Here is a 47,520-nt window from a genome sequence, read left to right as displayed (position 1 = left end):
TTCTACATTTCCTAGTACCTTTTGATGGCACCTAAAAACACTTTGTCTGTTTTCTATTTCCTAAAAAACTCTGCCAGCTTTTCTCTGTCTTTTACTATTATTCTTCTTTTATCTGTAACTATGAGTTCATGTTCCTTAAGTTCTTTAATTGCTCTAGATATAGTTTCTCTGGAGCTTCCAAGCATTTCTGCTATATCGTTTACAGTAATATTTAAAGCTATTTCTTCTCCCTCTTTAACAGTTTTCCCATAGTCTTTAGATAACTTCCAAAGCTTTGCTGCTACCTTTCTTTCTATTTTTAAAGGAACAGTATTTTTAAGCTGTCTATAAAGTCTTCTTATTTTTTTAGACATGGAGCATATTATCTTATAATTGAAATCCCAATCAACACTCATTGCTTTCATAAAATTATCTTTAGGTATTGATAAAATTAACGAAGTTTCATAGGCATCTGCACTAATCGATGCAAATTTACCATCCATTATAACTTCATTTATTACATAATTCTTTCCTAATATATACACTATCTTCTTTTGTCCACCTTCAGATAATCTATAAAGCACTACATTTCCTTCTACTACAATATATATATTAGTAACTTCTGTCTTTTCCATAAAGAGATTTTCACCTTTTTTAAGCTTTAGTATACTAGCTCTTTCTGTTAAAGCTTTCAGAGCCTCCTTATTTACTTCCTTAAATATATTTATGTCATTAATATATTTTCCCAAGTCCATATTTTATATCTCCATTTTAAATTTATTTTACTCTATAATATAAAAATATTAAGATCATACTTATTATAGTTAAAATACTTGCAACAGTTTTTTTAGTAGATTGGATAGGATGAAAAATATTATATCCCCTTTCTACAATAGATAAACTATCTGCATGTATATCTATATCTCCGCCATGCTCTACACAATTTATATGAAATACTCCTTTTACTTGAATTATATCACCTTTATTCTTATAACTACCAAATATTTTTATATTTTCGTCTAGATCATTTTTTATCCAAATCCCCATAGCATTTGTTCCATCATTTATATTTATCCAGCTATATTCTCCTCTTTTCATTTGCTCCCCTATAACTTCCCCAGTAACAACTACAGTTTTATTATTATATTGTTTATATCTTTCTATTAAATCATTCAAGCTTATGTTTTCTTCAGCTGATACTGCAAAAGTCATAAATATCGCTAATATTGTTACTAAAATTATTTTAAACATCTTATACATATGTTCTTAATACCTCCAATAATAAATCCCACTAAAACAAATACAGACATAAATTCAAGCCTTCCAAGATACATAGCAATTATATAATATAGTTTCATTAAATATGGCATATCTGCATTTGTTATTCCTATAGACAAACCTACATTTCCTGCTACAGATGCAGATTCAAAAGCTGCACTAACTAATGGATATCCATAGTATACTCCTATTGCTGTTCCCAATATAAAAAGAATTATATAGCATATAACTACTATAGCAGAACTTTTAATAATTCCATCCGTTAAAACATTATTTTTAATATAATGATACTTCACTATATTTATCTTTCTTTCTGAAACTAAAAGCCTTTTTACTTCTCCTATTAACCCTTTAAATAAAATTCCTATACGAAGACCCTTAAATCCTCCAGCCGTAGAACAAGCCGATCCCCCTATAAGCATAGCAATAATTATTATAATTAATCCAAAGTCTCCCCACTGCAAAGCAAATTGTCTTGCATATATATTGCCAAAACCAGTGGTAGTATGGGCTGAAAGTATGTTGTATACTACTCTTCTAAACATAGATATTGGATTATCATAAACTTGTAACTTATTCAATGCTATAACTGCAAAATAACTAGCTAAAATAGCTGTTATAAAAAAGCTTTGAGTTTCTATATTTTTAACAATCTCTTTTTTATTTCCTTGCCAAATAGCATAGTGAAGTCCGAAATTAAAGGAGCCTATTGTAAAAAATATAATTGATGTAACTTCAAAACTTAAGCTATGATAATAATTTAAATTTTGAGTCATAGGAGCAAATCCTCCCGTACTCCAAGCTGACATATATATAAATAATCCATGGAAAAAAGCTGATACAGGCTTTATTCCTATACAAATCCCATTAACCCATAGAAAAACTGTTCCCAAAACCAAATATATCATACTTATAATCCATATAATTTTAGCAGTACCTTTTACATTAGGTACTAATTCTATATCCTTTCCTTCTCCAACATACATCTTATAGGCTCCAACAGTATCTCTTACAAGAAAAGATAATGCCATTACTACCATTCCCTGACCACCTACAAAAGTTATTATATGTCTCCACATATTTAAGCCATAAGATACATGGTCTAGATTTTGTATCAGTACAAGCCCTGTAGTAGTAAATCCACTCATTACATCAAAACAAGCATCAATAAATTGTTTGAAATTTCCACTTAACCAATAGGGTATGGCACATAATATGGTCAATATAATCCATGAAAAGGCTGCTATTACAAGACCATGTTTCCATTCAAATTTTATATTATCCTTACTTTTCTTACAGAGCATTATAAAACAAATGCCTATATTTACAGAAATACTCATACTTATAATAAAATCTAGTACTACATTCCACTCCCTAAAGACTATAGCTGTAATTAAGGGAATTGACATAAGCATGGCAATTCCCAAAATAATATATCCTGTATAATATAATATCAACTTTAAATTATCGTGTTTTGTTTTTATCATATCACTTACCTCATTATAATAGCATTAATCATAAATACCGTACTTACAAGTATAGACGTGAATATAACTTCCATTATTACTCCATTTAATATCTCTTTTTTATTTAACACGAATGTTCCTCCTTAAAGTATTTTTTCTAAAATGCATTTATTGGACATACTGATAACTATAAATACCTTATCTCCCTCTTTTAATTCTATGCTTCCTTTAGGATATATAATTTTATCATTTCTGTAGATTGATACTATTACACATCCCTGTGGTGCATCAATAGCACTTATAGTTTTATCCTTCCACTTGCTCTTTTCATCTAATACAGCCTCTACTAAAATCATTTCCCCTTTATCTAGTGGTTGTACTACCTTTATTTTGTTATTATTTAATTCGCTTTCTATAAGATTTGCAATTACTTCTGTACTACATACAGTCTTATCGATACCTAAAGCCTTAAATACTTGTCTATTTTTAGGGTTGTTTATACGAGCAATAGTTTCACAATAACAAAACTTCATTTTTACTATTTGGCATATAGTAAAATTTTCCTCATCCTTTCCTGTTACTGCTGCTACTATTTCAGTATCATATATACCTGCGTCTCTCAGGACCTCTATATCTGTTCCATCACCATATATTACGTCTATTTCCAACTCCTCAGCAATTTTGTTGCATAAATCCTTATCTCTTTCTATAAGAGTTATCTTATATCCCTTACTCTTTAAGGTTTTTACTAAATAGTACCCTACTTTTCCTCCCCCAACTACAAGTGCTTTCATATCAAAAATCTCCTTTTAAATAATAAACTTATTTAACTAAACATTTTTTTATTTAAACTATTTACTGCTAGCTTAATTGGATTTATCACATCTATACCTAGATCTACATAAGCACTTTCCATATTTAAATTACTAACTCTTCCTATAACTTTTTTAACTCCAAAAATATCCTTTGCTATTTTACATGCCATTATATTTTTATTATCATCTGGTGTAAGTGCTAAAAATATATCTGCTTTATCTATTCCGGCTTCCATTAAAGTATCTGTATCAAATTCTATTCCTTTTATCTTTATTCCATTAAATGAGCTTTCTACATTATTAAGCCTTTCTCTATCGTTATCTATAATAACCACATCATGTCCATCTTCTCCTAAATATCTTGCTATGGTACTTCCTAATCTACCACAACCTACAATTATAACGTGCATATATAGCTCCTCCATTTTAATAGCTTGTACAAGCAAACTCATAAAACTCATCATTTCTTTCTTCCATATTTATAGAGTACCTTTTAACTACATTAAATAACTTTTCATTTTCATAAATATAATTCTCTAATTTAAAATCTACGCCTTTGGAAATATATCTTATTTTTGCTGCATTCATAAAGCTTCTATCAAAACTACAATCCAATTCAATTAACTTTCCAAAGTAATTTACTGTTACATAAAACCATTTTATATTTTTACCACTTTTACTTATTAATTTTGAGTTATCTTTAACCACTGCATAACATAAATTACAATCAAATCCTTCCGATATTAATAAAGTATATAAGAGTAATGTTTTATCTAAATTATCTCCCCTTGCAAACACTAATGTTTCAGATGCATATTGCAAATTACAGAACATATCATATTCTATATTGTTTTTGGCTATTAAAAATATTTTTTGTATTTTATTTATTCCATATTCTCCTTGGGTTATATTTCCAACCAAATTTATAATACATTCACGATTAAAATCACAATAATCTTTAAACACAATCAAATCTCCTTACACTATTTATAATCAAAAACTTGAGCTGCTTTGTAGAACTTCCTGCATTCTTCTTCTTTGCCCATGCGTTTGTAACATATTGCTATCAAATAATATATTTGCCCATCGTTAGCTTTCACGGCTAATGCTTTGTTTAAAAACTTCAATGCTTCTTCTAGCTTATTCTCCTTTATAAGCTTTTTAGAATAACTAATATAGCCGCTTATATCTGTAATTAGTGTTTCATCCTTTTCAATTTCATTTAATAAACTTTTAATCTTTTCTGAGGTAAATGGTTTTTGCAAATACGCTACCGCTCCTAGTTTAGTACAATCCACTGCATTTTTAACTGTAGCAAAAGCTGTCATTATTATAACAGGTGTATTAATGTTTAAACTTCTTATTTGTCTTAATACCTCTGTACCACTTATTTCAGGCATCTTTATATCTAAAAAAGCTATATCAAACTTTTGTCTCTTAAATTCATTAACGGCTTCTTCTCCGCCTTTAGCTGTTATAACTTCATAGTTATTCATCTCAAGACAAGTTGTTAATAAATTTCTTATATTCTTAGTATCATCTATTACTAAAGCTTTTTTCATTTTCTCACCTCAATTTTTTATCGGTAAAGTAAAGATAAAATTACTTCCTTTCCCTAATTCACTTTCACACCAAATTTCCCCTGAATGTACTTCCACTATTTGTTTGGAAATAGCGAGTCCAAGCCCTGTGCCTGAATTACTTGAGTCCTGCCCCTTAACTTGAACAAATTTATCAAAAATTTTATCTAAATACTCTTCTGATATTCCTATACCTGTATCCTTAATTGATACAAATATTTTGCTATGATTTTTATAACTGCTTATATATATTTGATCTCCTGATGTTGTGAACTTCACTGCATTGTTTAATAAGTTATTTATTACCCATGTAAGTTTTTCAAAGTCTACCATTACTTTGGGTAATTTTTTTTCTATATCAAGATATATTTCTATATTTTTACTTTCAGCTAGTTTGTAAAAATCCTTCACCGAATTATTAATTATATCTTCAATATTTTCTTCTTTAAGCTTAAACAAAGACTTATCATATTCCATTGTAGAAAGCTTTAAAAGATTATTTACTAAATTTAAAAGTTTATCTGCATCCTCTTGAATAGTTTTTACAATTTCTTGTTGTTTATCATTTATAACTCCCATATTTTTCTCCATTAAGAGACTTGCCCCCATCATAAGTGATGTAAGTGGAGTTTTAAATTCATGAGAAGCAGAGGATACAAAGTCATTTTTCATCTTTTCTAACTCTTTTAATTCAGTTACATCTTGAAGGAATACTATAATGCCGTTTATATTTGACAATCCGTTTTTTATAACAGAAAGAGTTATATTAAAGTAGTATTCTTTATTATCATTTTTTATAGTCATTATCCTTGGAGTAGTTTCTTCATTTCCTTCATAAGTTTCCCATATATAATCAAATAATTCTCCATACCTTATAACCTCTAAGAAGTGTTTTCCTATAGCCTTATCTTCTTTTATATTAAAAAATTTTTCACAAGCTTTATTCAATACCATTACTTTAAAATTAGTATCTAACACTATTAATGGATCGGATATACTCTTAACTATGGTTATGGACTTATTTCTTTCTTCCATAAGCTTTCCTAAAGTGCTTTGTTCAAAAGCTTGGAGTCTCTTAATCATATTATTAAATTCTTTGGCAAGTACACCTATCTCATCATTTGAAATAACAGGAGTTTGCTGATTTAAATCTCCCTCTTTTACTAATTTAATAGTTTCTGTTAATAAATAAATAGGCTTTAAAAATTTATTTATCAAAAATATTGATAGGAAAAAACCTCCTAATACCGAAGTTATGGATAATATCAAAATAAATTGCGTTGAATTTCTTACATCACCTGTAACCAAATCCTTATTTTTTAACATCACTTGTTCATTTACTGTAGATATCCCCCTTAAATCTTTCCTAATTAAAGTAACGGAAGATATAACCTCATTATCATAAAAAGTTAAAGCTTCTTCAGTTCCTTTTGTATTTCTTATTTCTTGAAGTTTTGAGAATAGCCTCATAAAATCTACATATTCATTTTTTATTTGTTCTACATATTCCCTTTCTCCTGTTTCTGTTATATTACTTGACTCTATATTGAACCATTCATAAAACTCATTACTATTGTTGTAAAATTCCTTTGTAATTTGTGAATTTCCCATGTGTATATAATTGATAATATTTATATTCTGCTTCTCTAGTACTTCCATCATATTATTAGCTGCATTAATACTTTTATAATTTGCTATCATAAGTCCCTCTACAGCACCTTTTAAATTGCTAAGTGTAACTACACCTGATCCCCCTACCATTGCAATAATTAATACAAGTACTAGATATATAGTAGTTAACTTTTGTTTTAAACCCTTTATCATAAATATCACTCCTAAAACACTATTAAGTATAATGACATTACAATATACCATCAATCTTATATACCTACACTAAAGAAAGTAATAAAGACTTATTTGTATATAATTTAAAAATAATTTCACTACATTGCTCTTAGTACATAAGAAAATTAAATATATGATTTTTATTCAGATTTTAAATGTTTTTATAAGTAATTTTATATTTATATGCAATTTAATACTATTATTTGTTAAGATAAAATTGTATATACTAAATTAAAACTTTTGGAGGTATTACTAATGAACTTAAGAATCACACATGACTCATCTAACGTAAATTGGAACTTAGTACCTGATATTTTAAAGGAAGTTGGAATGGGATATTTTGATGCAGAGATTCATAAAAGAGCGTTTGACAATAGTTACTCTGTAGTGTTTGTTTATGATGAGGATAAGCTAGTTGGCTTTGGAAGAGTTCTTTCAGATGGAGCCTATCAAGCTGGAATTTATGATGTAGCAGTAATTCCAGAGTATCAAGGAAAGGGTATTGGGAAAATGATTATTGAAAATATAATAGAATCCATTCCTCAGTGTAATTTCATATTATATGCAGCTATTGGTAAAGAAAGATTTTATGAAAGTTTAGGCTTTAAAAAGATGAAAACTGGTATGGCACTATTTAAAAATGCTGAGTTAATGCAGCTTAAGGGATTTACTGAATAATAAAAAGGATCTTATTTTATAAGTTATAATCAAAGAACAATTTCGATAAATTATTTAAATCAAATCTTCTATTCTACATAAAATAACTTCCTAAAATTTTCATAATATGTTAACATTATAATGAAACATCTTAATAAATTAAGATGTGCTGATTTATAACAAAATCATAGATTTTTATAAATCATGCATGAAACATCTTAATAAATTAAGATGTGCTGATTTATACATATTAAATCATTATTATACAGTTTAGGAGTGGGTGAAATTGTTATACAATAAAGATTTGATTATTAATAAAAGGTCAATAATTTATTTCTTCATTTTATCCACTTTAGCTATTGCATTAAATTATTTTGCAATAAATTTATTTCTAGGTTTATACGTTTTCTTGGGAAGTATAGCCATATTTTTAATTATGGACATATACGGCCCTATTCCTGCCTTTGTTATAAGTATATTGGCAAGCTTGCATAACTATCCTTTATTAAATAGATGGGATTCACTTATCATATTTCCTTTAGAAATACTTATAGTTTTTCTATTACAGAAACGAAATAAATACTTAATAGTTAGCGATTTAATATTTTGGATTTTTATTGGTGTGCCTATATCTGCAATTTCTTCGAAATTTATATTTGATGCAGAGTTTTCTCACATGATTATAATTTGTTTAAAAGCAATTATAAATGGTATATTAAATTCATTTTTTGCAAGCATAATTTTAACCCATTTTCAACTTAAAAGGAAAGTTATAAAGTGTACTAAAAATTCTTTGATACCAGTAAGTCGAATATTTTTTAATATAGTTGCAGGCTGTATATTAATTCCTTCTATACTTCTTACCACTATAATTTATAAAATTAAACTCACTGATACACTAAAAGATCTAGAATATAAGATAAATAAGAGATCAGAATTTATAATTACAAAATCCATAAATATTAATTCACTTTATGAAGCCATAAATACTGACTATTTTGGTAACAATCAATCTGTCACTCTAACTGATGATAAATATAAAGTTATATCTGTTGGAAATCCTAATAGGAACCTTTCAGTTAACTACACTATTTCAGGATATGAAAAATCTAATATATATTTAGGGAACTATGGAATATTGTTGTCTCCTACATATAAAAATTTATCTCCCATGCGTAGGTGGAAATATTCCTTAGTTGTCAAAGAATTAAAACTTACTATTGATAATACTAAATTTCGGGTTATTATAGAAACACCCATTAAATCTTATTACGAACAAATGGAATACTTCTTTATTCAAACCTTATCTATTATAACACTTTTAATTATTTTAGGACTTGCATTAGCATTAATAGCTTCCGACGCATTGACAAAGCCTATAAAAGAACTTACCATTACAACTGCAAATTTACCAAATAAGATTTTTAATAATGAGATTATAAACTGGAATTCAAGCTTAGTCCATGAGTATACTAGCTTAATTGAAAACTTTAAAATAACTTCAGATAAATTAAAGGAGAAATTTAATCAAGTCAATATAGCAAGACATGCTCTTGAAACTATGGCTTATGAGGATCCTTTAACTAAACTTCCAAATAGAATTGCCTTTAATGATAAATTTAATGAAGTTGCTGCTGGTGATAATAAAACCTTTGGAGTTATGCTTCTAGATTTAAATAGATTTAAAATTGTTAATGATACCCTGGGGCACCATTTTGGAGATGAACTTTTAAGGTTGGTCTCAATGAGAATTAATTTAGCTATAGGTTCTCTTGGTACACTTTCTAGAATGGGGGGCGATGAGTTCACAATATTAGTACCTAATATAAGTGAAGAAAGTGACTTAGCTATTATAGCTGATCAAATAATAACTGCGTTATCTACTCCATTTGTATTTAAAAACAAAGAATTTTATATTGGTGTAAGCATTGGAATTTCAGTTTATCCAAGGGATGGAGAAAACTATGCTTCACTTGTACGAAATGCTGATATGGCAATGTATAGAGCAAAACTTAACTCTGGATTAAGTTCATATAAGTTCTTCAATAACTCAATGAATGAGGAATTAAATGAGAACTTAAAATTGGAAAGTAGTCTTAGGCATGCAGTTAAAAATAATGAGTTTATGCTTTACTATCAACCTCAACAATCTTTAAATACAGAACGTGTAATAGGAATGGAAGCACTTTTAAGATGGAATAGCCCACAATTTGGCATAATGCCCCCATCTAAGTTTATACCGATTCTTGAAGAAACAGGCCTTATTATCGAACTTGGAGAATGGGCTATACGAGAAGCTTGTACACAAAATAAATCACTTCAAGATATGGGCATTAAACCTGTTAAAGTTGCTGTAAATCTTTCAGTAAAGCAATTTCTTGATATTAACTTTGCTTATAAAGTACAAAAAATATTAGAAGAAACAGGTCTTGATTCAAAATGGCTTGAACTCGAAATTACAGAAAGCATAGCTGTTCAAGATGTAGCTCTTACAATTAATATACTTAACAAACTTCATTCGATGGGAGTTAGTATCTCCTTAGATGACTTTGGTACAGGCTTTTCTTCCTTACAATATTTAAAACATTTTAAAATAAACACCTTAAAGATAGACGCATGTTTTATCCGTGACATGGTGAGTGATGAGGATTCTAAATCTATAGTCGATACAGTTATATCTCTTGCTAAAAATCTTAAACTTAAAGTAATTGCTGAAGGTGTTGAAACCAGAGAACAATGGACACTACTTAAAAAGCAAAAATGTGATGAAATCCAAGGTTACTATTATAGCAAGCCTATGCCTTTTGAAGAAGTTTCTGAGTTTTTAGAAGTCATAGATAACAGAAATTTAATGACAGCACCTATTATACGTTAAAAAGATATTACGACGTTTTTAATGTTAAATCTTTAGTATAGGTTCTACATTTAAGAAAGCGTTCACTTCGTAAAGAAGCTCTAATATCCCTGAATTTAAATCACCTAAACTTTCTAAACTCGCTGCCGCTCAGACAGTAGAAAGTTCTTTACGGTACTTTAAATTCAGGGATAAAGAGCTTCTAATTGCTTGTTCAATGCTTTCTACAATGCAGAACCCATACCAAATTTAACATTAAAAATGTCTTCATCCGCACTGCTGAAGGAAGGAATTTCGTTCTGACGAAATCCCCTTAAATTGGCGATTGCCAAAGGGCTGATAAGCCCGCAGACCGATAGGTCATAAGATATTAAGTATTATATTTTTTATTAAGAATCTTTTATCATACTATCAAAATTAAACTTTTCAATTCGTTTCATTTACTGCTATAAGTTCTTGTACCCTCCAGGGCTGCCGCCATAAAAGACTTTTATATAGTAATTCCTAAAATATTTTAGAAATTCAGCTCCCTGAATTTCTTCCTTCAGCAGTTCACATGAAGAACTTTTTAATGCTCTGGAAGCATAGAATTTTCATCGTAGAAGGCATTGAATAAGCTTTAAAACAGCTTTATTTATAAATTTAAAATTCCGTTAAGAACCTCCTACTGTCTGAGCGACAGCGAGTTTAGGAGGTTTAGGAATTTTAAATTTATAAATATTAGCCGTTTTTAGCGAAATGAACGCCTTCCTAGATGAAAATTTTATACGACCCAGAGCATTAAAAATGTCGTAATACTTTATAGCTTGTTTGACTTAATTAAATCTTCTATATCGTCAAGCATAAGATTTGCGGCCTTAACTCCTCCAGCTGTGTTCCATATAGCATCATCTACTTTATAAACCTTATTGTTTTTAGATGCATTTAATGTTTTAAACATAGGGTCTTCTAAATATTCCTTTTCTCTAGCATTTCCCTTACCATCACCTGTTTCATAGGTAAAGTAAAACATAACTTGTCCATCTGTTTCTTTTAATCTTTCTTTTCCTATTTCCACAGTAAATTCATTACTTCTTTGATTTTCAGGTCTTGCAAATCCTATTTGCTTTAAGATAGTTCCAGAGAAAGTATCTCCTAGGTAAATTCTTGTTTTACCAGGCATAAATCTTACTATGGATATTTCTGTCTTTAATTTGTCTCCTGCTAATTTTGATATACTTGATATTCTATCATCAAACTTTTTAACTATTTCATTTCCTTCTTTTTCTTTATTTAATGCTTTTGCATAAAACTTAAAGTTATCTTTCCATTCACCTCTTAATGTATTTGAATATATTGTAGGTGCAATTTTAGACAGCTGATCATATATTTTTTCATGTCTCATTTTATTTCCAATTATTAAATCTGGATTTAAAGCTGCTATTGCCTCTATATTAACTTGGCTCTCTTGTCCTAGGTTTTCAACGCCTTCCATTTCTTTTTCTATATGTTTATACCATGGGTCTCCTGTCCATGACTGAACAGCCCCTACTGGCTTGATTCCAAGCTCTAATAATGCCTCTGTGCCTTCATTTGTAAGTACTACTATTTTTTTAGGTTCTCCCTTTATTTCTGTCTTTCCCATTGCATGTTCTATTACTCTTTTATTGCTTTCTGCAATTTCTTCTGGTTTTACCTCATTACTCTTTCCTGAGCATGCTGTAATACTTGCAAACGCAGTTAATATTGCTAAAGTCTTTAAAATCTTTCTTGCCTTCATATGTACACCTCTTTTTTAATTTATTTTTTATGACGATTTATATATTATCATAAACTTTTTCTAATTGCAAATGATTTTCACTTACATTTGTTAATGATTTTCATTGACGATTGGCTGATAATAGTTTATATTAAAAGTGAACCATTTCAATAAACTTTACACACACTTATATAGTATATATGAAAGGATGTTTATCTTGATTAAGATTAAAAAATTTAATTTAGAAAGTAATAAATCAAAATTTATAGTATTAGCTGCACTTATTGCTTTTTTAGCATGCTGTTTTTTAGGCAGCTTGCTTTTAGGTTATATAAAGACCTCCCCTTGGGATTTATTAAATACATATACAAACTATGAGAATACCACTGAACAGATAATTTTAAGAACTTCTAGGGTTCCTAGAGCTTTAACTGCATTATTTATAGGTGGCAGCTTAAGCCTTTCTGGAGTACTTATGCAAACTCTTACCAAAAACCCTATGGCTTCTCCAGGATTACTTGGTATTAATTCTGGTTCTGCATTTTTTATGGTTTTTATATATAGTTATTTCCCTAATTTATCTCAAGATTTTGCTGTACTCTTTTCCTTTATTGGAGCTTTTATAGCAGTAATTCTTGTATATGGACTAGCTGGAGGCTTAAAGGGTTCTGTTCAAACCTTTGATTTAACTCTTTCCGGTGCTGCAATTTCTGCATTCTTTATGTCTTTTACTCAAATTGTATTATACAAAGATGAGAAAACCATGGAAGAAATTTTATACTGGCTTACTGGATCTGTTGAAGGTAGAAGCTTAGATTTGCTATTAAAAGTAATGCCATTTTTAGTTATAGCCTGGATAGTTTGTTTTTTACTTTCAGCTAAATTAAATATATTTTCACTTGGTGAGGAAATGGCTAAGGGTCTAGGACTAAATACAGAATTCTTAAAGCTTAGCATAATCTTATTAGTGGTTATACTTGCTGGTGCTTCCGTGGCAGTTGCAGGTCCAATTACACTGGTAGGCTTGGTTATTCCTCATTTCACTCGTTTCTTAGTTGGTCCTGAATTTAAATGGGTAATACCTTATAGTATAGTCCTAGGATGTATATTTTTATTATCTGCAGATATTGCCTCAAGATTTATCATATATCCAAAGGAACTTCCTGTTGGAGCAGTTACAGCTATTATAGGGACCCCATTCTTTATCTATATAGCTAGAAAGGTGGAAAATAACTGATGAAAAAGTTTTTGATATTTAGAAAAGGAAATTTTTCTTTAATATATGAAAAAAGAAGCGCTCTTATAGTACTAGTTACTATAATTCTCTCATTATTGTCCTTAATATTTAGTTTAAGCATAGGACAGAAAAATTTATCCTTTATTGAAGTAATTAAAATTTTATTTGATAGAAATCTTACTGGCGGGAATTCTTTAATTGTTAACACTATAAGACTGCCAAGAACTTTAGTTGCATTTTTAGTTGGAGGTTCTTTAGGGTTATCTGGAGCAATACTCCAGGGAGTTGTCAAGAATCCCCTTGCAGCCCCAAATATTATGGGAATAACAGATGGAGGGTCTGTAGGTGCACTTATTTTCTTAACACTATTTACTGACCCTAAAAATAACGCCTTAACAACTAGTATATTTTATATGCCTATATTTGCCTTTGCTGGAGCCTTCTTAGTAGTGATTTTAGTCTATTTTTTATCCTTTAAAAAAGGAGTTACTCCCTACAGGCTTATACTAATTGGTATCGCTATAGCAGGTGCAGCAAAAGCCTTGACGTCAATCCTTATAATTAATGGGCCTGTTGTATTTATAAAAGAAGCTCAACTATGGATTACTGGAACAGTATATGGCACTAATTGGACCCATGTTAAGCTGTTATCCATTTGGTTTTTAGCTTTGTTTCTAATAAGCATGATATACATTAGAGAGCTAAACATGCAAAATTTAGACGATAGTATATCCATGGGATTAGGAAGCTTAGTAGAAAAAAATAGATTTATACTTATGATTTTAAGTGCTGCTTTAGCTAGTGGTGCTTCAGCAGTTGGTGGTGGAATTAGCTTTGTAGGACTTATTGCTCCTCATATATCTAGAAAATTAACTAATTCATCCTTTGAAAATATAACTCCACTATCCACATTAGTGGGTGGAATAATTGTTATTTTATCAGATGTGGCAGCCAGAACTTTATTTTCTCCTTTGGATTTGCCGGTGGGAATATTTACTGCTGGAATAGGTGCCCCATTTTTTATATATCTTTTAATTAAAAATCAAAGTTCTCTTAAAAGGAGGTAATAAAATGAGTATATCAACCAAAAACTTAACTTTAGCTTATGATGATTATATAGTACTTAAAGATATAAATGTAACAATACCAAAAAATAAAATAACTATATTAGTGGGTAGTAATGGCTGTGGAAAGTCCACATTACTAAAGACTATATCAAGACTTGCAAAACCTCAATCTGGCCAAGTCCTCTTAGATGATATTAATATATTTGAAAAATCTTCAAATGAGATAGCTAAGAAACTTGCTATTCTCACTCAATCTCCTTCAGCACCTTCCGATTTAACTGTATTTAATCTTGTAAAGCAGGGCAGATATCCTTATCAAAGCTTTTTTAGCCAGTGGAGCAAGGAAGATGAAAAAATTGTAGATTATGCTTTAGAAAAAACAGGATTAAGTGATATTAAATATAAAAAAATTTCAGATCTTTCTGGTGGTCAAAAGCAAAGAGTGTGGATTGCTATGACTTTGGCACAGCAAACTGATACTATCTTACTAGATGAGCCTACAAATCATTTAGATATAAAGTATAAAATTGAAGTGCTTGACTTGCTAAAGGAGTTAAATAAAAAAGAACAGAGAACTATTGTTATAGTTTTACATGATATTAACTTAGCTTGCAGATATGCAGACCATATAATTGCAATAAAAGATGGTAAGGTTTATGATGAAGGAGACCCTAAAAAAGTTATCAATAAAAAACTTATTAAAGATGTATTTGGAATAAATTCAAAAATAATTGAGTGTCCTTTGTTTAAAACTCCTATGTGCATAACATATCAAAATCTTGATAAAGTAATATAATTAATATTTTATAAAAGCCTAGTTGAAAACAACTAGGCTTAATATCTATGAAAGATTCACTGCTAATTTTTTAAGTTCTTCTGGAAGCACAGAGCCTTGCCTAAAAAATGCCATATTTAAGTCTACTCCTTGAAAATCATAGTCAGTGTAATCGGCTAAAGGTAATAATGCATATTTTACACTTTTCTTATACACCTTACTAAAGAAGTCCCTAGGGATTATTGAGCTTGGAGTAAAGGTTGTCCCAGAAACACTTACATCTGTAAAATCATAATTAGAATAGTCTCCTTGTGGCAAGGTTACTTCTTCTAAGCTCATATATCTTATATTTTGAAACAAGTCATAATCACTAGGTAAAATTGACTTTTCATTAAAAGTGCATCCATTTAAATTTACATCCTGAAAATTAAAGTTAGAATAATCCCCCTCTGGAATATATCCTAAATATAAGCTCTTATCTTTTATAACTTGAAAAAGCTCTGGTAGATTAGGAAGGTGAGTTATTGTGTATTTATGATTTTCTAATATATCCCTATAGGTTTTAGTAAAATCCACATCTTTGAAGTCTTCTAAAGTAAGATGGCTTAAATCACTTCCGTACTTCTCAATTAAATCCTTTATATGCATAATTTAATCCCCCCGCATTTTTATTTAATAGTTGATAGTTTATACTTGCTGTTTTTATACAATTATATGTACACAAACAGCTTTAAATTCCTATTTAATTAAATAAATATATGGTTGGTAATTAAACAATCTTAATATATAGAAAAAGAGCAATAAAAAAATCGGATTATCTCCGATTTTTATCTAAAGTTCTTATTTGCTGCTTTATAAATATCATTTTAATAAAAATCTTTTTGAACTATTAAATATAAACTATTCATAAAAATTTTCTATTCACATACTCTTTCAAGTACTATACCTTCCTCAAATCCGCCCTTTTCTTCTCTTTTCTCAGTTCTTTTAACTAAAACTTCTTCCTCTGAGTAACCAAGTTCATTAGCTAAAGAAAAAACTACTTCAACTATATCTGCAAGTTCTTCTAAACTGTTATCTTGCAAAAATTCTCTTGATTCTTCCTTAAGCTTATCTTTTAATAAATCTAGCATCTTTTCTTTTTCTGCATATTGTATTACATACCTTTTACCCTCTTTTTCCAGTATTTCAGGTATTTTATCTCTTACAAGTTTATTACATAGACTCATTTGTGTTTTTCACTCCTCCTCTAATTAAGGAATTTATTTCGTACTTATCATCTTCGTTAATGTCGAACTCTATGGTTGAAGTAGTTTTTATTATATCTTTATAATTTTTACCTTTAAACTGTAATTTATTCGTTTTATCTATATGACAATACTCCATTTTTGAAAATAAAAGCGAAGTAGTTTCCTACTTCGCTAAGCTCTCATATATGTTATCTAAATTAATTCTCATGCTATCTATATAACTTTTATCCGATTGCCCTTTTTCCATACAATATGTTGTTTTAACTTCAATTGCCGCATCTCTTTCTAGAGCATTTAAAATATCAATATTTTCGCCATTTTCTACAAGAACAACCTTTATAGAATTATCTTTAAAATATTTAGACAAGTTATTTATTTCTTCTTGCAACGGTATAGATTTTGTAATAAACTTTTCTATACTTATCTGTTCAAGTCCAAATTCTCTACATAGATATGCGAATGCTGGATGTCCCGTTAATACTACTTTTTTGTTAACCTGAGAAAATCTACGCTTATATTCTGTATATAAGTTATCTAAATCTGCAAAAAAATTATCATAATTTTTCTCGTAATAATCTTTATTTTTAGGATCTATTTTAACTAGCGCCTCTTTTATATCTTTTGATGCTATTTGAGCATTTTTTAAACTTAACCAAGTATACGGATCATAGTTTCCATAGTACTCCCCTACTTTTGTCTTGGGATTTTCTAAAAACTCTACTCCCTTTGATGCTTCTACAACAATTAAATCCTTATTATTAATATTTTCAAGTGCTTCATCTACCCATTCACCAACTTCCATACCATTATACACGAATAGCTTTGCTGTCTTTAAATGGGTTAACTCTTCTTTTTGCGGCTTAAAATTATGTGGAGCCATTCCAGTGGGTATCATAGTGGTGATATCTACTTTATCCTTTCCAATTGCCTTTACAAATTCCTTCATTGGATTGAAAGTTACCACAACAGGAATTTTACTGTTAGGGCTTTTGGGTAAGTCTTGTTTTTCACCATTTACCGTTGAATCATTAGCACATCCGGGGAAAATCACCATAATGGCGAGAATTGCTATAGACCGCATGATCTTATTTAACAAACTTTTCACCTCATAAATTAAAAATAAGTCTTTACTTTAAAAAATCACCCATCAATAATTTTTTAAACCAAAGACTATATTAATAATAGTTTCAGCACTTTATAAAGTCAACAGGGTTTACAATTTATTAAACAAATCAGTATAAAAGTTAATATATATAGCTATTTTCTGGCTTTTCAATTTTGTTAACCTTTTTCACCTTTAATACAGTTAAGTCTCTTTCAGAAACCTTTTCATAATCGATTACCCCTTCAACTCTTACCCAATCGTTTATTTTAAGCTTAGAAGAGTCCTTATATTTACAAAGCATCCCTACAATTTGAGTATCTATAGCACTAGATTTCATAACAAATCGTGCTGTTATAAATTCATCATTTTTAAAACTATCATTTTTAAATATAAAACCTTCCAAAACTATGCTTTTTCCTTTATATGCATCCTTGTCTTCATTTATTTTTCCTATCATATATAAATAATTTTTTTCATCAATTATTATACTTCCACCTGCTATAGCTTCAACATTTACACTTTCATGTGTATCACCTTTAATATTGTTACTCTTTTCCGTAAAATTTAAAACTACATTTTTATTAGTATTTTCATGCACATGCATTCCACCTACTGAAGCAAACATTCCTATAATTATGGTTACAAAAAATATTTCATATCCTATAATATTTAATTTTTTCTTCTCAATCATTGAAAATATATTAAAAAACTCATTTATAGTAAGAATTATTAACGCACCTAAGGATATTAAAGTTAACTTTTGCATGTGAGGATGTAAAAAATTATTTATGTTTCCTGTTTTAATCAAATAAAATAGTGCTGTCACCAAACTAAATAGAACTATAAAGTTTAATAAATGTTCCACATTAAATCTCTTCATAATATCACCTTGAAATATCATTAATAGTTGAATCTAAAACTACTAAAAATACAAATAAGAATATACTAAAGCACCAAATATAAAATACTTTCCTATAAGCATAAATTTATAAGTAGTTTCTTGCAACACTTTAGAAATTCTTAATGATTGGTTATCATACTTTAAAATTTCCCTATTTTTAAAAATTTTCTTTGAGATTATACTTTGACTAAAGAAAACTTGGATGAATGAAATTATAAATGCTACTAATAACATAAATGGAAGTGCTGTAAGTAATATGCTTATAAATATAATAGAAAATTCTTTTAATCCATGTCCTAAAAGTTCTTCTCCATTTAATACAAAAATTATCCATAACGCCCACATAATAAATATCGTTCCTATAAGCTTTATGAGGTTTTTAAAAGTCAAATATGAATATCTCTCCATTTTAATCCCCCCGCAACTAATAGTATTTAAAGCCTTCATTAAATACATAGAATTTTATTAAGTTTAAATCTTAACTTCTTAAGTATACCTCTATCTATTAAATGGGATTCTTTAAGTACTCTTTCAATACTTCCCATGCTGTCTGCTCTTAACATAAAAGCTTTTGGGTTTATATCTTCTATAGCAAGCTTTATACTTTCCCATTGGCCTTTTCTTAAAAATATGCATTTTGTTAAAAGTATTAAATTACTGTGAGCTAATAGAGGTACTAAAAATGAATTATTGTTTTTCAAATAGTTTTCAAAGTTTTGAGCCTCTGCCACATAATATATAGTAGATATTCTACTAACTTTTTTTATTTCTGATTCATTTAGCATTCCTAGTATTTCTTCTAGATTTTTTGTTTCATCCATTTCGATTATGATTCTATTGGGATGATGTAAATTTGCTAAATACTTAAAATATTCTTTTGTAAGTGGCTGTTCAGTGCAAATACTCCTAATTATTATATTACTATTTTGTTTAAACCTTTTCTCAATTTCTCTTCCTCCTATTTCCTCTTGTAAAATGAGAACTTTTTCTTTAGGTATTAAATTTATATTAAGTAGTGCATTTATAAGTGAGGTTTTCCCTGAGCCCAAAACTCCCGCCACTATTTCAATATCACTCTTAATTTCCATAATTCAACTCCTTATAATTCTTGTGTTTTCCACAATATTATAGTTATGCTTCAAAAAAATTTTATATGATACAAAAAGGATATTACGACATTTTTAATTGACACTTTTCAAAGGGCTGATAAGCCCGCAGACCGATAGGTCCTACAATATTATTGAACTAAACTTTTATTACGAGTCTTTCGATATACTGCTCGATTTTTAACTTGTAAATTAAATTTTTCTATTAATTTTATTTATTACAATTTTTCACAGTTTCAAATACTACCACTTTAAAAAATTTTTATGTAACAAGTTTTGTAATAACTTAGAAATTCAGTTAGCTGGCTTTCTTCATTTAGTAGTTCACATGAAGAACTTTTTAATGCTCTGGAAGCATAGAATTTTTATCGTAGAAGGTATTGAATGAGCCTTAGAACGGTTTTATTTATAAATTAAAAGTACCGTTAAGAGCCGCCGTCTGAGCGATATCAAGTTTAGGCGGCTTAGGTATTTTAAATTTATAAATATTAGCCGTTTTCGGCGAAATGAACGCCTTCCTAGATGAAAATTCTCTATGACCCAGAGCATTAAAAACGTGGTAATATATTATCTACTGTTGAATGGTTTTTACAGCTTTCCCTTCTTTTCTTTCTTCAATAAATAACTTAACTATATCTCCAAATTCATCTTTAAAATCATTAAGAGCTTTTTCAGCTTCTTCTTTAGAGTCATAGTATTTAAGCTCTACAGCAAACTTCCCACTTTCATCTTTTAGTATTCTTTTATCTTCAGCTTTAAAAAATACTTCCTCAACTATACCAAGACCTTCACCCATCTCATAAGATGCGCTTCTAACAGAATATACAACTTTTGATCTATCATACTTTAATTTTTTTAAGCTTATTTCAATTTTAGCGGGATCTTTATATTCTTTTATTTCATATTGCACTGGGAAATTGAAGACTACTGCAAATCTTACGGTAGAATCATCTAAAGTTATTATTTTATAAACATCTTTTATGAAAGGGTTCTTCTTTAATTCTTCAAATTCTTTTTCTGCACTCATATTTCTTGTTCCATACATTGTAAAAATCATAGTACTTGGATAATCTTTATATTCCGCTTTAAATTTATTCATAGTATTCATAATGGTTGCCACGTTGATTGTAATTTTTGAGGTATTACCCTTATTAGAATTCTCTATAGATGCTATATCTGCTCCGTCTGTTATATCCCCACCGTATCCTATACCCTTATTAAACCGAAGAACTTGAACTAGCTTGCCGAGTACCGGCATTGAACTCATACTTTTTGCAAATGCAGCATTGGTATTTATAAACAAGGTAAAGGTGAGAACTGCTGCAGCTACTGCTCCCCCTGTTACATTAAACTTCTTTCTTGTTTTTGCCTTTTTTATTGCCGAATTAATCTTCTCATCAAGTTCCTTTGGAATTTCTATATCATCATAGCTGTTTTTTAACTCATCTATTTTTTTACTCATAATTAATCATTCTCCTCTAATTTTATTTTCAACTCACTAAGAGTTCTATAAAGTATGGTCTTAGTAGTGCTTAGTGGTAAATCAAGAATATTTGAAATATCTTTAAGTGTCATATCTTCAAAATACCTCAATACTACTATAGCTTTTGACCTTTCATCCAGATCCTTTAAAGCAGAATATAAATCAATTATTTCCTCTGGAGTAACCTTGTTCTTATCAGCTTCATTGAAATTTTCATCAAAATTTGTTATCTTCTTTGATTTCTTTAAGAAATCTATAGCACAATTAATTAATATCCTTGTTATCCAAGTCATAAAATATTCTGGCTGCTTCAAATTGCTTTTCTTAACATAGGCCTTATAAACTGCTTCCTGAACAATATCCATAGCATCGTAAGAATTTCCTACATAACTATATGCAATTTTATATAACCTTTCCTTATTTTCTTTTATTAAATTTTCAAATTCGTTAACATTAATAGTCTTGTTTCTTGTAAAGCTAAATATAGCTCACACCCCCCAATATATTTTAAAGCATCAGCTGATACAATTATTACACCCATTAGACTTTATTACCACGCAAAAAGTTTCAAACAATAAAAAAGAAATTCTGCCTAGGCAGAATTTCTTTATCCTATTTTTATACAAGTCGTACAAATACCACTTTATCTATATTAATCGAAGCATTTCCTGATAATCTAGAAAATTGTATTCTTGCTTTAACCGCATTTTCTGGAGCAAGATCTGTAACTCCTAAATAAGTGATCCAATCCCCTTCAATACTAATGCCATTACCATACCTGATAATACTAGGAGCGATGATACTAAGTCCTACTCCAACCTCCTGATCATTAGAATCAAGCCAGTACACCTCTACAAGCATATTTCCCGTATTTTCATTAGAATTATGATATCCAAAGCTTAAAAGATACCAATAATTCTTTTCCATTGTAACAGTCTGAGATATAGATCCACCTAAATTAGAAATTCTAGCAATTCTTCTTCCTTCATATGCCCAAGTGGTTGTTTCTACTGCAGTAGTTCCTTGAACTATCCAAGGACTTATACTTAAAGCATTTTCAAAACCTGAATTTTCAATGAGATTTCCTGATCCAACTCTCGCAAATATAACTTTATCAATGTTAAATCCAAAATTAGGATCAGTATTTGTAAGTTTAACTTGAGCAGTAACTGCACCTTTTGGTGCTCTGGTTGTTACATCCACATAGGTGGCGTAATTACGCTGATATTGAATCTTGTCCCCATCTATTAGTAATTCAAGCCCTGTACCAATGGGACTATCCAATTTATTAAGCCATATTACTTGAGCTCTAAGAAAAGTTTCCCCTGGAAAATCATCAGCTCTAAGTGCATCAATCGCAAAGCTCAATAAAAAATTTGAATTATACGGCAAATTATTAATCACTATATTTTGGGTGAGTGTACCATTGGGTTCTAAATTTATACTTGCAGTTCCCTCATAAATATTTGTAAACTGTACAGATGCATTACTAAAGCTCCAATTGTTAAGCCCTAATTGAAATCCTGAATTTTTTACTAAATTAATTGAACCTATTGGTGCAAGTATTATATTATCTATATCAAGTATATTTGTAGTATTGATTTCTGTTGTTCCCTTAGAAAATTGAAGTCTTGCCTTAACTGCATTTTCTGGCGGCATATCAGTTATTTCTACAAAGGTTAATCTATTATCACCACAAGAGGTTCTTTCCTCTGGTATAAGTGTTCTAAGTCCAGTTCCTATAATATTTTCTTTGTCATCTATCCAAAATACTTCTGCTACAAGTTTACCAACGGCATTGGGTTCTTGCCAAGGAAGCGGAAGCATTTCAAAGCTTAAAAATAAAGGTTTTCTACAAATTCTATCTAGTAAAACATCTTGAAACATACTGGCAGTTGTCTGGCCCATTCTAGCTGTAGCTACCCCTTCAAATGGGCGATCTCCTGATATAGTTACATTATTTACTGTCCAACCAGTTAAGCCTGTTTCAAAGCTTGAATTCTCCAATAGATTTCCATCATAGCATCTTCCCATAATAAATTTTCCTCCTAACTTTTAGCATTATTGTTTCTTAATTTTTAGCGTATTTATTGTTGTAATATATAATATTAGAATGGGAATAAATCAGTGCTATTATAGAAAACCAAGGACTTTATTACAGGCATAAATAAAATAAAGAAGTACTAGAGAAAAATAATATGGATTCTCCTCTAATACTTCTTATATAAATCTTATTTGAATATAATTTTTGCAACCTCTTCCATAGCTTTCTTCTTAGAGAAGTCAACTGTAATGCTTTCTACCTTTTCCATATTCGTTATAACTATTGGGGAAATTAAACTCTTTGCATTTTTTTCAACAAACTCAGTATCAAAAGATACTAATAAATCTCCCTTTTTAACTTTATCACCTTGTTTAACATGAGATGTAAAGCCTTCCCCATTTAAGTTAACTGTATCTATGCCTATATGAACTAGAATTTCTAATCCTTCTTCTGTTGTAATTGCTACAGCATGTTTAGTTGGGAACAATACTGTTATTTCTCCACTAGCTGGAGCATATACCTTATTTCCAGAAGGCACCACTGCAAAACCATCTCCTAAAATCTTTTGTGAAAAAGCATCATCTGGAACCTTTTCTAGTTCAACAATTTCACCATCAATTGGGTTATATAATGAATAAGAACCTTTACTAGTCTTTCTATTATCATCAATAGCTACTTCCCCAAGTTCTTCTTTTATCTCGTCATTGCATGGTTTTGCATGACTTCCATTTGCTATAATAGCTTTTATATTATCCTTAATTTTTTCTGCCTCTGTTCCAAAAATAACTTGAACACTATTTCCTGCATTTAATATTCCCGCTGCCCCAAGTGCTTTTAACGTACCTTTATCAACCTTTGATGGATCCTTTAAAGTAAGCCTAAGCCTTGTGATACAAGCATCCAGAACTTCTATATTTTCTTTTCCTCCTATTGCTTCTAGTACCCTTGCAGCTTTTTCACTACCTTTAGCATTTATAGGAGCTACTACTGCTTCTTCCTCATCTTCTCTACCAGGAGTTTTTAAATTTAAAGCCCTAATTGTAAAATAAAAAACTGCAAAATATAATGAAAAGAAAGCTAGCCCAACTAACCACATTAACCATGGATTACCTGCAAATTTAAATCCCAATAGATAATCAATAAAGGAAGCCGAAAATGTATACCCGAGTCTAATATTTAGTAAACTTGTAATAATACCAGATAAAAATGCAGCTGCAACGTGAAAAACAAATAACATAGGTGCTACAAATATAAATGAAAACTCAATTGGCTCTGTTATCCCTGTGAGGAAAGCTACAAATGCCGCTGAAATCATCATACCAGATACCTTTTTTCTATTTTCCTTCCTAGCTGCTGCAATCATAGCTAAAGCAGCTCCTGGAAGACCAAACATCAATATTGGAAACTCTGAAGCCATGAAGTATCCTGCAGTAGGATCACCATGAAAGTATCTTGGAGAATCACCAAAATAAGTTACTCCATTTGATACATATTCTCCAAATTGATATAAAAAGGCTGGATAATACATATGATGTAATCCTACTGGAATCAGTAATCTCTTTCCTGCTGCATAAAACGCTGGCCCTAATATAGAAGTTGATGCCCATTGTGAAAATACATTTATTCCATTTTGAATTGGAGCCCAAATACTAACTCCAATAATTCCAAATACTAAAGCTACAAGAGAAGTTATTATCGGTACAAATCTCTTTCCACCAAAAAAACCAAGAACCTGTGGCAGCCTTATATCATGAAATCTATTATATAGAGCACCTGATATTAAGCCTATTGATATACCTCCAAAAACCCCCATATTAATAGTTGTCTTTGAAACTACATCAGCATAGGCTGCTGTTTTCATAAATGCTTCTAATGTTACTCCTTGTTCAGCCGCAAGCTTTGCAGCTAGTACTGCTGCAAAGCTTGCACTTGCTACCTTTATAGTAGCTTGCAAAACAAATTGACCTACAACAGCAGCTAAAGCCGCAACACCTTCTCCACCAGTGAAACCAATAGCAACTCCAGCTGCAAAAATCATTGGAAGATTGCTAAATATAGCATCTCCTGCTTGCGCCATGTATGGTAGATTTAATAAGTCTGGTTGACCAAATCTTAATAGTAATCCTGCTGCTGGTAAAACAGATACTGGCAGCATTAATGATTTACCTATCTTTTGCAAAACAGCAAATAATTTTTTCATAATGATACCTCCTATTATTCTCCTTGAGCCATTTATACTAATTGTTCATTATAATTTGTTTTGCTTTCAATATGGAAGTTGCGCTCATAGAAAATTCATCAAGTCCATATTCAACAAGAATTGGTATCATATCTTCGTCTCCCGCTGCCTCTCCACACATTCCACACCATTTTCCTTCTTTATGCGCTGCTTCTATTGTCATCTTTATCAATCTTAAAACTGCAGGATGTTTCGGATTATATAAATATGAAACTTTTTCATTCATTCTATCAGCAGCTAAAGTGTATTGAATTAAGTCATTAGTTCCTATACTGAAGAAGTCAACATGCTTTGCAAGCTCATCTGAATAAATAGCTGCAGCAGGTATTTCTACCATTATTCCAACTTCTAGCCCTTCATTAAAATTCTTTCCTTCTTTTCTTAGCTCATCCATACATTCTTTAAGTAATTCTTTTGCATCTACGAATTCTTCTAATGAAGCTATCATTGGGAACATTATTTTTATGTTACCAAAGGCGGATGCTCTAAGTAATGCTCTCAATTGTATCTTAAATATATCTTTTCTATCTAAGCAAAGTCTTATAGCTCTATAGCCTAAGAATGGATTCATTTCATTTGGTAGTGGTAAGTATGGTAATTTTTTATCCCCCCCTATATCAAGTGTTCTTATAACCACTGGTTTACCTTCTGTTTTCTCAGCAACATATTTATATGATTCAAATTGTTCTTCTTCCGATGGCATATCATTTCTATCCATATATAAGAATTCTGTTCTAAATAATCCTACGCCATCTCCTCCATTTTCTAGTACTTGATGGATATCTTCTGCCTTACCTATATTTCCTGCAACTTCTACGTGCTTTCCAGCCTTAGTGACGGTTACTACATTTATCAGCTTTTTAAGTTCTTCTTTTTCTTTCTCATAAGTTTCTTTTTTCTTTCTATATTCCAGTATAGTATCTTCATTTGGATTAATTAAAACTACTCCCTGGTATCCATCTACAATTACTATATCCCCGTTCTTAACGCTTTCAGTTATATCATTTAGACCTAGAACAGCAGGAATTTCTAAAGTTCTTGCCATTATTGCACTGTGTGATGTTCTTCCACCTATATTGGTTATAAATCCAATAACTTTACTTCTATCAAGACTAGCAGTATCAGAAGGAGTTAAATCATGGGCTACAATTACTGTGTTTTCCTTTAAATCCTCTAATGTATTTTCTCCCCTTCCTGCCAAATTAGATAATATTCTATTTCCAACGTCTTTTATATCTGCTGCTCTTTCCCTCATATATTCATCTTCCATGGCAGCAAAAATCTCCATATACATTTCTATAACATCACTTAAAGCCTTTTCAGCATTTATCTTGCTTGACTCTATATTCATAACAACAGCTCCGGTAAATTCTGGATCGTCCAAAAGCATAATATGACTTTCAAAAACTGCTGCTTTGTCACTTCCTAGTTCCTTTTCTGCTTTTTCTTTTATCTTTGTTAATTGCTCTTTTGAACTTTCTATAGCATTTTGAAATCTGCTTTTTTCTTCCTCTAAATCTTCTATAACTCTTTCTACTATAGAAATTTCCCTATTTTCTTTTATAAATACTTGACCTATAGCATATCCATTAGATGCAGCTATTCCTTTTTTCATTACTTTGCCTCCTCGTATATTTATTACAACCTCTATTTTCATTGATCTATCTTGCATATGTATTAGTTTTGCATGCATATTATCAATCTATGGTTAGTATTTACGAAAAATCAATAATTAAAACAAGGCAAAGCTTTTTAAGAAAGAGGTAGATGCTTTTTGCTTAACTAGTCTTTCTTCCTTACTATTAAAAGGTGAATATTTTAGGAGATAAAATTATGGTTAAACGCGAAGTTGTACTTTCAAGAATAAATAAATTAAATGAATATAAGCATGAATGATATTTTTAACGTTGAACACAAGCAGGGAGTTTGCATTGTAGAAAACATTGAGTAAGCATTAAAAGGTCTTTATTTCTGAAGTAAAAATATCGTTAATAACCTTCTATTGTCTGACCAGAGGGAGTTTAGAAGGTTTAGATATTTTTACTTCAGGAATATTAGACCTTTTTTGCGAAATGAACGTTTTCATAAATGCAAATTCTCTGTGGGATGTTCAACATTAAAAATTGATTAACTGTATAACATTTATTACAGGAACTTCGTAAGGGTGAACCTTTTTTATTGTTTCCACTGCTTGTTTTGCCACCTCTATAAGACAACAAAATTCCACTTTACACTCCTCTTCACAGGAAAGCTCTCCTACTTCTCCTTCAAATGGATTTGCGCCTTTAAGCGACCTCCAATATCCTGTTACCTTTGAAATTGCCATACAGTTATCATAATTTCCTCCGATGCTTAATGCTGCAATTTCGTTTAAGGCTTCCCTTAACTTATCTACATATTCCTTTGGAATGAAGGTTTCTATTTTTACCACGCTGATATCCATAATATATACTTCCTTTCTCAATTAATATAATTTCTTATTTCATTTTAATATATTATTTGCATTTATCCTATTTATAGTAATTCACATCTTTCTGCCTACTATTAAAAATCAAATATCTAATATTTTACACTTAAAATATGTCACCTTATGCTAGTTAACTTAATATAATAAGTAAGAGAACTTTTTTTGGAGGAAATAATGCAACCTAGAACTGATAAAAGCCTTTTTGGCACAGACATAAATGAATTTAGTCAAGGTGTAAATTTTCAAGTATTAGCTAGAACTGTAGACTTTTTATATCTTAGAGCGTCAGGCTCTGGCAGCGGATTTTTTAGGATAGATAGGAAGTTCTTTGAATTTGCAAAAGGTGCTAGACAATTTGGAATCCCCGTTGGCGCATATCATTATGCACTTCCAAATTATGATTTAAGAACTGCCGAACTCCAGGCTACTGATTTTGCAAATACCTTAGAAGCAGCCTTTGGTGAAAATGATTATGGGGATTTATTTCCTGTAGTTGACGTAGAAACCCCTATTGATGGGTCTATACCTACTTCTGTTTTACTTAACTGGGTAGATAGATTTAGAAAAACCTTTGAAAGATTGACTAGAAGAAAACTTATGATCTATACAGGTGCTTTTTTTATTGAAATTTATAATAATTTCTATATTCCTGGACGTGGATTTATACTTAAGGATATGCCCTTATGGATAGCAATGTATACAAGCATTCCAGGAAATCCTCCAATTCCTAGAGATGCTGGTGGATGGACTAGATGGAGGATTTGGCAGTATACAGAAGACGGAAGAATTAATGGAGTAGATAATCCTGTGGATCTAAACTGGGGCCCTGATAGCATAGACCTTTTAAGACCTCCTGTACCAGTTTCTGGGCTTCGCGCAACTATGGATAGCAAAAATATTTATGTTTCATGGGATAAGAATCCTGACATAGACTTAAATGGATATAACTTATTTGCAAATGCAAATTATATAACTACTTTAAGTAAAAATGCTACATCCTATGTAATTCCTTTAAGCAGAGTAAGGATTAGACCTGACAGGGCTATCGAAGTTGCCATAGAAGCCTTTGACGTAGATGGAGATTTTTCAACTAGAAGAACTAGCGTAACAGTACCTCAAAATAGATATGCTGGTGACAATCTTACACGAGGAGACTATGATCTGTTTTTAAATTACCCAGATAAATTTGACTACCCTATTGATTAATAATATAGACATTTTAAGGTAATGTTGAATGGGCCGTATGAGATTTACATTTAAGAAAGCGTTCGTTTCGTAAAAAAGGTCTAATATTTCTGCCCTTAAAATATCTAAACCTTCTAAACTCGCTTTGCTCACACAGTAGAAGGTTCTTAACGATATTTTAAGTTCAGAAATAGAGACCTTTTAATACTTACTCAATGCTTTCTACAATGTAAATCCCATACTATAATTCAACATTAAAAATATCACTGAAACTGCTAAAGGAAGAAATTTCACCTTAGTGAAATTTCAATAAAAATTAATTGTTATCAACAAACTCGCTTGGTATCATTTCTAAGAACCTACTTGGCTTTTTGCCACCATTTCTTGAAGCACTCAAATATAAATTTTTTTTAGCGCGAGTCATGGCTACATAAAAGGTTCTTGCCTCTTCTCTTAAGTCACCAGACTTTACTGATTGGTAACTTGGAAATATCATTTCTTGGAGTCCTGCCAGAAATACATGATCAAACTCTGCTCCCTTAGCTTGATGCACTGTTATAATTGGAATTTTAGGCCTCTTTGAAGTTATGCTTTCTATTTCAGTATTTGAAAGAGCTGTAAGTTTTAAAAATTCTGCTAAAGCCTCCATTGGTGCCATTATTTCATTATCTCCCTCTTTAGCTATGAGGTAAAGATTCCTTACGTTTTCAATTCTTTGAGGCTCTTTACTATATACATCCTTTATTCCTGAAATATTTACTATGTGTGTAATGATATCAAAGGTTCTTGCAATCTTTGCTTCTTCCCTTAAATCATTAATATCATCGCACAGCTCCATAAACCTTTCACTATATCTACTATAAAATTCTTCTCTTTCATCTAAAATAGGTAAAAGCTTATCTGTTAAGATGTTTAAAAGTACATCTTTAGTTGCAAGTACATCATCTATAGCATTATGGCTAGATTTTACTTCCGTATCAAATAAATTACTTAAGGTTTCAAGCTTATGATTTTTAAGTCTTGGATAAAATCTTCTGCTTAAGTCCAATGTATCAAAATAAGTTATGAATTCTGCATATCCTAATCCTAACCTTTTAAGCTCGCTACTAAAAATATTTATGTCATAGGATACATTATGTCCAAGTACAATTCTATCCTGCACATATTCTTTAAATTCTCTTAAAACCTTTTCTTTAGGTTCCCCATTTTCCCTTAAAAAGTCATCACTAAATCCATGAACATCATAGGAAGTTCCAACGCCTTTTGTAGGTGTTAAAAACCTTTCAAATTTATCTAGTATCTTACCTTCATCATTTATCCTCACTGCAGATATTTGAATTATTTCATCCTTTTCAGTATCCACTCCCGTGCTTTCCACATCAAATATAACTACATTTCCCTCACTTAGGCCATCCAAAAGTGGTCTGTAGGGATCTCCATAGTCTAGTGTAAAGCTATTTATAAAATCTGTAAGCCTAATCCCCAGCGCCTTAGCATCCTTACTTTCTATTTCTTCTATGCTCTTATCTCCTACCCCTTTTACAAATCTTTTAATTATTCTTCTAAGACTTGTATAGTCAAAGGGATTTTTAATTAACTTCAAATAAGAAAGTATATCCTTAATTTCTTGTCGTCTAAAAAATTTAAAATCATCCACAAGCAAAAACTCTAACCTTTTTTCCTTTGGACTGCTTGCATTAATCATAGTAAAAATGGAACTTAAGTCCTTAGCTGTTCTATTTCCTCTGGTAAGTATTGCAATTTTTTTTACATCCTGCTGTTTAAGATCGCTTATATTATGAAAAATCCACTTAGCTTCTTCATTAAAATCTGAAGCAATTTTAAGTTTAATTTTATCTCCTGTAAAACTTACTTTAGATTCTATGCCATCTTTATATATTTCACTTACTTCTTCATTAAAAGCATTTTTTAAAAATCCATAGGAAGCATCTAAAAGTGTTTCGCTGCTTCTATAGTTTTCATCGAAAGCAACAAATGTAGGGATGTAATCTTCTTTAAATTTCTTAAGTATAATCTCTGGATTAGATCCTCGCCAAGCATATATGGTTTGAAACTTATCACCACACATCAAAATGTTATTTCCATTAAACAATTTACAAATGATATTATATTCCAGCTCACTTGTATCCTGAACTTCATCTATATGTAAATACTTAAATTTTTTTCTCCATTTTTCTACTATCTTTTCCTGTAAAAATAGTTCATTGCAGTTCAATAAAAGATCATCAAAATCCACTGCATGTCTTTCTGAAAGTCTTCCATTATAAGCTTCTATAAATTTAGCCCCATAGGTTTCAATATACTTTACCATATCGAGTCTTACCTTATAGTTATTATCTACACATATGGATTTTATCTTTTCTATTTCATATTTATATAATGAAGCTATTATTTCCTCATAAGTGCCTTGTTTATAAATAGCCTTTTTTTCTTTAACTTCTCTTATAAAGGATTGAATAGAATTTACAGGGAATTTATTTATATTAAACTCCCCTATTACTTCCTTTGTGTCCTCTTCATCATATATTATAAAATCAGAAGGTATATCTGTATGTTCCTTTGCCTCTTCTTTTATTATATCAAAGCAAAAACTATGAAAGGTTTTTATTTTTACGCTTTGCCCAATCTTTCCAAGCATTTCACTTATTTTTTCTGTCATTTCCCTGCATGCTCTATTTGTAAAGGTTAAGCATAATACTTCTTCTGCCTCTGCCCTTTTTTTCTCTAATATATTTGCAATTCTTAGACATAATGTTCTGGTTTTTCCCGTCCCTGCTGAAGCCAATAGCAGTACATTTTTATCTAATTCCTGTACTATTGAAAGTTGCTTTTCATTACAGCTAGCTAGCTCATTATTAAAATTCAGCACAGTACCCTCCATATTATTAGTTAGTATCTTTTGCCTAGTTTAAGTTTTACTCCCGTTTTTAAATCTTGTAAATAATCTCTTATCTGAACATCTTCCCTTAATATATGGCTTTCTATCCATTTACATACAAACTCTAGAAGTTCTAAGATTGATCCTTGTTGATTTGCATCTATTGCCTTTAAGTCTAAATTATTAATCTTTTGTATAAACTTATAATGCATGTCTTTTTGCTCATCATATTTAGGATATTCATAAAGCTTCATTATTTTTTCTTCATTATTAAAATGATATACAGTGTAACTTTTAAGTTCTTCTATAAGATCCATTATTTTATCATAGTAATCAATATAATTATCATTTTTAGCTAAAGCATATATTTGACTTCCTATTTCAAAAAGCCTTTTATGCTCCTTATCTATTGCATTAACTCCAGTGTCATATTGTTCTTTCCATTCAAACACATTTATCTCCTCCTTTTCATTTAATAATTAGTCTTTAAACTAAACTAACTAAGTATTATATATACTAAACTGTCTTCCTAACAATAAGTTCTGTTTCAAAGTATATCTGATTTTTATCTATAGGATTTCCCAGGATTAAATCTATAAGCATTTTACAGGATTCCCTTCCCATTAAATATATTGGTTGTGCTAAGGTTGTAAGTTCTGGCTCAAAAAAACTTGCTAAGGTTATATTATCAAATCCCATTACACTTATATCTTCGGGTATTCTTATACCTTTCTTTATAAGGTATTTTATGCCTGCACAAGCCATTATATCATTGCTATAAAATATAGCATCTACATTTTCATTTTTACTTAATATCTCTTCTGTAGCTTTTATTCCACCTTCAATAGTAAAGTCTCCTTGTGCCACTAAAGCTTCATCATAGAATCCTTTTAGATCCATACACTCCCTGTATCCTAAAAACCTTTCTTCAGAGGTCTTTAATCCATAAGGTCCCTTTACAAAGGCTATTTTTTTCTTTCCTTTATTATATAAATACTCCATTCCTCTTCGTATTCCTTCTTTGTTTAAAACATACACTCCGTAATGTTCTTCTTCAAGTTCTATATGTCTGTCCACCACTACAAAGGGAATATTATTATCTTTTAATACTTTTATACTTTGATATCCTTCTCCACCTGAAATAAGTATAACGCCATCCACAAGCTTACTTATAAGAAGCTGCGTATATCTATTTTCTTTTTCTTCCTCATTGTCTGTATTGCAGAATATTACATTATACCCTAAGCTCCCTGCCCCATCTTCTATTGCCCTTGCAATTTCAGAAAAGAATGGGTTTGTTATATCTGGTAAAATTATTCCTATAGTATTTGTTCTCTTTGTGCTTAAGCTTCTTGCAACAGAATTAGGAATATAATTATATTTGTTTGCTATTTCCCATACCCTATTTTTAGTTTCCTCACTTATGTTTGTTTCTCTATTATTTAAAACCATGGATACAGTGGTCTTAGATACCTTAGCCATTTCAGCTATATCCTTCATTGTAATTTTCTTCATAAAAACCCCTCTTGTTCTAGTTAATAGTTAAAAATTAATAGTTACTAGTTATGGTAAACCCCTGAATAAATTTATAGATTCTAATTTATTTTATAACACAATAAGCCATTTGTACAAATTAATTACACCATATAGTATAAAAATATATAATCTTCTATATCGTAAAAAGGTACTAGGAATTAGGACTTAGGGTTTAGGACTGGATGAAAGTTTCCATATAAAAACTTTCTACATTTCCTATCTCCTTATTCCTAGAACCTAGTACCTCCACTAGTTGCTAAATTATTTCTTTTCTACAATTTTTAAATCTACTGGTATTTCTTTTGCCACGTTTTCTTTGTTTATAACTTTAACTGCATTTTCAATAGCCATAGTTCCCATTAGATCTGGCTGTTGTGCAATTGTAGCTGCCATTTCTCCAGCTTCCACTGCTTTTATAGCATCTGCTGTTCCATCAAATCCTACAACTAAAGCCTTTTTACCCTTTAATGCCTTTAAAGCACCTAATGCCATCTCATCATTGTGAGCAAATATAGCGTCAAAGTTTGGAGTAGCCTGTATTATGTTTTCCATAACACTTAATCCTTTTTGTCTATCAAAATCTGCTGGCTGGCTTGATACAACCTTAACTCCAGCTTTATTGTCTACTCCCTTGTGGAATCCTGTACCTCTATCTCTTGTTGCAGAAGCACCTGGTATTCCTTGAAGTTCAACTATGTTTGCTTTTCCACCTAATTTATTTAGTATAAATTCTGCTGCCATTTGTCCGCCCTTAACATTATCAGAAGCTATATGAGTTGCTACAGTTCCACCATTTGACTTTCTATCTACAGTAAGTACTGGAATTTCTGCATCATTTGCAACTTTTATAGCATTTACTACTGCATCACTATCTGTTGGGTTAACAATTATTGCTGCAACTCCCTGCTGTACTAAATCTTCAATATTAGATCTTTCTTTTGCTGCTTCATTTTGAGAATCTAAAACAACTAATTCATATCCAAGTTCCTTAGCCTTCTTTTCAGCGCCTTCCTTCATAGATACAAAGAAAGGATTGTTTAAAGTTGATATTGCAAGACCAATTTTCTTACTATCTTTTTTCTGTCCTGCTTGCTGTCCACAGCCTGTAAGTCCTCCTAGCATAAGTATTCCTGTTAGAGCAAGTGAAAGCATTTTTACCTTTGTTCTTTTCATTTTAAACTCCTCCATTTATTTATTTTTTAATTATTTTTTACTTCTCTTATCAAGTAATATAGCAAATAATATTACTGCACCTTTTACGATAGACTGATAATATGGAGAAACATTCATAAGATTTAATCCATTATTTAAAACCCCTATTATCATAGCACCTATTAAAGTTCCTGTTATAGAACCTTCTCCACCTGAAAGGCTTGTTCCTCCAAGTACTACTGCTGCTATTGCATCTAATTCAAAACCTGCTCCAGCATTCGGTGAAGCAGAACCTACTCTGCTGGTAACTATAACTCCTGCAAGTGCTGCAGTAATTCCACTTATTACATATACTAGTGTTTTCACTTTGTCAGTATTTATACCTGAAAGCCTTGCTGAATCTTCGTTTCCGCCTAGTGCGTATACATATCTTCCGTATCTTGTTTGAGTTAAAATGTACCAAGCTATTATAAACACTAAAAATATTATAAGAACCGGCATTGGAATTCCTGCTATTTTTTTATTTCCTATGTTTATGAAGTTTCCAGAAATCCCTGATATCGGAGTACCATTAGTGTATACATAAGTTGCTCCTCTAAATATTGTCATACTAGCTAATGTAACGATAAATGCCTGCATTTTACCCTTTGAAACAAATACACCGTTAAAAAGTCCTATTATAGCTCCTAAAACAATTGCTATTAAGAGTGGAACTAATATTCCACCACCCGCTCCTTTAGCAAAAGTTGCTGCTATTGCTCCTGCAAGTGCCAAAGTTGATCCTACAGAAAGGTCAATTCCTCCAGTAAGTATTACAAAAGACATTCCTATTGCAAGTATTGCATTAACAGAAACCTGAGTTAATACGTTTAATATATTATTTATATTTAAAAATCTTGGAGTTGCAATTGATATAATCACACAAAGAACTATTAATCCAAGTAATGATTTAAACTTCAAAAGCGTGCTCTTTACATCCTTATTCATCAGTTCTTCCCCTTTCCTTTTCACTAATCATTAGTTATTAACAACTGATTACTCTTTAATTCCTACTGCATATTTCATTATGCTTTCCTGGGTTGCATCCCTGCGGCTTAGTTCTCCTGTAACTCTTCCTTCGCTCATTACAATAACTCTATCACTTACACCAAGTATTTCTGCCATATCTGAAGAAATCATAATTATTGCTTTTCCTTCTTTTTTAAGCTCATTTAAAACTTCATAAATTTCTTTTTTAGCACCTACATCTATACCCTTTGTAGGTTCATCCACTATAAGTAAGTTAGGTGATAGCATGATCCATTTTGCAATTATTGCCTTTTGTTGATTACCACCACTTAAATTTTTCATCATTTGAGCATGAGAAGGAGTTTTTACTGAAAGTTTTTCTATATATTCCTTAATTTCTCTAAGCTCTTCCTTAGTGTCTATTCTCTTAAATGTATTTTCATACTTTTTAAGGTTGCTTAATGTCATGTTTGTTCCAACAGTCATATTAAGCACTAATCCTTCTTTCTTTCTATCCTCAGAAAGATATGCTACTCCATGTGTTATAGCATCTTTGGGAGAATTTATATTAACCTTTTCTCCATTTATATATACTTCACCTGAAGTTTTTCTGTATTCTCCAAATATAGTTTTTGCAGTCTCAGTTCTACCAGATCCCATAAGCCCTGCAAACCCTACTATTTCTCCAGCTTTAACTTCAAAAGAAACATCTTTTACTTTATTTTTGTAACTTAAGTTCTCAACCTTTAAAACTACATTTCCCTTTTTTTCTTCTCTATAAGGAAATTGCTCTTCAAGTTTTCTTCCTACCATCATAGCAATAAGGCTGTCCTTATCTACGTCCTTTACCATTGCCTCTCCAACATACTGTCCATCTCTTAAAACTGTTACTCTATTACATATTGCAAATATTTCATCCATTCTATGAGATATATATATTACTGCTATTCCTTCACTTCTTAACTTTTCTATAACTTCAAATAGCTTTTCTGTCTCCACATCTGTAAGTGCAGTAGTTGGCTCATCCATAATTATTATTTTAGAATTCTTGGATACAGCCTTTATTATCTCTATCATCTGCATTTCACCTACAGTTAAGTCGGATGTCATAGTACTTGGATCTGTAGTAAATCCAATTCTACTTAAAAGCTCTTTGCTCTTTTCTATCATATATTTCTTGTCTAATTTTCTAAAAATACCATTATATTTTTCATTTCCCAAAAATATATTTTCATATATAGTAAGATTCGGAAGTAAGCTTAATTCTTGATGTATTATAGATACACCTAAAGCTTCAGCATCTTTTATGCCTGTTACATTTACTTCTTTACCTTCTATAAAAACTTTTCCTTCATCTTTTGTGTATACACCACTTAAAATCTTCATAAGCGTGGATTTACCTGCCCCATTTTCACCTAAAAGAGCCATTACTTCTCCACCATAAGCTTTTAAGTTTACATTTTGAAGGGCTTTTACCCCTGGAAACGATTTTGATATATTTTGCATTTCCAATAGAGGTGTCTTATTTTCCATAATCATTTCCCCCTTTAAAAAACTACGCCAGATTTTAAAATTATGTTGGCATATGGTGTCTGCTCTCCTGTCCTAACTACTGCCTTACATTTTTTTAAGTTTTCCTTTAACTCTTCATGACTTATCCATGTAATTTTTGCGTTTCCTATTTCCTTTGCTATACCTTCATAAACTTCAGGGCTAGCATCTTTTACTTCTCTTGCAATTTCAACTTCCTCTATTTCAAGTTCAGTTAAAATTGCCTTCAATGTATCTATGAATGTTGGTAAATTCTTTATAACCGCTAAATCTATTCTTTCAACTGAGTTAGGTATCGGAAGACCTGCATCTCCTATGGCAATACTATCTGTATGACCCATTTGAGATATAACTCTTGATATTTCGCTGTTTAATAATGGGGTCTTTTTCATCAGTGTTCCTCCCATATCTAATAATAATTAAGCTTTCATTACTTCTTCAAGTGTAGGTAGTGAGGTTTGAGCTCCTTTTCTTTGTACTACTATTGAAGAAACCTTATTTGCAAAAGTTACTGCTTTTATCAAAACTGCATAGTTTAAGCTTTCCTCATCACAAAGTTTTGTTGCCACACCACCTATAAAACTATCTCCTGCTGCAGTTGTATCTATAGCCTTAACCTTATGAGCTGGAACTATACAAAATTCATCCCTTGAAATAAGTGCTGCTCCTCTTTCCCCTAAAGTTATTAATACAAATTTAACTCCCTTATCTAAAAAAGTTTTAGCAGCTTCCTTTATTGTATCTTCACTATCCACTTTTATTCCTGTAAGTTCGTATGCTTCCGTTTCATTTGGAGCAATTATATCTGTATATTTTAAAAGTTCTTCCGGAACCTTTCTTGCTGGCGCTGGATTCAATATAGTTATAACTCCATTTTCCTTTGCCATTTTAAATGCTTCTATACTTACTTCAACTGGTGTTTCAAATTGAGTTATAAGCACCTTTGAATTTATTATAGCTTTTACTGATTTTTTAATATCCTCACTAGTTATAGCCATATTTGATCCAGAAACTACTATAATTGAGTTATTTCCTTCATCATCTACAGGTATTATCGCCATTCCTGTAGGTTCTTTTTCATCTGTATATAAATATTCTAAGTTTACATCATCATTTTTAAGAGCTTCAACTAGGCTGTTGCCATTGTCATCGTTTCCAACTTTGCCTACCATATATACGTTAGCTCCAAGTCTTCTTGCTGCTACTGCCTGATTAGCACCCTTACCCCCTGGAATTTTATCAAATCCCTTAGCAAGTATTGTCTCTCCGCTTCTAACCATTCTTTCAACTTTAAGCACTATGTCCATATTAAGACTTCCCAGTACACAAATACTATTTTTCATTAAGTATTCACCCACCTAACCATACTTAACCGATTTACTAAACCGGTTTACTAAATTATATAATATTATATATTCAATGTCAACGTTTTACATAACATATTTTTTTTGAATTATATCAATGTGCTATACTACTTGTACTTACCAGTACAATATTATGCTATACTTTGACTTAAATTTAACAACTTATTTATGAATATATTAACAAACTTTATTGTTCCCAAGAAAAGGATAATTAAACATTAAGAAATGATAAATATAAAAAAGCACATAATCTCAACTATAGATTAGTGCTTTTTCATTTTAATTATATAATACAACCTTTGCTTCTATGTTTTTCTTAGTAATTTCAAGAAGCACATAGGAGTACCATCTCTCCTTAAATTTTTTAGTTGGAGATCCTGGATTTATTAGAAGTATCTTTTTTTTAGTCTTTATAATGGGCTGATGGCTATGTCCAAATATAATTATATCTACCTTATCTTTTTCAAATTCATTGTATGCCCTATCCATGGTACTTTCCCCAGAACCATGACCATGATAAAGTCCAATTTTATAACCCTCTATGTTTATTATTTCACTTTGCTTAAGTTCTTCTGTAAGTTTTCCCTTATCATTATTCCCGTAAACTGCAATAACCTTTTTATACTTTTGCATTTTATGAAGCACCTCAATTGAGGTAAAGTCCCCCAAATGAATAATTAAATCCACATCAGAAAAGTATCTCTTTATCATCTCTTCTATTTTTTCAGGATGCTTACTCAAATGGGTATCCGCTGTTACCCCTATCTTCATTTAAACACCGCCCTATAATTTTGTTACCATAACATAATATGATATTTATTAGAATTGAGGTACTGATTAACAGGAGTTTGATGAATTTTTCTGGTTAAAAGAAATTCTGTACGAACAGAATTTCCTCCTTCAGTAGTCACTAACCATGTTTTAATGTTGAATTATAGTATGCAATTTGCATCGTAGAAAGCATTGAACAAGCATTAAAAAGTCTTTATTTCTAAATTTGAAAAATCCGTTAAAAACCTTCTACTGTTTGAGCTTTAGCGAGTTTAGAAGGTTTAGGAGTTTTCAACTTTAGAAATATTAGACTTTTTACGAAGTGCATCGCTTTCCTAGATGCAAATTTCATGCCTCACACCATTAAACATCAAAAATTAAAACGCTTCATATATAACTTTTAGTGCTTTTTCAAAGTCTCCATTTTCAACCCCTATAATTATATTTATTTCACTGGAGCCCTGAGTAATCATTCTAACATTTACATCACTTTCATATAACGCATTAAATAACTTTGCTGAAATTCCTGCATTTCTTTTCATAACCTTACCTACAACAGCAATTAACGCCATATCCCCATGAACTTCTATAAAATCAGGCTTACATTTAAATCTTATTTCTTCTAATATTTCCTCAAGCTTTCCATTTAGCTCTGAATTAGAAACTATTACAGATACGTTATCTATTCCTGAAGGCATATGTTCAAATGCCATATTATGATCTTCAAGGATAGAAAGTACCCTTCTACAATATCCCTTTTCAGCATTCATCATTGTCTTTTCAATTGTTATTACAGTAAAGTCCTTTTTACCTGCTACCCCTGTAATAGTATTGTATGTATTTTCAAAGTTATCATCACTAACTATAAGAGTTCCCTTATCTCCAGGCCTATTTGTATTCTTTATATTTATAGGTATTCCAGCTTCCCTTACTGGAAATACAGCTTCTTCATGAAGCACTGTAGCTCCCATATAAGAAAGCTCTCTTAATTCCTTATAAGTTATTTTTTCTATATTTCTTGGATTATCTACTATTCTTGGATCTGCCATTAAGAATCCTGAAACATCTGTCCAGTTTTCATATAAAGCCGCATTAACTCCTCTTGATATTATAGATCCTGTTATATCCGAACCGCCCCTTGAAAATGTCTTTATATCTCCATTTTCTAAGGCACCATAGAATCCCGGTATTACTGCTGCCGGAGTTCCTGATAACTTTTCACTTACTCTTTTAAAGGTAACTTCTAAGTCAAGTACTCCTTTTTCATTAAAGTATATCAATTCCTTAGGATCAACAAAAGGAATGTTTAAATAGGCTGCAAGTATAAGTCCGTTTAGATATTCTCCCCTGCTCGCAGTATAATCTTTACTTGCCCCATTTTTAACCTTTTCTCTTACTATATTAAGTTCACTTTTTATATCTAAATCTAGATTTAATTCTTCTACAAGCCCCATGTATCTTTCTTCAATTATATTAAATACTTCCTCAAAGGAAATGTTTTGCTCAACATGAGCATGACAAAGATATAATAAATCAGTTATCTTATAGTCTTCCTTAAATCTTTTTCCCGGCGCTGAAGGAACTATGTACTTTCTTCTTGAATCCTCCATTACAATTGACTTTACCTTTTTAAATTGTTCACTATCCGCTAAAGAACTGCCACCAAATTTTGCTACAATAATTTCATTCATAAAAAAGCCCCCTATTTCATTAGTTTTTTTGTCAAATAATTATCAATTTTTGCCCCTTAATTTAATAAATTAGTGCAATAAATTCACAAGTTATTAAATTAATAAAATTATATTACTTTCACATAAAGTTTTCAATTGTTAATTCTAGTCTAAAAAGGAATTTGCCACGTTTTTAATGTGAACTGCTGCCAGAGGAAATTTCGCCAAAGCGAAATTTTTTCCTTTAGTCAGGTAAGTCTAAATGATACTTTTAATGTTGAGCATAGAGTATGGGTTCTGCATTGTAGAAAGCATTGAGCAAGCATTAGAAGTTCTTTATTTTAGAACTTAAATCACCGTTAAGAACTTTTTACTGTCTGAGCTATAGCGAGTTTAAAAAGTTTAGGTGATTCAAGTTCTGAAATATTAGAGCTTTTTTGCATAGCGAACCGCTTTCCTAAATGCAGAACCCATACGGTACGTTCAACATTAAAAATGTGATATTTTTTCTAGTCTTCGTCTAAATAAATTCCATACATACGATGTTTTTTACATTTGTCATGTTTATCACATTTCTTATCATCTTTATCATAAATATCTTTCATATTTTGCATATTTTTCATACCACAGCTACACTTCTTATCCTTAACCTTATCTTTTTCTTTTTTATGGCATTTGTCTTCATAATCATCATAACAGCCACTCATGTCATATATATCCCTTATATCTGGCATCATTGGGCACATTTCATGTTCCATATCCTGCATTCCCATCATTGGATGCATTCCACATGGCATGCAGCACATCATCATCATTGGGCACATTCCATGGTGCATATCATGCATACCCTGCATCATTGGGCACATTCCGTTATGCATATCATGCATCCCATGCATCATTGGGCACATTCCGTTGTGCATGTCATGCATACCCATCATTTGACACATTGGCTTACCTGTCTGTGCTCCTTGTAATCCGTGCATTGGGCAATGCATCATTGGGCTTTCCATATCATTCATATCATAAATATCTTTCATTCCAGTCATGTTATTCATATTATTCATATCATACATGTCTTTCATTCCAGTCATGTTATTCATATCATCCATGTCATATATGTCTTTCATTCCAGTCATATTATTCATATCATCCATGTCATATACGTCTTTCATTCCAGTCATATTATTCATATCATCCATATCATATATGTCTTTCATTCCAGTCATATTATTCATGTCGTCCATGTCGTAAACATCTTTCATTCCAGCTACGTTATCTGTATCACCTATGTCCTTAATATTGTAAATATCATCCATGTTATTCATACCTAAGTCATATTTACTCTTATTTATTTCGTTATCATCCCTGTACATTTCTTGATAAGACCTACTCCTCATATTTCTTTTCACATTTACACCCCTATTTTTAAAATGTTACGTTATATAATATGAAGAGTTTTTTAAAAATGTGCTAATAGACTTTAAATTTTCTTTATCATTTCCAATATCACTTTATCTTTTAAGCTATTATTTAATCCTCTAATATATTTATGTAAGTTAATATCCTTTTCCTTATATGCATTAATAAGTTTTGATATTATAATCTCTATATTTTCATCATTATTAACTGGATTAATCTTTTCAATCTTATTATTTAATACTATGATGTTTTCTTCTACACTTTGAGATGTTATATTTAAAAGCTCCTCTTTAATCTCTTCATTTACTACCTTAATTTTATTTTCCTTAAGCCATTTCAAAGTAATCTTAGGAAGCTCCATATTTATAGCTACTTTAGCTTCCTCGTCAGCAATTTCATTATAAAGATCGCCCGTATGGCTATCTACCTTTACAAAAATTACTTTAAGATTATGATTTGTCATAAGACTATTCATTGTATTGTAATATTCCTCGGATGATTTGTCTCTTCTTTCCCAGTATCCTGTTGCATGATGGGAAATCCCTTCATAATCATGAAGAATTACGATTTCTTTATATCCCTTTTCTACTGCATATTCCACTGCTCTAACTGAAGCCTTGAGCTCTCCTGCAATTTGCCTTAAAGCCTTTTTAGAATCATCCTCCGGTGCTCCATTTTCTATATACTCTATCACATTATCATGAACCACTACTAGTCCATACCCAAATTTACCTGTAGATATATTAAAACTTCCATCCACATATGCATGAGGTATATCTAAAGGATAGGAATCCTCACCCTTTTTTAAGAGTTTTTTTGTGTCGGTTAAAAAACCTTTAGCTTCTGCCATGGATTCAAAGCTTTTATATTTAGCGCCCTTAACACCCTTAACATATTTTAAGCATTCAGCCCAAGTACCTACTATTAAATCTTCTATCTTTCTATTTCTTTCAAAATCATATCCCTCTTTAATTGCATAAACTTTCTTCCCCATATGTTCCTCCTTTTAAGATAATGTTGAATTTTCAGTATTAAAAATGTCACTTATAGCCTACTAATAGATAAAATTCAGTTACCTGAATTTCTATCAAAATTGTTGTTTATGAATTATTATATATTATTCACAACCAATCACTAAAATCTAGAAACTGGTTACTGGTTACTAGCTTTCTTATCACTTACTATCATTACTATATTCTTTATAATAGCATATATTGGTACTATTGCAAAAGCAGTAAATGGTCCCCCTATAGCTATTGCTCCTATTACCAGAAATATATCAGTTAAAGGATGTATGTTCATACTTTTAGCCATTACTAACGGTACTACAACTCTTCCCTTTAAAGTTTGAACAATGACAAATAAAACTATAAGCTTTAAAAACATAGGAAATCCCATTCCTATTGCTATAACCACAGGAATTATCATTGAAATAAAAAAACCTACAAAGGGTATAAATGCAAGTATAAATGTTATGGTTGAAAGAAGCAGTGCATTGGGCATTCCTATAATTTTATAACCTAAAAATATCATACTGGCTAGTGACAATGCTACCTTTGCTTGGCCCGTGACATAATGACTAAGTATGGTATCACTTTCAGACAATATTTCACTTGAAACCTTTTTATACCTTATAGGTATTATCCTTAAAATCTTATATTTAAGCTTATCTCCATCCTTAAGCATATAAAACACTATAACTACAATAAGAAATACTGTGGAAAAAGCATTCATAAAATATCCTATAACTTTCATAAAATTATATCCTATTTGCTGAATGTAATTTGTAGCAGAAGCTGCTATTAATGCATATATTTTGCCTACATTTATAAAACTGTTTATCCAACTCATAAACCCATCAATTTGCTTTTTATTATTTAAAATTGTCCACATCTGTCTTTTAAGTTGTTCGAATTGTCCATAGGCATATTTACTAAAATAAGATAACAATCCACTTAAAATAAATGTAAATATTATCAATGAAAGCAAACTTGCTTTCCCCCGAGTAAGTCCCTTTTTTATAAAAATATTATTTAGAGGCCTTATTATATAAAATAGCAGTGCTGAAATAAACAGAGGAATTAAAAATGCCTTCGCTATAGTTACCATAAGCTTATGAATAATGCTTAGTCTTCCTAATAAAATAAAGGCTAGAATTCCTAAATTTATTATTACCAATATTTGAATTATTTGAGTTTTAGTTTTTATAATAATCACCCCTATTTTTTACTTCAAAATTAGTATTGGCTATTCTCCTTACCCCTATACCTTGAATTGAAACTCTAATATCTTTTCTATAGATTCCAGAAATAAATTGATGATTATTGATAAAAATATCCTATCTTATTTTTGCGATACACTATATTCAAATATTAAAAATAAATTTACTTTTTGAGTTAGCTATTTGTTGGACTATATGGTATAATCTTCAATATTATAAGAATTTTTTACAAAAGAGGGTTGTCAACATGAGAAAAAAAGCAATGAAACAATCTACACTCAATCGCATTTTAAGCACTATTGCAATCGTCCTTGCAATTTTATTAATTAGCGGTGGTGTACTTATTAGGATGGCATTTAAAACAGAACAAGCTATACAAAGTAAAAGGATGGAGCTCAAAGACTTAGGAAGTAAATTTGGGGATGCAACTGATTATCTATCATCAGAAGCAAGAAGTTATGTTCAATTTGGTGAAAAGGAACATTACGATAACTACATGAGAGAATTAAACCAAACTAAATCTATGGAAAATGCAAAAGAAAATTTAATAAAACTTGATATACCTAAGGAACAGCTAAGTTTACTTGAAAAAGCTAAGACATCATCTGATGCATTAAGGCAAATAGAGCAAGAAGCAGTTAAGGCAGTTGCACAAAAGGACTTTAATAAAGCACGTCAATTAATGTTCGATTCTAATTATGATACTGAATCAAATGCTTTAACAGATGCGCTAACAAGATTCGAAAATAGCATAGATGACAAGTCAGCCAAAGAGCTAAAAATAGCTGAAGCAGTGCTAGCTAGATATATAATACTTTTAATGATTTTAACCTTTGCTCTGATTGCATCTACTTTAGCTAACGTGTACGTTTATACAACTAAACTTATAAACCCTATTAAAAAGTTAAGAGATATTTTAATTGAAGTATCTAAAGGAGACTTTTCTGTAGATGTCAATCTTCCTGTAAACGAATCTGAAATTGGAGAACTTACAGGGGCAGTTAAGCAAACTGTGGATAATGTTTCATCCATACTTGAGTCTTTTAAGGAAACTTCTAAAAACATAGATGAAAAATCACTTTCCTTAGCTGCAATATCTGAAGAAATGACATCAGTATCAGAAAATGTAGCAAGTGCAATACAAGACGTAGCTGAAGGTACAGGCTCTCAAGCACAAGATTTGGTCTCTATCACATCTATTTTAAATCAATTTGGAGAAAAGCTTGAAAAAATTGTTCAGGATATATTAGATGTTGATGTAGCCTCCAAAAACTTTAATGCTATGGCAAGCGATAGTAATGATAATATGAATTTCTTATCTGATTCAGTAAGAAATGTAGGATCTTCTTTTAACGATTTTGCTTTAAAAATATCAACACTTGGACAAGATATACATAAAATAAATGAAATAACAAGTATTATAAATGGAATTGCAGACCAAACAAATTTACTAGCGCTAAATGCCTCTATTGAAGCAGCTCGTGCTGGAGAAGCTGGTCGTGGATTTGCTGTAGTTGCAGATGAGATAAGAAAACTTGCAGAGCAAACAAAGGTTTCATCAGATAATATAAACTCACTGGTAAGCAATATATCAAATAGCTCCAATACAATTTTAAGTACTACTGATACCATGGACGGCGAATTAAAAAATCAAGTTAGTGTTATAAAAAGCACCATGGATTCATTCCAAGATATATTACAGGGTATAGAAAGATTAGCTCCTAAAATTCAACAAATAACTAATTCTGTTGAAGAAATAAATAAAGACAAGGATGTTATACTAGAAAAGGTGGAGGCTTCTTCTTCCGTTGCTCAAGAAATATCTGCATCTTCTGAAGAAATCTCAGCTTCAACTGAAGAAATGAACGGTTCCTCTCTAGATGTTGCAAACACTGCACAAAACTTAACTGAAATGACAAGCAAGGTACTAGATGAGATTACTAAATTTAAAACCAAGGAACAAGTACATGCTTCATAAATAAGGATATTACGACATTTTTAATGTTAAATCTTCCGTATAGGTTCTGCATAATTAATTAGCACATCTCAGTTTGCTGAGATGTGCTAATTTATAACGAAATCAGAGATTTCTATAAATCATGCAACCGTTCACTGAATTTCTTCCTTCAGCAGTTTTCTTGAAGATATTTTTATTCTTCTATAATTTCAGACGCGTAAATTTTCCATTGTCCATTTACTTTCTTAAAAGTTGCTATCATAGTATATAATTCTTCTTCCGCAACATCTTCTCCTGTTTCTGGATCTTTGTATGTTATCTTATCATTTTCTACAGCCTTAACTTTTGCTTCCTTAGTGGTCATTGATATCATATCTATAGACTCATAGATTGCTTCAATATTTACTTGTTCCTCAGCTAAAGCTGCAAAAACTTCTGTATATACATCTCTAGTATCTTTATATCCAGGAGCACTTGGATCTATCTCAGCCATATACATTTCAATATCCCTAAGCTTTACAGCTTCAGCAAGATTATTAAGAACCCCCTTCATATCTGAAAACTCTTTATCCAAATCCATTACTACAAATTGTTGCACATTATCACTAAGTGAACCTGTTCCACCTAATAAATAATAATTTTCAAGTGCCTTTTCATCAAACTTTAATTGCTGTTTATATAAATTAGACTCATCTGCAAGAACCATTGGAGCGTTTAACTTAACAGCTAATTGGCTTCCTGATAATGCATCTGCAAATCCCTTACCTGATGCTAGTACAATATTTTTTGTATCTAAATCAAACTCATTAAATATGCTCATTGAAGTTTCATATCTAGTACTTCCACCTAGTCTAACTATTTCTACCGAAGGAAGCATAGCCTTAATTTCATTTACAACTGC

Annotated in this window: 42 protein-coding genes; 7 read left to right on the top strand and 35 right to left on the bottom strand. The window is 30.7% G+C overall.

Annotated elements, in window-relative coordinates:
* Positions 1 to 53 precede the first annotated feature (53 nt).
* The 8 genes from DP68_RS16000 to DP68_RS15965 all read right to left on the bottom strand — a co-directional run bounded on the left by DP68_RS16000 (position 54) and on the right by DP68_RS15965 (position 6,942).
* A complete protein-coding gene (locus DP68_RS16000) occupies positions 54 to 734 on the bottom strand; it encodes a Crp/Fnr family transcriptional regulator (RefSeq protein ID WP_035311311.1) in 681 nt (226 codons plus the stop codon).
* A 22-nt stretch (positions 735 to 756) separates the two neighbouring features.
* A complete protein-coding gene (locus DP68_RS15995; RefSeq protein ID WP_035311309.1) occupies positions 757 to 1,239 on the bottom strand; it encodes a hypothetical protein in 483 nt (160 codons plus the stop codon).
* Positions 1,218 to 2,744 carry a potassium transporter TrkG gene (locus DP68_RS15990; RefSeq protein WP_035311307.1) on the bottom strand — a complete coding sequence of 509 codons (1,527 nt, stop codon included), beginning with the start codon at positions 2,742 to 2,744 and terminating at the stop codon, positions 1,218 to 1,220. Before DP68_RS15990 ends, DP68_RS15995 begins: the two co-directional genes overlap by 22 nt.
* A 122-nt stretch (positions 2,745 to 2,866) precedes the next feature.
* Positions 2,867 to 3,517, bottom strand: coding sequence for a TrkA family potassium uptake protein (locus DP68_RS15985; RefSeq protein WP_035311306.1), 651 nt, complete (start codon positions 3,515 to 3,517; stop codon positions 2,867 to 2,869).
* 32 nt (positions 3,518 to 3,549) lie between these two features.
* Positions 3,550 to 3,948 (bottom strand): NAD-binding protein, encoded by a 399-nt coding sequence (locus DP68_RS15980; protein ID WP_035311328.1) that lies wholly within the window; start codon positions 3,946 to 3,948, stop codon positions 3,550 to 3,552.
* 16 nt (positions 3,949 to 3,964) lie between these two features.
* Positions 3,965 to 4,504, bottom strand: a complete 540-nt coding sequence (locus tag DP68_RS15975; protein WP_035311305.1) for a hypothetical protein — start codon at positions 4,502 to 4,504, stop codon at positions 3,965 to 3,967.
* A gap of 17 nt (positions 4,505 to 4,521) precedes the next feature.
* Entirely contained in the window at positions 4,522 to 5,100 is a 579-nt protein-coding gene (locus DP68_RS15970; RefSeq protein ID WP_035311303.1) for a response regulator, read from the bottom strand.
* Between the two features lie 9 nt (positions 5,101 to 5,109).
* Entirely contained in the window at positions 5,110 to 6,942 is a 1,833-nt protein-coding gene (locus tag DP68_RS15965) for a HAMP domain-containing histidine kinase (protein ID WP_035311302.1), read from the bottom strand.
* Positions 6,943 to 7,218: 276 nt separating this feature from the next.
* Between DP68_RS15965 and DP68_RS15960 the strand changes: the two genes are divergently transcribed.
* Entirely contained in the window at positions 7,219 to 7,641 is a 423-nt protein-coding gene (locus DP68_RS15960) for a GNAT family N-acetyltransferase (protein ID WP_035311301.1), read from the top strand.
* A 265-nt stretch (positions 7,642 to 7,906) separates the two neighbouring features.
* Positions 7,907 to 10,495 (top strand): EAL domain-containing protein, encoded by a 2,589-nt coding sequence (locus DP68_RS19060; RefSeq protein WP_052085856.1) that lies wholly within the window; start codon positions 7,907 to 7,909, stop codon positions 10,493 to 10,495.
* Between the two features lie 778 nt (positions 10,496 to 11,273).
* Here DP68_RS19060 and DP68_RS15950 read toward each other — a convergent pair.
* Positions 11,274 to 12,233 (bottom strand): iron-siderophore ABC transporter substrate-binding protein, encoded by a 960-nt coding sequence (locus tag DP68_RS15950; RefSeq protein ID WP_052085855.1) that lies wholly within the window; start codon positions 12,231 to 12,233, stop codon positions 11,274 to 11,276.
* Between the two features lie 196 nt (positions 12,234 to 12,429).
* On the opposite strand from DP68_RS15950, the gene DP68_RS15945 reads away from it, so the two are divergent.
* From DP68_RS15945 to DP68_RS15935, 3 genes are read left to right on the top strand one after another with little or no spacing between them, the layout of a single operon-like run.
* Positions 12,430 to 13,449, top strand: a complete 1,020-nt coding sequence (locus DP68_RS15945) for an iron ABC transporter permease (protein ID WP_291549827.1) — start codon at positions 12,430 to 12,432, stop codon at positions 13,447 to 13,449.
* Positions 13,449 to 14,516 (top strand): iron ABC transporter permease, encoded by a 1,068-nt coding sequence (locus DP68_RS15940; protein ID WP_081957283.1) that lies wholly within the window; start codon positions 13,449 to 13,451, stop codon positions 14,514 to 14,516. The genes DP68_RS15945 and DP68_RS15940 overlap by 1 nt, the downstream gene beginning before the upstream one ends.
* Before the next feature lie 4 nt (positions 14,517 to 14,520).
* Complete coding sequence (locus DP68_RS15935) at positions 14,521 to 15,312, top strand: ABC transporter ATP-binding protein (protein ID WP_035311296.1); 792 nt, start codon at positions 14,521 to 14,523, stop codon at positions 15,310 to 15,312.
* A gap of 45 nt (positions 15,313 to 15,357) precedes the next feature.
* Here DP68_RS15935 and DP68_RS15930 read toward each other — a convergent pair whose 3' ends face one another.
* The 12 genes from DP68_RS15930 to DP68_RS15875 form a co-directional block, all read right to left on the bottom strand.
* Complete coding sequence (locus DP68_RS15930; RefSeq protein WP_035311295.1) at positions 15,358 to 15,939, bottom strand: hypothetical protein; 582 nt, start codon at positions 15,937 to 15,939, stop codon at positions 15,358 to 15,360.
* Between the two features lie 269 nt (positions 15,940 to 16,208).
* Positions 16,209 to 16,520 (bottom strand): nucleoside triphosphate pyrophosphohydrolase, encoded by a 312-nt coding sequence (locus DP68_RS15925; protein ID WP_035311294.1) that lies wholly within the window; start codon positions 16,518 to 16,520, stop codon positions 16,209 to 16,211.
* 184 nt (positions 16,521 to 16,704) lie between these two features.
* Positions 16,705 to 17,637: a zinc ABC transporter substrate-binding protein gene (locus DP68_RS15920; RefSeq protein ID WP_052085854.1), complete on the bottom strand. Its 933-nt coding sequence runs from the start codon at positions 17,635 to 17,637 to the stop codon at positions 16,705 to 16,707.
* Positions 17,638 to 17,785: 148 nt separating this feature from the next.
* Entirely contained in the window at positions 17,786 to 18,526 is a 741-nt protein-coding gene (locus DP68_RS15915) for a TIGR03943 family protein (protein WP_035311292.1), read from the bottom strand.
* A gap of 42 nt (positions 18,527 to 18,568) precedes the next feature.
* Positions 18,569 to 18,955, bottom strand: a complete 387-nt coding sequence (locus DP68_RS15910) for a hypothetical protein (protein ID WP_035311290.1) — start codon at positions 18,953 to 18,955, stop codon at positions 18,569 to 18,571.
* A 38-nt stretch (positions 18,956 to 18,993) separates the two neighbouring features.
* Entirely contained in the window at positions 18,994 to 19,635 is a 642-nt protein-coding gene (locus DP68_RS15905; protein WP_035311289.1) for a GTP-binding protein, read from the bottom strand.
* A 589-nt stretch (positions 19,636 to 20,224) separates the two neighbouring features.
* Complete coding sequence (locus tag DP68_RS15900) at positions 20,225 to 21,115, bottom strand: hypothetical protein (RefSeq protein WP_052085853.1); 891 nt, start codon at positions 21,113 to 21,115, stop codon at positions 20,225 to 20,227.
* Between the two features lie 2 nt (positions 21,116 to 21,117).
* Entirely contained in the window at positions 21,118 to 21,594 is a 477-nt protein-coding gene (locus DP68_RS15895; RefSeq protein WP_291549839.1) for a sigma-70 family RNA polymerase sigma factor, read from the bottom strand.
* Between the two features lie 160 nt (positions 21,595 to 21,754).
* The gene (locus DP68_RS15890; protein WP_035311285.1) at positions 21,755 to 23,170 is read right to left on the bottom strand and encodes a hypothetical protein; all 1,416 of its coding nucleotides are present in this window, start codon (positions 23,168 to 23,170) and stop codon (positions 21,755 to 21,757) included.
* A 197-nt stretch (positions 23,171 to 23,367) separates the two neighbouring features.
* Positions 23,368 to 25,380, bottom strand: coding sequence for a glucose PTS transporter subunit IIA (locus DP68_RS15885; protein WP_035311283.1), 2,013 nt, complete (start codon positions 25,378 to 25,380; stop codon positions 23,368 to 23,370).
* 37 nt (positions 25,381 to 25,417) lie between these two features.
* The gene (gene ptsP, locus DP68_RS15880; protein ID WP_035311282.1) at positions 25,418 to 27,034 is read right to left on the bottom strand and encodes a phosphoenolpyruvate--protein phosphotransferase; all 1,617 of its coding nucleotides are present in this window, start codon (positions 27,032 to 27,034) and stop codon (positions 25,418 to 25,420) included.
* Between the two features lie 501 nt (positions 27,035 to 27,535).
* Positions 27,536 to 27,862, bottom strand: coding sequence for a cytochrome c biogenesis protein (locus tag DP68_RS15875; RefSeq protein ID WP_035311279.1), 327 nt, complete (start codon positions 27,860 to 27,862; stop codon positions 27,536 to 27,538).
* Between the two features lie 198 nt (positions 27,863 to 28,060).
* Here DP68_RS15875 and DP68_RS15870 point away from each other — a divergent pair, with 198 nt between their 5' ends.
* The gene (locus DP68_RS15870; RefSeq protein ID WP_081957279.1) at positions 28,061 to 29,092 is read left to right on the top strand and encodes a glycoside hydrolase family 25 protein; all 1,032 of its coding nucleotides are present in this window, start codon (positions 28,061 to 28,063) and stop codon (positions 29,090 to 29,092) included.
* Positions 29,093 to 29,387: 295 nt separating this feature from the next.
* Here the strand turns inward: DP68_RS15870 and DP68_RS15865 are convergent, their stop codons facing one another.
* The 13 genes from DP68_RS15865 to DP68_RS15805 all read right to left on the bottom strand — a co-directional run bounded on the left by DP68_RS15865 (position 29,388) and on the right by DP68_RS15805 (position 44,658).
* The gene (locus tag DP68_RS15865; protein ID WP_291549810.1) at positions 29,388 to 31,961 is read right to left on the bottom strand and encodes a 3'-5' exonuclease; all 2,574 of its coding nucleotides are present in this window, start codon (positions 31,959 to 31,961) and stop codon (positions 29,388 to 29,390) included.
* A 20-nt stretch (positions 31,962 to 31,981) separates the two neighbouring features.
* Complete coding sequence (locus tag DP68_RS15860; protein WP_035311277.1) at positions 31,982 to 32,422, bottom strand: hemerythrin family protein; 441 nt, start codon at positions 32,420 to 32,422, stop codon at positions 31,982 to 31,984.
* 64 nt (positions 32,423 to 32,486) lie between these two features.
* Positions 32,487 to 33,485 carry a LacI family DNA-binding transcriptional regulator gene (locus tag DP68_RS15855; protein WP_035311276.1) on the bottom strand — a complete coding sequence of 333 codons (999 nt, stop codon included), beginning with the start codon at positions 33,483 to 33,485 and terminating at the stop codon, positions 32,487 to 32,489.
* 282 nt (positions 33,486 to 33,767) lie between these two features.
* Complete coding sequence (rbsB, locus tag DP68_RS15850) at positions 33,768 to 34,679, bottom strand: ribose ABC transporter substrate-binding protein RbsB (protein ID WP_035311274.1); 912 nt, start codon at positions 34,677 to 34,679, stop codon at positions 33,768 to 33,770.
* 30 nt (positions 34,680 to 34,709) lie between these two features.
* The gene (locus DP68_RS15845; protein WP_035311272.1) at positions 34,710 to 35,645 is read right to left on the bottom strand and encodes a ribose ABC transporter permease; all 936 of its coding nucleotides are present in this window, start codon (positions 35,643 to 35,645) and stop codon (positions 34,710 to 34,712) included.
* A gap of 48 nt (positions 35,646 to 35,693) precedes the next feature.
* Positions 35,694 to 37,199 (bottom strand): sugar ABC transporter ATP-binding protein, encoded by a 1,506-nt coding sequence (locus DP68_RS15840; protein ID WP_035311271.1) that lies wholly within the window; start codon positions 37,197 to 37,199, stop codon positions 35,694 to 35,696.
* 14 nt (positions 37,200 to 37,213) lie between these two features.
* On the bottom strand, positions 37,214 to 37,609 hold the full coding sequence (gene rbsD / locus DP68_RS15835; protein WP_035311269.1) for a D-ribose pyranase: 396 nt from the start codon (positions 37,607 to 37,609) through the stop codon (positions 37,214 to 37,216).
* Between the two features lie 27 nt (positions 37,610 to 37,636).
* Positions 37,637 to 38,560, bottom strand: a complete 924-nt coding sequence (gene rbsK, locus DP68_RS15830) for a ribokinase (RefSeq protein ID WP_035311267.1) — start codon at positions 38,558 to 38,560, stop codon at positions 37,637 to 37,639.
* A gap of 300 nt (positions 38,561 to 38,860) precedes the next feature.
* A complete protein-coding gene (locus DP68_RS15825; protein WP_035311266.1) occupies positions 38,861 to 39,352 on the bottom strand; it encodes a metallophosphoesterase family protein in 492 nt (163 codons plus the stop codon).
* A 377-nt stretch (positions 39,353 to 39,729) separates the two neighbouring features.
* A complete protein-coding gene (locus DP68_RS15820) occupies positions 39,730 to 41,043 on the bottom strand; it encodes an aspartate kinase (protein WP_035311263.1) in 1,314 nt (437 codons plus the stop codon).
* 488 nt (positions 41,044 to 41,531) lie between these two features.
* Positions 41,532 to 42,431, bottom strand: a complete 900-nt coding sequence (locus tag DP68_RS15815) for a hypothetical protein (RefSeq protein WP_035311261.1) — start codon at positions 42,429 to 42,431, stop codon at positions 41,532 to 41,534.
* A gap of 71 nt (positions 42,432 to 42,502) precedes the next feature.
* Entirely contained in the window at positions 42,503 to 43,435 is a 933-nt protein-coding gene (locus DP68_RS15810) for a ribonuclease H family protein (RefSeq protein ID WP_035311259.1), read from the bottom strand.
* Positions 43,436 to 43,593: 158 nt separating this feature from the next.
* Positions 43,594 to 44,658 carry an AI-2E family transporter gene (locus DP68_RS15805; protein WP_035311256.1) on the bottom strand — a complete coding sequence of 355 codons (1,065 nt, stop codon included), beginning with the start codon at positions 44,656 to 44,658 and terminating at the stop codon, positions 43,594 to 43,596.
* Between the two features lie 251 nt (positions 44,659 to 44,909).
* Between DP68_RS15805 and DP68_RS15800 the strand changes: the two genes are divergently transcribed.
* On the top strand, positions 44,910 to 46,640 hold the full coding sequence (locus DP68_RS15800; RefSeq protein ID WP_052085851.1) for a methyl-accepting chemotaxis protein: 1,731 nt from the start codon (positions 44,910 to 44,912) through the stop codon (positions 46,638 to 46,640).
* Between the two features lie 172 nt (positions 46,641 to 46,812).
* Here DP68_RS15800 and DP68_RS15795 read toward each other — a convergent pair.
* On the bottom strand, positions 46,813 to 47,520 hold a 708-nt coding region (locus tag DP68_RS15795), incomplete at its 5' end, for a cell wall-binding repeat-containing protein (protein ID WP_035311254.1).

The organism is Clostridium sp. HMP27 (assembly GCF_000765165.1).
In the GTDB taxonomy this organism is placed as follows: domain Bacteria; phylum Bacillota; class Clostridia; order Clostridiales; family Clostridiaceae; genus Clostridium_AK.
Note: the sequence above shows the minus strand (reverse complement) of the source record. Positions and strands in the feature narration are given on the sequence as shown.

What these genes read in the sequence shown, in the direction of transcription:
- DP68_RS16000 (WP_035311311.1), bottom strand. Translation starts at nt 734, where the DNA reads ATGGACTTGGGAAAATATATTAATGACATAAATATATTTAAGGAAGTA.
- DP68_RS15995 (WP_035311309.1), bottom strand. Translation starts at nt 1,239, where the DNA reads ATGTATAAGATGTTTAAAATAATTTTAGTAACAATATTAGCGATATTT.
- DP68_RS15990 (WP_035311307.1), bottom strand. Translation starts at nt 2,744, where the DNA reads ATGATAAAAACAAAACACGATAATTTAAAGTTGATATTATATTATACA.
- DP68_RS15985 (WP_035311306.1), bottom strand. Translation starts at nt 3,517, where the DNA reads ATGAAAGCACTTGTAGTTGGGGGAGGAAAAGTAGGGTACTATTTAGTA.
- DP68_RS15980 (WP_035311328.1), bottom strand. Translation starts at nt 3,948, where the DNA reads ATGCACGTTATAATTGTAGGTTGTGGTAGATTAGGAAGTACCATAGCA.
- DP68_RS15970 (WP_035311303.1), bottom strand. Translation starts at nt 5,100, where the DNA reads ATGAAAAAAGCTTTAGTAATAGATGATACTAAGAATATAAGAAATTTA.
- DP68_RS15965 (WP_035311302.1), bottom strand. Translation starts at nt 6,942, where the DNA reads ATGATAAAGGGTTTAAAACAAAAGTTAACTACTATATATCTAGTACTT.
- DP68_RS15960 (WP_035311301.1), top strand. Translation starts at nt 7,219, where the DNA reads ATGAACTTAAGAATCACACATGACTCATCTAACGTAAATTGGAACTTA.
- DP68_RS15950 (WP_052085855.1), bottom strand. Translation starts at nt 12,233, where the DNA reads ATGAAGGCAAGAAAGATTTTAAAGACTTTAGCAATATTAACTGCGTTT.
- DP68_RS15940 (WP_081957283.1), top strand. Translation starts at nt 13,449, where the DNA reads ATGAAAAAGTTTTTGATATTTAGAAAAGGAAATTTTTCTTTAATATAT.
- DP68_RS15935 (WP_035311296.1), top strand. Translation starts at nt 14,521, where the DNA reads ATGAGTATATCAACCAAAAACTTAACTTTAGCTTATGATGATTATATA.
- DP68_RS15930 (WP_035311295.1), bottom strand. Translation starts at nt 15,939, where the DNA reads ATGCATATAAAGGATTTAATTGAGAAGTACGGAAGTGATTTAAGCCAT.
- DP68_RS15925 (WP_035311294.1), bottom strand. Translation starts at nt 16,520, where the DNA reads ATGAGTCTATGTAATAAACTTGTAAGAGATAAAATACCTGAAATACTG.
- DP68_RS15915 (WP_035311292.1), bottom strand. Translation starts at nt 18,526, where the DNA reads ATGAAGAGATTTAATGTGGAACATTTATTAAACTTTATAGTTCTATTT.
- DP68_RS15910 (WP_035311290.1), bottom strand. Translation starts at nt 18,955, where the DNA reads ATGGAGAGATATTCATATTTGACTTTTAAAAACCTCATAAAGCTTATA.
- DP68_RS15905 (WP_035311289.1), bottom strand. Translation starts at nt 19,635, where the DNA reads ATGGAAATTAAGAGTGATATTGAAATAGTGGCGGGAGTTTTGGGCTCA.
- DP68_RS15900 (WP_052085853.1), bottom strand. Translation starts at nt 21,115, where the DNA reads ATGAGTAAAAAAATAGATGAGTTAAAAAACAGCTATGATGATATAGAA.
- DP68_RS15890 (WP_035311285.1), bottom strand. Translation starts at nt 23,170, where the DNA reads ATGGGAAGATGCTATGATGGAAATCTATTGGAGAATTCAAGCTTTGAA.
- DP68_RS15885 (WP_035311283.1), bottom strand. Translation starts at nt 25,380, where the DNA reads ATGAAAAAATTATTTGCTGTTTTGCAAAAGATAGGTAAATCATTAATG.
- ptsP (WP_035311282.1), bottom strand. Translation starts at nt 27,034, where the DNA reads ATGAAAAAAGGAATAGCTGCATCTAATGGATATGCTATAGGTCAAGTA.
- DP68_RS15875 (WP_035311279.1), bottom strand. Translation starts at nt 27,862, where the DNA reads ATGGATATCAGCGTGGTAAAAATAGAAACCTTCATTCCAAAGGAATAT.
- DP68_RS15870 (WP_081957279.1), top strand. Translation starts at nt 28,061, where the DNA reads ATGCAACCTAGAACTGATAAAAGCCTTTTTGGCACAGACATAAATGAA.
- DP68_RS15855 (WP_035311276.1), bottom strand. Translation starts at nt 33,485, where the DNA reads ATGAAGAAAATTACAATGAAGGATATAGCTGAAATGGCTAAGGTATCT.
- rbsB (WP_035311274.1), bottom strand. Translation starts at nt 34,679, where the DNA reads ATGAAAAGAACAAAGGTAAAAATGCTTTCACTTGCTCTAACAGGAATA.
- DP68_RS15845 (WP_035311272.1), bottom strand. Translation starts at nt 35,645, where the DNA reads ATGAATAAGGATGTAAAGAGCACGCTTTTGAAGTTTAAATCATTACTT.
- DP68_RS15840 (WP_035311271.1), bottom strand. Translation starts at nt 37,199, where the DNA reads ATGGAAAATAAGACACCTCTATTGGAAATGCAAAATATATCAAAATCG.
- rbsD (WP_035311269.1), bottom strand. Translation starts at nt 37,609, where the DNA reads ATGAAAAAGACCCCATTATTAAACAGCGAAATATCAAGAGTTATATCT.
- rbsK (WP_035311267.1), bottom strand. Translation starts at nt 38,560, where the DNA reads ATGAAAAATAGTATTTGTGTACTGGGAAGTCTTAATATGGACATAGTG.
- DP68_RS15825 (WP_035311266.1), bottom strand. Translation starts at nt 39,352, where the DNA reads ATGAAGATAGGGGTAACAGCGGATACCCATTTGAGTAAGCATCCTGAA.
- DP68_RS15820 (WP_035311263.1), bottom strand. Translation starts at nt 41,043, where the DNA reads ATGAATGAAATTATTGTAGCAAAATTTGGTGGCAGTTCTTTAGCGGAT.
- DP68_RS15810 (WP_035311259.1), bottom strand. Translation starts at nt 43,435, where the DNA reads ATGGGGAAGAAAGTTTATGCAATTAAAGAGGGATATGATTTTGAAAGA.
- DP68_RS15800 (WP_052085851.1), top strand. Translation starts at nt 44,910, where the DNA reads ATGAGAAAAAAAGCAATGAAACAATCTACACTCAATCGCATTTTAAGC.